Raw genomic sequence first — 53,098 nt, 5'->3', positions numbered from 1 at the left:
GCCAAAGTGCGTTCCTTGCCTTCCGCAAATACGTCGCAAACTCTATCTCGACCAATACCTGTACCTGGTCATGGACAGCTACGGCCCCCACAAGAAGGCCGAGGTGAAGGACTGGCCGGCCCACAATCTCTGGTTGACAGTGCATTTCACACCCACCTCCGGGTTCTAGATCACCATGATCAAGGCATGGTTCACCACCACCATCCAACGCCAGGCGATCCACCGCGGCACCTTCACCAGGTTCCCGACCTCGTGCTGCCATCCGTCGATTCGTCACCAACTAGAACAACCCTGCGAACCATTCGTGTGGACCAAACCCGCAAACGAAATTCTCGAAAGAAAGAATCAAACGCAACCGACTTCAAATCCGGACCGCTAAGATTGACTTATCCCTTTGCCCGAAGAAACCCATCAGCAAGTTTGAGGCCCAGTTCGTTGCCCACTGTGAGCACGGCGCGTCCTAGCTCCTCGAAGCCCACTCCCGGGTTCTCCCGAAGGAACTGCCACGTTTCCCCGCTTGAGCTCCAATCGATCTCCGCAGCCTTGTCGGCGGTATAGAGGACCACCTGAGCCGCTGCGACCACGAGAGTCACAACTGCATTCACCTTGGCTGGCCCTTTCGCGACCTCGCCAACCGCATCGACAATCACGGAAGCAATCCCGATCGCGGCTTGGCGGTATTCGCCTATTTGGAGTTGGAGGCCAATTCGGGTTATGTCTGCGGCCAGCGCACCGTTCGTGAAGACGTCGTTGCCGAGGATCGTCCCGACCAGGTTCATCGTGTTGCCGAGGAAGGAATACGCCTGCGAGTTCAGAACATTAGACAGCACCTGCTCGATCTGGGCGATCTTGTACGCCACTTCCGGCTCTGTTGGATCGATTACCGGGGGATTAGTAGGTGGCGGTGGGGTCGCGACAAACTCCCACGTGTCTGGTGTCCCAGTGCCCGGATCGAACGAGTAGTAGTCAACGTGGCTAGTCGCAAAGTGAAGGACCAGATTGTCGTACTGCGGATTACCCGACGGAGGGTTACCGGGCACGTCGATCGTTCGGAGGTCCTGAGTCAGTTCCGGATACCCGAGGGCTTGTGTCGTGATGATGTTGACTCGACCGTCGGGACCGCGAGGCGCTTGCACAGTTACGAACTTGTTTGTCATTGGAAGGGGCTTTTCGATTTCGAGCGTATCACCTGCATCCAACTCGATCTGTTCGAGCGTCTTGGCACCACCTGCCTGCGACCTGTAGATCGTTGCGAGCACAGGATCACCCGTCATGTTCGTGTAGTAGACCGACTCGTTGGGATCGTTGTAGTCGGGATCATAAAAGCCCGCTGCGTATCCCGGCTCCCGCGTCAGCCCTGGGTCGAAGAAGCCCACGAAGGCCACGGCTTCCAGCGCTGAGATCCACTCCGAATTGACGGAACTCGACCCTTCATAGTGCCAGCGAGGCATGTCGTCGAGAGTGAAGTAGACATTGCTGGAGTCACCCGCCGCTGCCGCTTCCCAGGACTCAACCGAGTAGCCGAAATCGAAGATTCCGTCCGGATTCGATGCAAGGGCACCCCCGGTGTATACCTCCACCCCCCGCGGATCAACCTGGTAGCCCGGCTGACCGGGGAGCGGTAGGTCAACGTAGCCCGGGAACGGCGAGAGCCACTCAGCAAATGGATCGTAGACCTCGTCCTCGGCGGCAGCATCGCTTGCCGTCGTCGTGGCCAGCGTCGCCTCCACAGAATACGGCACCACCGACTTCTCCAAGAACGACTGCACCACCGGCTCATCCAGTTCAACGCCGTCTGCTTCGTCGTCCCAGGTGTGCTTCCCGAGCGACCCGGTGGCAACGACCTGTGTCGGGAGCGTCATCCGCTCTCCCGGTCCGAGGATGCCGAGGTAGTCCGAGCCGTCACCTCGCGACCGCCGATTCAGCACACCGAGAACCACCGCGCTCTGGTTCAGCAGGATCAACCCACCCTTGCCCGTTGCGCTGGTGAACGCGCTCAGAATTCCGTCCTTGCCCTCTTTCACCTTGACGGGAAGTGCTGTGATGTAGGCGGTTTCGGACTTGACGTCATCACGGTCAGCGAGCACAGGAGTGACGAGGGGCGCAGCAGGAATCACCGGCGCCGCGACATCGACCGGGCCGGCCACCTTCCGCAGCTTCCGCGGGCCATCCGAGTCGTGCCCATGATCGGGGTCGGAAAGCCCGGGCACCGTGTAGGTCTTGTGCGGGCGAGGAAACACCGAGGGAGTACGACGAGCGGGGGTCGTGACCTCGGTTTGTGTCACGTCGGGCGTGGTCTCGGCAACCTTGGGGGCGGTGGTATTCTCGGCCGGAGTCTCGGACTTGTCGGCCGGTTCGGTCTCTGCCTTCTCACCATCGGGTTCTGCCTCGCCCGAGGGAGAACCGGCATCGTTGTCGGCGTCGTTGTCACCGGCGTCGTCCTTCGTGGGCGAGTCCCCACCCTCGTCCTTCTTCGGCGAATCGCCGTCGTCGTCGGACTTGGACGAATCAGGTTGCGAATCAGCCGAATCCGAGGACGAATCGCTCTCGGAAGACGATCCACTGGGCGAGTCCTCGGCGGCCGAGATGGCCACCGGAGCAACGGCCAACAGCGCGGCCGCGATCCCCGACGACGCCACGATACGGCGGGTACGAGTGAGTTTCCGAACAGACGACTTCGTCATGAAAGACCCCAACAATTCGGTGGAGAAAGGGTTCCCAGGAAATCGGGTGACTCAGAAGTTAGCAGGAACCAGCCAACGACAATGCCCCGAAGATGTCGCCTGTTCAGACCAATTTGCCAAATCGAAAGCCGTTCCCCGCGAACTACTTTCGTCGCCTAACTACAGACCAACCAAATCCGTCCCCCATTTCGGGGACAGACAGGAGTTCGCACGAATGATACCACTCAAGACATCAGACTGGATTATCCAGCCCACACCCATCACCGGTGTCATCCGTGCGAGATCTGAAACCTTTACGGCTGACCTGGATTCAGCTTGATGAAAAGTCCGTCCATCTCGGCGCACAGTCGGTCGCCGTCGTGCAGGGTGCCTTTGAGATACACCTTGCGGCCATCGATCTTGTCGGCCCAGGTGTGACACTGCAGCGGTGTGTTCAACGGCGTGATCGAGCGATACTGCACGGTGAGGTACGCGGTGCGGCTGACGCCCTGGATGGCGACGGCCGACGCGAAGCCGGCGAGGTCGTCGAAGGCGACCGCGATGTGACCGCCATGCGCGGCGTTGTTGCCGCCGAGATGGAAGTCGCGGAATGTGAGGGTGGCGAACACGCCCTCCTCGCTGTAGCTGTCCACCGTGTAGGGCGGCAGCGTGATGTTGCCGCGCGACGGCAGGTCGATGCGGGTGCCGGCCGGCGAATGCCACTCGTCGATCCGGACGGCGGCGAGCTTCGCGTTGATCGCGGCGAGCTCATCGATCAGTTCGTCGGTGAGCCCCTCCTCGGGGCACGCGTAGCGCGCGTTGTCCATGAGCGCGCGCACCTGTTCGCTGAACTCTGCGTATCGCGGGCCGCCACGCGTCGTGGTGATCGCGGTGTGCGCACGGAAGCCTCCCTCGTGGGGATCCTCGACTTCGGCGGGGGCATCGTTCGCGTCGCTCACCGCTCAACCGTATAAGAGGCGCTCAGCCGTCCGTTCCGGGGCCGCGCGAAGGCGCGTCGTCGGGCACGTAGTCCGGCACAAAGCTCGCTGCCGCGCTCCTTCTCGTCGCGAATCTTGATGGCCCGGGCGACGACGAGCGCCACCACGATGGAGACGACGATCCACGCCGCCACCACGACCAGCACGATCGCCCAGGTACTCACGTAGTCCAGGGTGCCAGAAAGAAGTCGTCCGAACAAAGGATTGACGGCTTCACCTGCGGTTTTCCGCGCCCGATACTGGAGCATTAGGGTGAGTTCATGACCGACGCGACCAGCCCGAACCCGTTCGACGCAACCCAGTGGGCGGTGGTCCCCGGTTTCGCCGACCTCACCGACATCACCTATCACCGCCACGTCGGCGAGGGTCGGGCGAACGGCATCGTCCGCATCGCCTTCGACCGCCCGGAGGTCCGCAACGCGTTCCGCCCGCACACCGTCGACGAGCTGTACCGCACCTTCGACCACGCGCGCCGCTCCCCCGACGTCGGCACCATCCTCCTCACCGGCAACGGCCCCAGCCCCAAAGACGGCGGCTGGGCATTCTGCAGCGGCGGCGACCAACGCATCCGCGGACGATCCGGCTACCAGTACTCGACCACCCACGACGACGACGTCGCCGCGGCAACCGCCGACACCGTCGACGAGGCCCGCGTCAAAGCCGAGGGCGGACGCCTGCACATCCTCGAGGTCCAGCGCCTGATCCGCACCATGCCCAAGGTCGTCATCGCCGTCGTCAACGGCTGGGCCGCCGGCGGCGGACACTCCTTGCACGTCGTCTGCGACCTCACCCTCGCCTCGCGCGAGCACGCCCGCTTCAAGCAGACCGACGCCGATGTCGGCTCCTTCGACGCCGGATACGGCAGCGCCTACCTCGCCAAGCAGGTCGGCCAGAAGTTCGCGCGCGAGATCTTCTTCCTCGGCGAGGCCTACGACGCCGAGACCATGCACCGCATGGGCGCGGTCAACCGCGTCGTCGACCACGCCGACCTCGAGCAGACCGCGATCGAATGGGGACGCAAGATCAACGGGAAATCCCCTACCGCACAACGCATGTTGAAGTTCGCCTTCAACCTCACCGACGACGGACTGATGGGCCAACAGGTCTTCGCGGGCGAGGCGACCCGATTGGCGTACATGACCGACGAGGCCGTCGAGGGACGAGATGCGTTCCTGCAGAAACGATCTCCCGACTGGGATGCATTCCCGTACTACTACTGACGAGAACTCACGCCGACGGCGAGTCCGCCGGACGGCCGAACAAAAAGCCCTGCCCGACGTCGAACCCGAGTGACGCCAATTCGGGCAGCAGGGCCGCGTCCTCGACACCTTCGGCCACGGTCTGGATTCCCGCGGCCCGTGCCATGTCGCAAATCGCCTGCACCACAGAGCGATTGATGCCCCCGTCATCGACGAGACGGGCGATCAGCGACCGGTCGACCTTGAGCACGTCCACCGGCAGATCGCGCAGGTAACTCAACGCCGAGAAGCCCGAACCGAGATCGTCGACACAGATGCGACATCCCGCCAAGTGCAACTGCTCGATCGCATCTGCCGCGATCGAATCGAGGTTGATGACCTCGTTCTCGCGAATCTCGATCCAAATCTGTTGCGCGCGAACACCGAACTCGTCGACGAGTCCGACGACGTAGTCGGCGATGCCTTGGTCGTAGAGCTGCTGGGTCGACAAGTTGATACTGATGAACGCGTCCGGACCGTGCCGCGGGGTGATGTCGGTCGCGAGCGCACTCACCGCCTCACGAATCGAGCGCCGCCCAAGTGGCACGATCATCGACGTGCTCTCGGCGACGGTCATGAACACATCCGGCGACACGATTCCCTCGGGAGTTCGCCACCGCAGCAAGGATTCATAGCCCAGGACACGTCGATCCGGCAGATCCACCAGCGGCTGGTAGACCACGAAGAAGTCCTCGTCGTCCGAGAGTTTCATTCGGCAGGCCAGGTCGACATCGCCGCGCACCGACTCGGCGACCGTCGGCCCCGCATACGCCACGATGAACCGGCGACTGAGCGCCGAACACAACGCGGCGTCGGCGTACTCGACGAGGTTGTCCGCCGTCGGCCCCGAAGGCAAATCGGCACCGATCGCCACACCGATGCACGTCTCGATGAAGTAGGTGTGTTCGCGGGTCTCGACCACGTGCGCGCCGAGGATTCCATTTGCCTTCCTAATGAATTCGGCTCTGTCGGGATGGCCGCCGATTCGAATCTGGCACTCCAGCGATGAACGACGCACGAACTCGGCTTCGACTCCGAACCCTCGATAGATCCGGTCGATGACCTGGCCGGCCGCAAAGACCACCGCTTCTCGGCCGTAGGCCGTCACCGCGCAACGCATCGGATCGATCGCGACCGACAGCACGATGTCGTCGCTGTTCCCGACCGTTGCCGTCATGCGGCGGATCATAACCGACCAACCCCTGCAGGCGGGTGCAACCGAGGCTCAACTGCCGGTGCCGCGCAACACTGATCCGACTGTTCGGATCAGGATCTTGACGTCGAGCCACACACTCCAGTTCTCGATGTAGAAGTTGTCGTAGAGCGCACGGTCTTCGATGCTGGTGTCGCCGCGGAGCCCGTGAATGGCCGCCCAACCGGTGAGTCCGACACCAACCCGGTGCCGGTCGCGATAGCTCGGTACGGACGTCTCGAACTGTTCGACGAAGTGCGGCCGCTCGGGGCGTGGCCCGACGAGCGACATGTCCCCGCGCAACACATTCCACAGTTGCGGCAGCTCGTCGAGCGAGGTCTTACGGATGATTCGCCCGACGCGCCCGATCCGATCGGCCTCGCTGGGTTGCCATTCCGCATCGGAAACACCGGCTTCGATGGGTCGCATCGACCGGAACTTGAGGACGTCGAACAGTCGGCCACCGCGGCCGATTCGCTTCTGACGAAAGATGATCGGGGCGTCCGGATCGCTGAGGTAGACGGCGAGAGCGGTCGCCGCGAAGACCGGGCTCAGCAAGAACAGGGCGGTGGCCACCACCACGACGTCGAAGATGCGCTTCACCTTCCACGACCAGGTGCGCAGTGCGTCTCGACGCATCCGGATCAGGGGAATCGTGTGGATTCGATCCATCTCCCACGACAGCGAGACCATCTCGAAAAGCCTAGGCACAAGGAATATCTCGCAGTCCAGTTCGTCGCACTCACGTAACCTGACTTTTATCAATTAGTGCGCAGGTTCGCGGATGGCTCGGAGTGCTTCGTTGAGGTCGTCGGGGATGGGGTCGGCGGCGGTGATGGTGTGCTCGCCGGCTTGGACGGTGATGGTGCGGTAGCGGCGGGCTGTGGTGACGAACTTCTTGATCGACCAGCCGGTGCGGGCTTCGATGATGCGGGTGACGGCGAGGGCAGCGAATACCACTGCGAGGTGCGCGCGGATCGAGTCCTCTTTGCGGTGGAAGATCGGGCGCGCGGCCAGGTCGGATTTCGACATCCGGAAACTCTTCTCGATCCGCCACAGCTCGTGGTAGGTGCCGATCACGAAATCGACTGTGGGCGAATCGATATTGGTGGCATACGCCTTCCACCCGGCCAGGGTGCGGGCTTTGGTCTCCAAGTCGCGGTTCACGCTCTTGGCCGCACCCTTGAGCGTGACGAACCGGTTGCGTTTGACCGGGATCTTGCCCTCGACCGCCTTCTGCGCCTTGGCGATCTGCTCGTCGATACCGCGCAGTGACCGCCGCGCCCGGTCGGCCTTGTACTGGTAGTAGACCACCTGATTACGCCGGTGGCGGGTCTTGGAGGTTGCCGGCCACGGCTGGGTCAAAACCAGCCCGTCAGGGATCTCACGACCGGGATTATTGTTGTGCCACTTACTGATTACGTACGGCACGGTCGGGATCTTCTCACCGAGGATGAACGACAGGCCGGCGTCTTCGATCGCTGTCTTGTTGTCCGCGGAGATCATGCCGGCATCAGCGACGACAGTCACGTTGGTGAGCTGGTGGGCGGTCATGAACGCCCGCAACGTCGGCATCAGTGTCAGCGTTTCGGCTTTGTTGCCCTCGAAAGCCTCCACCATCAGCGGAAACCCGGACGCATCGGTCAACAACCCGACAGTGATCTGTGGTTCAAGGCGGCGCTCTTTGGAGAATCCGGGCTCGCGGAAGCCGTCGGCCTTGTCGGTCTCGAAGTAGAGCGTCGTCACGTCGTAGAGCACCAGGGTGGCCGAGTCGAGGCCGGCATACGCCGCGCACGCCGCAGCCAGTTTCTGCCGCCACACCGGCTCAGCAAACATCGGCAGCCGCCGGTTGAGCGTGGGATACGACATCGGCGCCAGCCCGGCCTCGGCAAGCACCCGCAGCGAGTCGAGCTTGCTGGTCGGCTCCAGGATGCGGGCGATCACCAACTCCTCAAACACCTGGTCACCGCCGGTAGCGCGGGCGAAACCGAGTTCGCGATACACCCCCGACAGCGCCTCGCACAGGTGCGCCATCTTCGACGACGTGATCGGCAACGGCCCACCCGACACCCCGGCCGCCCCGAATCCCAGATCCAGCTCGCCCTGATCGCCAAGGATGCGCTGAGCCGCAACAGCTTTCAACGCCTCGATCGCAGCCTTGTCGTGCGCCGACCCCAGATGCTCAATCGAGCGTGACCCACGTCGCGAGGAATGCACGATCTGGACCGCCGTCGCTCCCGACGCCGTCTTCACCGTCCGCACATACGCCACACCCGTAGCCTACGAACGCCGAATTAGTGCGCAAATCCCAGCCCACGCCAAGCCGTCGCCGCAGGTCAGCGCAATCCCGACCACCAATGTCCGATTCGGTGATAAAAGTCAGGTCCAGTTCGTCGCACTCACGTAATGGTCCCACCAGCCGCGAGTCCGGGAAGCAGCTGAACGAGACGATCACCGCATCGAGATCGTTGGCAATGGCCAACTTTCGGATCTCGGTGACACCCGACTCGATCGGCACACCAGTACCGGACAATTCCGGCATCGGGTCGTCGCTGACCGCCAATACCACGTCCACTCCGAGCTCGGGCTGCTCCAGAGTGCTCTCGATCAACTCGACCGCAACCACGCCGCCACCGACGATGGCAGCACGAAGCCGATTGTGCGACGACGCCCGTCGCCGACGGCGAACCATCGCGTAGTACGCAACCCGAACCACCAGCAAGGCGCCGAACACGATCGTCGCGTAGAGCGCGACCTTTTCATGGCTGACGCCCTGACGGCCGATGGCGAACAACACCCCCGACGTGATCAACGACCACCCGGCCAGCCGCGGCATGTCGTCGAGAGCCGAGAGAGTCAGCCGGGGTCGATAGAAGCCGGCCAGTTCGAGAACGAGTGCCGTGATCGCGGCGCCGAGAAGCCCGAAGGCGACCGGCCACGCACCCGCGAAAACCCAACGCTGGACCCCCGAAGAACTGCTACGCACCCTGGTGGAGGCCGAGATCGCCGCCCGAGACGCCTCCAACATCCGCAACCGCCTCAAAGCCGCCGGGTTCCCCGTCACCAAAACGTTGGAGTCTTTCGATGTGGCCGCCTCATCGATACCGGCGAACACCTTCGCCTACCTGGAATCATTGGAATGGGTACGCGCCCAACATAACCTGGCGATCATCGGGCCCGCCGGCACCGGCAAAGCCACACCCTGATCGGACTCGGGATCGCCTCGGTGCACGCCGGACACAAAGTGCGCTACTTCACCGCCGTCGACCTCGTCGAAACCCTGTATCGCGGCATGGCCGACAACACCGTCGGCAAAATCATCGACACCCTGCTCCGCCAGGACCTCATCATCGTCGATGAAATGGGATTCGCACCGCTGGACGACACCGGAACCCAGCTGTTGTTCCGGCTCGTCGCCGGCGCCTACGAACGCCGCTCCCTGGCCATCGCCTCCCACTGGCCCTTCGAGAAATGGGGCCGGTTCCTACCCGAACACACCACCGCGGTCAGCATCCTCGACCGGCTCCTACACCACGCCACCACCGTCATCACCGACGGTGATTCCTACCGCATGACCCACCGAACGGAGCCCCCAACCACTAAACCAAACCGCACAGGGCGGGGACTTTCACCTGGCCACCAGCGGGGACCTCAACATGGCCATTGACAGATCGTTGCTGTGGGAACAACTAAGGACTTTCGCTTTGCATTGCTTCTCATCCCCCAAGAACTCCAGGCGCACGTGTCACGACGATACCGTTTCGGGGTGCCTTAGCATTTCGCGTTCCACTACTCGAGAAAGAGCCAGTCGATGACCCGCTCGGCCCGCCGCCCTCGCGAAGGCGAAGCTGTCCGCTTTTAGACGCAGTTCACGCTGCACGTGATCTTCAACCACTTGAAGACCACGATGACGATCACCGACCAACAGGTGGTCGTCCATTACCCAAATCAGTTGTTCGGCGTCATCCCAGCGGCTATCTGCAGGACGAGATCCCGCTCCGCCATGTCTCGCAAATCGCCAGTGGCAGTGCGACATCCACGGCGACATCTCGTACGGGCTTATGTGTCTGGCATTCGCGTTCTTCTACTTCTCGAGCAGCGCGATGCTTGGCGTCCTCGCCGTTCTCTTCGGCCTGGTGTGCTCGCGATTGCCATCGCGCTGTTCGTGACCGCGCACTCTAACGGCGTCTTCTTCCATAGCACCGGTACTGGCGTGCTGGCAGCGCGTGGATCGAAATCCGAGCTTCCACAGATCAAACAGTCAGGCGTCGAGATCGGACGGTTGATCTTCACCTGACTGTCATTCAGACAATCGATCAGTGTCAGATCTCGCTCATGCGAGCGGTACGCCTGCCATACTCCCCTGCATCTGTCCGCCACATCGATCAAGCAGGATCCGCCATGCGCGCACCGAGGAACGGCCATGGGTACTGATGCGGACAATAATGCAGTGCATGGTGATTCGAGTAGGCCGTCACGCCTGACACTCGACTGGATGGGCTGGAGCCCAGCGTCGAACTCCTCGACATCGACCGTCATTCAACCGAATGAACGCCCAGAGCAGACAACGCCAGTACCGCTGCCGGCCGACGATCTGCCCACCGAAGACGAGGTGACCACGGTCGTCGATCCGTCGACTGTCATCGGCAACGACAATTCCACGGTGTCGCTCACGAAAGAGACCACCGTCGCGCCCTTCGTCGAAGATCAGCGGACTGAGGCTGTTGTGCGGCCACCGCCCGCGATGCCACCTTCTGCGTCATACCACTATGCCCAGCCGACTCCTTATCCGTCGCCACCGACTGGCTGGCCGCAACCCGCGCCGGCACCCGCGCCTCGGTCGGGTGCACTGATCGGCCTGAGCGCCGCAGCCGTGGTGCTGGTGATCGCCGTAGCCGTCGTCGCGTGGCTGCTGTTCGGCGGCGGGGCCAAGGACGACCAATCGGACCGCAATGCCGCGGGCCAACCGTCGATGCCGGACACGTACACAACGTGCAGCACTCCCCCGAACCTCACCGTCGTATCCACTGCGCTCACCGACGCCGGCCTGGCGGTCACGACGTCGGCGTCGAGTTCGTGCGATACCGGGGATGTGCTGTCGAACTCGGCGACGCGGGTCGTCGTGAATTCGCCGACGGGTCTGGTGGCTGCAGGGAGCTTCGATCTGTCGGTCAAGCCCGTCGGGATTCCGCCGTCGGACGGCCAGCGACGGTCGATCACGTTCACTTTCCCGCCGGGCAGCTTCTACGCGCTGCCTGACACCATCGAGCCGTCTGCCCTCACGACGACTGTCGATACTGTCGGCATGGACAGCGTCCCCCAGGTTCAGTCGGCCACCGAGTACGCCGCTGTCAGCCTAAAACCCGATGCCACCTACGTGCCGGCTGGTGCGAGCCCGGAACAGGCATCGGGGCAGAGCCTTCGGGCGCAGGTCACGCACGATCGGCCGGTGATCCTCGGGAGCGGCAACAACCGATGGCATGCCCAACTCAGCGCCAAACAGCCAGGCCTCTTCACCGACGGTAAGACGTGGCAGTACACCGACATCCTCGACGAGTTCGCAGCCCTGAACGCGCGCTTCGGCGGAACGCGACTCCTCTGGAGCAACGAATGGCCAGTGTTCACCGTGAACAACTGGTGGATCACGGTGACCGAGCAGACCTTTGCGTCGGGCGCCGCGGCCGCCGCCTGGTGCGTGCAGCAAGGCTTCGACCGCGACCACTGCTTCGGCAAGTACATCAGCGACACCTCCTCACCCGAAGGAACCACCGTCTACATCTCGTGAGCCACCACCCCGAAAGGCAGAGACGATGACCGCACCCATCCAAACCCCGCTCGTCATGGGCGAAAGCGTCCGATTTCAAACACAATTCACGCCGCACATGATCCTCACGCACCTCAAGACGACGGTGACCATCACCGATCGCCGCGTGATGGTGCACCGTCCACACCAACTGTTCGGCGTCATCCCCAGCGGCTACCTGCTGGAAGAGGCTCCGCTACGCCATATCTCGAATGTCACCAGTGGCAGTGCGACGTCGACGAGACGCGTCCTGTACGGACTCTCTTCTCTGGGGATGGCACTGTTCTTCTTTTTCAGCAGCTACTCGGAACTCGGTCGGTTCGTGATCGTCCTCGGTCTCATCTTCCTCGTGATCGCCGTGGTCTGTTTCGCGACCGCGCACTCGAACGGCGTTGTGTTCCATAGCACCGGCGGAGGCATTCTCGCCGCGCACGGCGCGAGATCCGAGACGCCACAGATACAACAGACAGCCGTCGAGATCGGGCGGTTGATTTTCTCCTGACGATGGTCATTCACGGAACCTACGTGCAGCCGAATGCCACGCCACCTGCGTTACGGTAAATCTGGCCACCGATTTGTCCACCAGCACAGACGGGGATGTCGTGATGAAATCCAGTTAGCCCTTTGAGATTAGCGTGAGATGCCGAAACGGCGAAGAACACACCCACGTCCTCGTGGTGGGCTCCGCGGGTGGAACCTTCGGTTCGGCTCCCGCCGGACGCACAAAGCTCAGGTATCGATGCCCCGTCGACGGCAAAGAGTTCGTGGCGACGTTCAGGCCACCGCCCGGCCGGGCGCGGCCATTCAAGGTTGAGGCGGTGAGGGATGTCTGAAGTAGATCAGTTAGACACTGAACCTCTCGGCAGCGACGATAAGCGACAGGTCAAGCTCGTAGCGCAACTGCAAGCCGCCGAGAACACCACCGTCGTTGCCTTCGCCAAACAGATGGTCACTGCATGCTTCTCGGCGATCGCAGCGGTCGTCGCACTCAACGAATACAAATCGTCGCAATCCTCGCAGCTCGAACTTCGCCTTCTCGGGGTGTCTGTGGCACTTCTCCTCATCGGCGGCATCGTCGCATCATTGGCGATGGTGACGCAGCGGCTCAAGGTATCTCGCGACAACTTCTCCGAAGTCGACGACGAACTCCGACGGCTGGCGACGACGCGGTTCCAACTGAGCGCCGTTGCCTTGGCACTGTTCAGTGTCGCCGTGGTCATCGCGGCCGCCGTGATTCTTCTTTAGCTACTATCAGCAGTCGACTGCGTGTAGCACGACCAGAGACTGCGCATCGCGAAGATCCGCAACATGAGCAGGTCACTGTCCCTGTCCTTGTACAAGTCCCGGATATGCTGCAACTCATCACGTTCCGTGCGCACCACTGGTTCAATGTGCTCCCAGATCGACATGACCTGTTTATAGGCAGTCGCGGCGCGCTCCGCGTAGGTGCCATACTTCTCCTTGGGTTCCAGGACGGACCTGATCACCTCCAGGAGCTCGTCCTTACGCTTGTCCGCGGGAGGATGGCCATTGTCGTCCGGATCGAAGATGGCATTCAGGCGATCCCTGATGTTGACACCCGCGAGATACAGCACCGGCCCGAGAACGGCGGCAAAAGGTTGGTCGGTGGTCTCGTCGATCACGCACTTGGTCATGGCGGCACCGACCGCGTCGGCTTCATACTCCACTTCAGGCTCGACAACGCCATCGGATCCCATGTGATGCGACGCCAGATCGTCACTCAGCAGGTGCCCATACTCGTGGCTCAGGATGAAGGCGATGATCGCGTGACAGGTTGCGTCCACCAGCGGCTTCAGGTTCTCCAATCCGGGCGGCAGTTTGCGTGCCGAGACGTCGAGAGACGAGTCGGCGATCGACTGCGAGGCGGCGATATCGCACAGTATCTGTGCCGTCGCCGGGCTCGACATCCCGAACGTCTCATAGTGGTCGAACTCCAGCAGGCTCATCACACCGACTTGCGCCAATCTCGCCGCAAACTCGAATGTGCCGTTCTCGACGACGATCACGGTGTGATCCTTCGGCGGCACCGCGTCGTCGGGCGCTGTCTGAATGACGGCGACGGGCTGGCCGGTCGCGAGAGTGCCCACAGCCGGAACCGAATTCAGTGACCATGACTGAGCACTCTTGATCGTTCGTTCGATCCGGCCGCACAACTTGGCCAAGCCCCAAGCGATTCCGGGCGGTTCGTACTGAGACCATTGCGTCGGATCGTCGAGGCGGTACTGATGGAGCAGATTGTCGACCTGTTGGCGGATCTCGTCCTCCGCTTCCGGGCTGGTCGTTTCTGCGAACAGCTTGGTGAAGTCAATCTCACCCAGGTTCGACGGTATTGTCGCCGGAAGTGCGGCACTCACACGATCCTGGAACAGCTTTCTCCGAAGGTCTTCTCGATGGTTGAAGGGTGTCGCCTCCCAGTTATGACGCTGGTCCTCCTGAAGTGCCTCGAGGGCCTGAATAGCACCAGGCGGTCGCGGTTCCCACTCGGCTTGCTGCGAATGTGCACTTGATCCGGATACCAAGTCCCGGCGCATGGCTTCTCCCGTCCTTGACGCCGAAACCACCCTCCCAACTCTTCGAGCGCCTGTAACGAGTAGCCGACTACTCGATCTGGCGATGCGCCAACTGAGCACTACGTGGATATGCTCAGTCGTCGGCGGTCCGTTCCATTGCCCGACGCATGGCCTTCTCCTCGCGAATGCGAATCAGCTGCGCGTGCAACGGGTTCGATTCCTTGACGACGATCACGACGCGCACCATGCCGTTGACGGCGACGGCGGATCGGACGGTCTGGATCTTCCAGCCGAGCTCGCGGCCGACGCGCCGGCCGATCGAGCGAACCCGGTCGACGTCGGCTTCGGGGCATGTGATGTCGAAGCTGCCGATCTCGCGCAGGCCGTCCTCGATGTCGGACGCCAGAAGCGCCTCGTCGTACTCGGCCATCGCACCAGCCCCCCCAACCCACTGAACATGCCGTCGGGCAATCGTATGCACAGACTCGGCAAGTTCGCGTCCTTGACGGAGACCCGTCCCTCGAACAGGGGACGCGGCCGTCTCGGTCGACGCGAGATACTGAGTGGCGGCGAAACCCCTGCGTAACTGGCTGAAGGCGGCCCGGATGACACTCGAACTCCAAGTCCGCGAGAGTGCACTCGCACAAGCGACCATCGAGTGGGTGCAGGCGCGGCTCTACACGATGTGCGTGCCGACGAATACCGCGGCGGTCACGGTCGACCACCTGGATACCGTTCCGGGATCTGTCGCCTTCTCCAACAACGCCGCAGGCGGAGTGGATCTTCGACTGACGGTCTCCATATTTGCTATCACACAGGCAGATCTCGTCGCACACCCGAACTCCGCGCCCACCGGCGCAACGACCGCCGCAACCCAGACCGAAATCCTCATTCAACTCGGGATCAAGAACCAGGCGCTGACCATCGTCAAAGCTGGTTCGGTACCGGCCGCGAGTGGGCTTCCACCGGCTGTGCGAGATCGGATCAAGCAGCGCGTCGACAACGCACTTACGCCACTCAACGGCATGGTTCTCCTCGACTGCTCACCGATCATCAGCGCGCTCGGCGCATACGTCGACGCGTCGCCCGACCTCGGTCGCGGGAACGGTGTTGTCGCACTGCGATTCGGCTCGTCGGGTGAGGTCGTGTCCCATCTCGGCGCCAGTCAAACGTGGGGTGTCTTCCTCGACGCCGACGAGGTCGTCGGGCTCCTGAAGCGCCAGATCCCGCCCGACTTGCCGGTTGCGGTGAGCGTCCGGTGGCACGGCGAGGGCCCGACACCGGCAATTGTCGCTACAACGACCATCGACCTGCGCGCACTGGACCTGATCGAAGTCGCCAGTGCCGCGGCCACCATTGCGGCCGGACCATCCTTCATACTTCCTGCCACCCTGCGGATTTCGGGACACTGGGACATCGATCTCAGCGGGATCGCGGCGCCCTTCGAGGCGATCGTCACCAAGTACGCCCGCGGCGAGATGCGGCGAATGTTCCCGTTTGTCAATCACAACAACCAGGAGTTCTGGTACGACATCACCCTTCCGTCGCTCCCGTCCATCCTGGGCGCTCAACCGCGCTGGGCGGGGATCTCCTCGAGCCCAGCGGGAATGACGATCGGCGGACCGGTGACCCCTGCACCGCAGGGCAATCGGGGCACGATTGACCCGACGATCTTCCACTTCGGAAAACCCACCTGGTGGGGGCACTGCCGCGCACTGGCCCGCGGCGGAAGTGGCTTGCCGCCCACACATTTCGAACCGACGAACCCGCGGGTGCGCGTCCAAGCCGGCGTCAACCTCGCCGACGCCGGTGCACTCTGCGGCGCGGAAGTCCTTTCCCCCAATAACTGGCTGGGGATGGATGCCGATGCAAACGGCGTCGGATTCGATCTCACCGTCGGACAAGCGCGCAAGATCACCGACAACGTGCAGGTCATCGTCCGCACCGCACGCGGTGTGCGCTTCTTCGATCTCGGCACACCCGTCATCCAGAACAAGCGCGGCGGCGAAGGCCTCGACGTACAGGTCAACTGGTTCGACGACTGCCTCCGGCTCTCCGGCGTGTGGCTCAAACTTGTTCTGGGCGAGGCAATCACCATCGACGACTTCAAGCCGCCGCCGCTCGAGGACCCCAACTGGATCGTGTGGTTTCACGCGCCCCTCGGCCTCAACATTCACCTCCTGTCGATCGTTGACCTCGATCCTGACGAGGTGGTCATCGTCAGCGGGTTGAACCTGCGCATTCAGGTCGGCCCCGACAGCAGCGGTGTCGCACACGTTCCCGCTGTGGCGGCCTTGGCCGACGGGATGCACGATGTCGTCGCACAACTTCGATCACGACAGAGTTTCAGCGGTGCGATCCGCGTCCAGACCGCGGAATTCACGTGGTTGGCCGAAGTTGGTCCTGCCGAGGCAGCGGCAATTCGCGACGAACGGGGTGTGGCCTACGTCGGGCGAATCATCGACGGCGAGTTGATCTCCGAGGCCTACCGTCCCGACGCGGACGAGATGTTCGAGCAGATCGGGGCAGGCGACGTGGACCTCAATCCGCAACCGCTGCCACCCCATGACCCCGGGGCCATGGAACTCGCGGAGGCGGCCGGATTCGGCGACGCTCTTTATGCGCACTTCCTGCCGGGATTCGAGGCGCGCGATCGCGTCGCACTGGTCACGATGAGTGAAAGCGACACACGGATCGTCTCCGACGGGCCCGATGGGCCACGCGAATCCGGACGATACGAGGGCCCACCCGCGGGTATGCAGGTCGACGGCGGGTATGCGATTGCGAGGAGTGGCGATGCGATCCAGCTCTATGCCGTCGAACGGCCGTACGTCGTAACGCTCAAACCGAGATAGCGGGATTTGTGCACCTCGCAGCGTTTCCGGCGAGCGGAAAAAGTCTCTTCCACAAGTTCGGCCAAATGCCTTGCGAACATCTGTGCGAACGTGTACCTTCGAACTTGCATTCGATAGGCGGGGATCGGGGGTGAATATCGGATGACCAAAACTTTCGGCGGCACGTCACGCGCAGCGGAGTTGGTGGCGCAGGTCCATGCCCTGCTCGACGAGCTGGTCGAGGCCGATCTGACCGCCTGCACCGACGACGAACTGGTCGAGGTTGCCGCCGCCCACGAACAGGCGCTGGCCCGCATGACTTATGCCGGGGACCGGCAGCTGGTCGAGGTGTCGGATCGAGATCTGCCCCACCGCATGGGATATCGCAGCCCCACCAACTTCTTCAACGCCCGCCTGCGCGTGTCCGATCCCGGTCGACGCCGCGCCCAGATGGCCGTCACCGCGACCTTCCGCCAGCCGACCGGCGAAGAACGCGAACCCCGCTTCCCCGTGGTGGCCGAAGCGTTCGCCGAGGGCAGCATCGGACACGGACATATCCGCGCCGTGCTCGACACGCTTGATCAGATCCCGCACACCACCCCGCACGATGTGCAGGTCGCGGCTGAGCGGCAGATGGTCGACATCGCCAAAGAACACACCCCCAACGACATCGCCACCGCCGGACAACGCCTCCTCGGTCACCTCGACCCCGACGGCACCCTGACCGACGACGCCGACCGCGCGCGGCGCCGCAACCTGTGGATGAACAAGCAACGCGCCGACGGCACGTCCAAGCTCACCGGCACCCTCGATCCCGTTCTCGCCAACCGATTTGCGACGATGTTGGCCGCGTGGGCGCAGCCCGGGATGAACAACCCACAGGACCCCGAGTCTCCGTCGGGGTCCTACGAAGACGCGAATCCCAACGTGGTGGCCGCGGCCGCTCTGCGGGACGGGCGGTCGGTGGCCCAGTGCAACCACGATGCGCTCAACGCCCTGTTGAAAGCGGTGCTGGAAGACGGTCTGCTCGGCAAGACCCATCGCGGGTTGCCGATCCAGCTGATCGTCAAAGCCAACTTGGAGGATTTGGTCCGGGGGTCCGGGGTGGCGACCACCGCCACCGGTGGGGTCATCCCTATCTCTGAACTGATCGGCATGGCCGGACAGGTGCAGCCGTGGCTGGCGATCTTCGATGGCGCCAAGCCCGAACCGCTGTTCTTGGGGCAGGGTAAACGGTTGGCCTCCATGGCCCAACGGTTGGCGTCGTTTGCTCGCATCGGCGGGGAACGGTGTTCGGCACCGGACTGTGATCAACCGGCCACCCACGTCGAAATACACCACGCCAAACTGGATTTCGCGTTGGGCGGCAACACCGACATCACCGAACTGTACCCGGCTTGCCCACCGCATAACCGGCGAGTCGGGCCCAAACCGGGCCAGTTCACCACCTGGATCATCGAGGACGGACCCGACGCCGGACGGTGCGCGTGGCGACTCAACACCCACCCCGGCGCACCACCCAACCCCGACCGCATCAACCGCTTCCCCGACATCGCCGCCGGATTCACCGCACACCTCAACAGGGTGCGTGCGGAAATCCACGGCCCGCCGGACGACGGTGACACACAGGCAACCGAGGACAATGTCGTCGGGCACTTCCAGCTGCTCGAAAACGCCCGCACGCGAAACGAACTCGCCCGACTCCAACTCCGACAAACCATCAACCCGGAGTCGGTGATCGAGCGTCGATTCGTCGGGATGCTGGAAGAGCATCTCGGGCTTGGGTCGTAGGGTCGCGTTAGTGATCTCGACACGGTGCCTCGCTCCGCTCGGTACCGGCTCGATCAGCGGTGGGGTCGGCCCGGGTAGGCGGGCGCGTTAGTGATCTCGACACGACGCCTCGCCTAGCGGCTCGGAGTCGGCTCGATCAGCGGGGGTGGCTCGATCAGCGTGGGGGCTCGGTTAACTGGCTGACCGCTTCCGCCATGCCGTCACACCTGCGATCACGAAGGCGATGGCGGACAACAGGTCTGACTCGGTCAGACCATGCTCGAGGTTGATGCTGTACAGAATCCTGCCCTCGAGGGGCCCGTTCCAGAAGAGCCAAGCGATACCGAGCGCTGTGAGGATCGCCGCGGCGGGGTAACTCGGGCGTGCCAGACACCAAGCACCGGTGACGACCAGCAGATTGAGCAGCACGATCGCGTGGAACAGGTCGGGATGGTGCAGCACGGGTGGAGACACTGGGCCAGTATGCCGAACGGGCGCGTGGTGTGACCCTTCGAGGCTCGTCGACTTCGAGACGCTCCATGCTCGTACCTCGCAGGGGGCTCCTCAGCCCGGCGGCTTGCGCTCCTCGCACCTCAGGGAGCGGGACCGGCTCAGCTCAGTGAGCGGAGCGGGAGATCATCAGAAGCGGTCGCCGCCAGGAGAGTCGCGGAACCCGGAATTCCCAGGCAGGCCTGCTCGGTGACGACTTGCGTTCGACGGCAATCCACACGGTCGCGGCGGCCATCGCCGGCAACTGCAGGGCGCCAAGTGCGAGAGTCACCGACATCAACGCCCAACACGAACCGACGCACCACATCGCGTGGCGAGCACCATATCTCAGCGCACCCCGGTCCGCATCGCCACCAAATGCGGCGACGACCGGACGTTGGTGACAACGGTTGAGGCACCGCTGTTTTGCCGGCGAGAATTGCCAGACTGCAGCCACGACGATCAGCAGGTAGACCAGGCCGGCCTGATCGATGTTGCGAAAGTGCAGCAAAACCAACATCAGGACCAGGCATGCGGCTGTCCATACCGAGGTGTACGCGAACAGAAACAGCGCCATCGACCGAAGTCGACGCTTCGGGAAGCTCCGAGCCCGCAGATGAGCAACGGGAGCGGCCAGGAGCGGGAACATCATCGCGACGATCATCACAACCGCCATCACGATCATGCCGACGACGGTGCGCCCGAACTCAGACACGGGAACCGCATGCATCGCCATCGAATCGGCGGGAGCCATGGTCGCCGCGTCGTGTGCATGGGCGTGCGAGCCCATCCCAACGCCGAAGCTCACCCCGAACGCGCCGGCGATCAACTCCAGCCACGCCACCGCTGCGGCAATCCAGAACGGAACGCGGATGCGGCGTCGCTGAATTGCAGCCAGCGTCGTCATGGTCAGTGACTTTGTCGATAGATACCGATCCGGCCGATCTGCACATCGGACGCGGCGTCGAGTTGATTGACCGGAACCACGCGGACCGTCAACGCGTGGAGGTCGTCGTCGGCGAGATGGAGATTCTCGACGATGTCGGTGATGTCGAGGACCGCGGTCATGCCGTCGTTGTCGGGGGTATCGCCCATCTCGCTGTCCGGCGCGGCACCGAAGAGCGCGACGCTGCCGGCGACCTGCTCATCACCGTTCGGGTCACCCACATACACCCGCAGAATCGGCCCGTCGTGCGCCGCGGTCAGATTCTCGAGGTTGAGGTAGACGCGGTCGGGTCGGGTTGGCGCATCCATGGGCAGCACACTCGGCGTGACGGTTCGTCGGGCGTCGGGATCCAACTGAACGCTGGCTGTCGCTTCGCCACCCACCACGGACATCGGTTCTTGCGTTGCGCCGATGAGTTCGGCGCTGCCGGGCGTCCTCGGCTGAGACATGGTGGGTTCGCCGTCCTGTCCGTTGTCTTGGATTGCGAGAAGGACGTTCATTCGCGCCGGACTCCGCACCGCGATTCCGTCGGTGTAGTTGTCATAGCCGTACCCCAGTGCGGCGAGATCGCTCATCTGCTCCGGGGTGAAGGTCCACGTCTGCGGAGGTTGTCCGTCCTCGGCGGGAGGAAGCGGCAGCGTGAACGCCGGGCCGCCGGTTGCTGTCGGGCCGTCGAGCCAGCTGTTGTCGGTGGGATCGGAATGGACCGGAGGCGTCCGACGCCGCCACGTCTCCCACAGGCGGTCGATGTTCGCGTGGTGGAGCCAGAAGATCGGATCGAGACCCGCTGTCGCCGGATTACTCATGAGACCCGGAGTATCCAGGCCGCCGATGAGCACGTGGATCAGATCATGTGGGTTCGATTCGAGTTCACCGTGCGGCGCCCGGTGATGGAACGACCCCGTATCGGAGCCGCCGAAACCGATCGCACCGCCGTCGGCGGCCACCGAGAACAGCGGATTGTCCAGAGCGTCAAGGTTTATGTCGAGGTCCGGGATCGGGTCGTCGAGCGGAATCACGACCACCCCATCACCATTACGGCCAAAACGTGCCGACACGAACAATGGATTGTTGGCGCCATCCGGCCACGACGCGGAGGCAAACGCCGGGGGGATCGCCTGTTCGCCCATCGCGAAGTAATTCCAATACGGCAGCGTCCACTCTCTGGGTCCGCCGAGCGCGATCACCTCGGCGCGCACCGCCGCCTCGAACGCGATCAAGTAGCCCCGATGCCACGGCAGGAAATACCAACTCCCGTGCCAACACTGCTTCCAGAAATCCTTCTGGACGCTTTGCGATGGCAGCGAATCTTGTTGCGGATCAAAGTATCCGAACCCCTGCCACTTCACCGGATCGAACCCGTGCATCGCGGCAAAGAATCGCCAACTCAACGGATCGTCGAGAGGCCGTTCCATCATCGCGGCCACACCGCGTGCGTACCAGAGAATGTCGTCGGCCCAGGGATTTCCGAGCTCCCAGACGTTGCGTCTCGCCAATGCGGTCCCGACCATCGCAGCGCTCCTCGCTGTCGGCCCCCATTCAGCAGATTATTCTAGCGAGGCTTTCGGCGGTTTGGCGTCACGATTGGAAAACTACGGTGCGGGTTGCGACATTGCTTTGTGCCGGTTGATGTTTGGCGCGAGAACGGAATGGATCACAAATCAGTTGATGTATGGGATTGCTTCGAGCCGATGAATTCGCTTGGTGGTGGTTGCGGACATGGTTGGGTCGCGTGTGGTCTCGACACGACGCCTCGCCTAGCGGCTCGGTGTCGGCTCGACCAGCGGGGGGTGCGTGTGGTTGCGGACACAGTCGGGTCGCCAGCCCTTCGAGGCTCCTCGCTAACGCTCGTCGCACCTCAGGGAGCGGAGTGGGGTGCGGACACGGTTGGCTCACCGGGTTTCGACACGCGTCGGGCTCGCTACGCTCGCTCGTCGCTGCTCAACCAGTAGTAGGTGCGCGTCAGCCGCCGAAGATGTCGCGAAGGATCTCGGTCTCGGCGACGCGTTCTTTGTGGGTCGGGGCGGTCGAGGAGACGAGGATGCAGGTGACGCCGGCTTCCTTGAAGGCGGCGACGCGCTCGGCGACGTGGTCGCGGGTGCCGATGAGCGACATCGAGTCGATGAGGTCGTCGGGGACGGCGGCGGCGGCTTCGAGCTTCTTACCGTCGAGGTAGAGGTCTTGGATGATCTTGGCCTCGTCGGGGTAGCCGTAGCGCTGGGCGAGGGTGTTGTAGAAGTTCTTGCCGCGCGCGCCCATACCGCCGATATACAGCGCAGCGTGGTGGCGGACGAGTTCGCGAGCGTTGTGCAGCTGCTCCTCGTCGTCGGAGATGCGGGCGGTCGACTGGACGACGATGCCGAGTTCGCCGAGCGACGGGTCGCGCTTGGCCTTGCCGGCGGCCAGTCCCTCACCGAAGGCCTCGCCGATGCGCTCGGGGTGGAACAGGATCGGCTGGAACTCCTCGAACAGCTCGGCAGCGAGCTCGGTGTTCTTCGGGCCGATCGCGGCGAGCAGCATGGGGATGCGTTCGCGAACAGGGTGATTGATGATCTTCAACGACTTGCCCAGCCCCGATCCGCCGTGCTCCTCGTCGAGCGGCAGGGTGTAGTGCTTGCCCTGGAAGTTCACCTTGTCGCGGCGCCACACCTGACGGCAGATCTCGGCGTGCTCGCGGGCGCGGCCGACGGGGTAGTCGTACTTGACGCCGTGGAAGCCCTCGATGACCTGCGGGCCCGACGCTCCGATGCCCAGCACGGCGCGGCCACCACTGATGTAGTCGAGACCGGCCGCCGTCATGGCGAGGTTGGTGGGTGTGCGCGAGAACATCGGAAGGATGGCGGTCTGCAGTTCCATCTTCTCGGTCTTCGCGGCGATGTAGCCGAGCTGACTGACGGCGTCGAAGCTGTATGCCTCCGGGACCGCGATCCGCTCCACGCCGGCGGCCTCGAAATCGGCGAGATTGTTGATGGTCTCGCGGAAATCCCCGGCGTAGTTGATCGGCATGCCCAGCTTCATCGATGTCATGCCGACGGATTCTTCCACAGCAAACACGCCTTGCCGAGACCCGGCCGAGCGACCGTTCGCTCACGCTTCAGATGGACGCTCGCTGTCGGCAAGATGAACAACTGGTGAACAGTCACACAGGTGAGGCAAACCTGCAGGTCACAATAGGGATTTCGGTCCTCCGAAATTTATGCGGAACCGGCCTCGGCATCGCATGATTATGCCCATGAGCGGAGAGATGCTGATCCTGGTGCTGCTCGTGATCACGGCACTGGGATTTGACTTCACCAACGGATTCCACGACACCGGCAACGCGATGGCGACCTCGATCGCCACCGGCGCCCTCAAACCCAAGGTCGCCGTCGGTATCTCGGCGATCCTCAACCTCGTCGGAGCGTTCCTCTCCGTCGAGGTCGCGGCCACGATCACCAAGGATGTGCTCAACATCCAGTCCAAGTCGGGCGACATCACCGGAGGACTGTCTCCGATCACCGCCCTGCTGATCATCTTCGCGGGCCTCATCGGCGGCATCCTGTGGAACCTCTTCACGTGGCTGTTCGGCCTGCCCTCCTCGTCGTCGCACGCGTTGTTCGGTGGACTGATCGGGTCGGGCATCGCAGCGATCGGCCTGTCCGGCATCAACTGGCACGGCGTGTTTTCCAAGATCATCATCCCGGCCCTCTTCGCGCCGGTGATCGCCTGCTTGGTCGCCGCCTGCGGCACCTGGCTGGTCTTCGCCATCACCAAGAAGGTCGCCGAAGGTCGCAAGGAAGCCGGCTTCCGTTACGGCCAGATCGCGTCGGCGTCGCTGGTCTCCCTCGCACACGGAACCGGTGACGCGCAGAAGACCATGGGTGTCATCGCGATGGCGCTCATCGTGACCGGACACCTCACCAGCGAATCGGTGAGCCACGGTCTGCCGTTCTGGGTGGTCTTCAGCTGTGCTGCCGCGATCGCGATCGGCACCTACCTCGGCGGCTGGCGCATCATCCGCACCCTGGGCAAGGGCCTGGTCGAGATCTCCTCCCCGCAGGGCATGGCGGCGGAAGCGTCGTCGGCCGCGATCATCCTCACCTCGAGCGCTGCCGGTATGGCGCTGTCGACGACGCAGGTCGCCACCGGTTCGATCCTGGGTTCGGGCGTCGGCAAGAAGGGCGCCCAGGTTCGCTGGGCGGTCGCAGCACGTATGGCGGTCGCCTGGGTCACCACGCTCCCGGCCGCCGGGCTTGTCGGCGCGGGCTGCTACTACATCGCTCACCTGATGGGCGACGTCGCGGGCGCGATCACCATCTTCGTGATCCTCATCGCCGCGTCGGGCTACATGTACTGGCGCGCACAGCAGAACAAGATCGACTCCCACAACGTCAACGCCGATTGGGACGAGTCCAGCGACTCGATCATCCCGGCCGACACCTCCGAGCTGAAGACCACCGGCCCGACCACGGTCGCCTGATCTCTCCGACGGACACGAAAGGACTTCTGCTCAGATGGACATCGTCGAATCAATTGTCAAGGTGCTCGTCGTCGGACTGATCTTCGGTGCCGGCCTGCCTGCTCTGTTCGCCATCGGCCTGCGCATACAAGCGGCGGGAACGGCCGACGCCAGCGCGGATGGCACTGTCTCGCACGGCAATCCGGCGCTCCGTGCGGTCGGCTACGCGATCTTCGCGCTGGTCGCGGCGGTCATCATCATCGCCCTGCTGTGGATCACGCGTCAGACGATCTACTACTACTTCGACATCCAGATCTTCCCGAGCCAGTTCTACAAGTAGTCAACCGTTTCGACGAAAGGCACGTGAACGTGGCCGACAGCCCTTCACTGTTCGAATCCGCGATCAACTGGATCCGCACCGGCTATCCCGAAGGCATTCCGCCCACCGAGTTCCCGCCGTTGCTGGCGCTGCTGGTGCGTGTGCTCGATGAAGAGGACGTCACGACGGTCGCGCTGACCCTGGCGCGCGAGTACGGCGTCGACCAGCCGGTCACCGAAGAACAGATCGCCGGCGCGATCGAGAAGGTCACCAACGACGAGCCCACCGCCGACGAGATCAATCAGGTCGCGGGTCGTCTGGCCGCCGCAGGCTGGCCGTTGTCGGCAGTTCCTGCAGGTCGATAGTCTTTGACCAACGCTCGTGCGCAGCGCGAGCAACTGTCTTGCCCCGGGGAGGCAATACAATGGCGCCAATGCCGCCCTGCCCTCATCACGAGGGTGAACTCACCGATTGGGGGGATGGATCGTGGATCGACCACAATTGCTCAAACGCATCGTGGAGTGGTTGCGCGCCGGCTACCCCGACGGCGTCCCCCAGGGCGACTACATCCCCTTGGTCGCGATTCTGCGTCGCCAGCTGAGTGAGGACGAGGTCGAGACCGTCTCGTCCGACCTGATCCGCGAGTCTCCCCCACCGCCGGAACCCATCTCCAAGATCGACGCCGGGGTGAAGATCACCGAGGTCACCCACGAACTGCCGCACGAGGACGACATCGCCCGCGTTCGCCGGCACCTCGAAGAAGCCGGGTGGCCCTTCGACGACGAACCGCTGTCCAACGGGCATTCCGACGACCCCGAGCCCGGTCCGGATCACGACGACTGAGGTGAGTGCGACCCACGTTCTGCAAGCCCTGACCCTGCCGTCGGGGCCCTTGGTGCTCGACTCGCGTGCGGAGTTGTCGGCGATGCTCGACGGTGGTCGGGCGTATCTGCCGGTTCCCGACGATCCAGTTGCTGCTGAACGTCTTGGGTCCGCGCTGGGCGTCGGGGAGCCGATCCCCGACGAGCTGTCCCTGGTGATCTCGACGTCGGGGTCGACGGGCACTCCAAAAGGGGCACAACACACTTCGACGACGCTGCGAGCCTCTGCCGCGGCCACGGCTGCTCACCTCGGTGGTCCCGGGAATTGGTTGCTCGCACTGCCGCCGCATCACATCGCCGGACTGCAAGTGTTGTTGCGCGCCTTGGCGAATGGGTACACGCCGGTTGTGTTGGATGTGGGTGGCGGGTTTGACGTTTCCGCCTATGTTGAGGCTCTTGCGTCTCTTGACGGGCCGCGGCGGTACACGTCGTTGGTGCCGACGCAGTTGATCAAGGTGCTCTCCTCCCCCGCCGCTGTCGCTGCGTCGCGCGAGTTGGATGCGATTCTCGTCGGCGGTGCTGCCACCCCGGAGCCGTTGCAGCGCAGGGCGTTAGATGCGGGACTGCGCATTGTGCGGACGTATGGGATGAGCGAGACTGCGGGCGGATGCGTCTACGACGGTGTGCCGTTGCCCGGGGTCGAGGTGCGCATCGTCGACGCCGGATCGGATGGGGTCGGGCGCGTCGAGCTGTCGGGGCCGATGGTCGCGCACGGGTATCGGAATCTGCCCGACCATCCCGCGTTCGCGTCGCCCGGATGGTTCCGCACCGACGATCTGGGGGTCGTGGTCGACGGGCTGCTGCGGATCGTCGGCCGCGCCGACGACGCCATCTCCACCGGCGGACTCACCGTCGTACCGCAGGTGGTGGAAGCGGTGATCGCCGACGACCCGGCCGTCGCCGAATGCGCGGTGGTCGGGGTCCCCGACGAGCGGCTGGGCGAAAAGGTGGTGGCATTTGTGGTCGTCGCTGCTGGAGAGCGGTTGGACGACAAGCGGATTCGTACTTTGGTTGCCGAGCGGTTGGAGAAATTCGCGGCACCCCGGGAGGTCGTCGAGGTGTCGGAATTGCCGTTGCGCGGACCCGGCAAGGTGGATCGCGCGGCGTTGAAGGCGCGGTTCGCTTGATGGCGTGCCGCGAAACCGCGACTATATGATGCTGGCTCTTCAAGCCTTCCGCGAGCAGCTAGCTTTCGTCAACCTTCTTCATCGCGGCACCCAACAGCAGGCGGCAGAACAGCCAACCCGAAATGAATCCGACGCCAAATCCTCCGATCATGACACCGCCGACGAATGTCGCAGTTCCATCACCAGGTTCGGTACCCATGTTGGCAGCCAGTGAAGTCGAGAAATCGACTATGAAATCTCCGATTGCACGAAACTGGACGAGACTTACGCCGACCAGGACCGTAGTCAGCCAATCGCTGATCTTCTCGAGGTTCGTGTTCGCATCGATTTTGCTAGCCAGATCCTGGCTGGTACTCGCTGTCGCGCTGTGCGACCTCGATCGTGGAACACCAAAAATGAAGCCGAGCAGACCTCCGACGAGCGTCGCCGACAACAAGACTGAACATGGAACAACAGCTTCTGCCTTCCATCGGGCGAAGATGCCGCATGCGACCAATCCGCCCGCGATCGACACGACCACGAATCCAAGAAGCCAGTAGGCCATCTCTTTGGAGGGATCAATCGGATTACCTCCAACAGGCGGGGACTGTGCGACACGTCGTCCGAGCAGTGCCCCAACGAAGCCGACAGTAATCAGTCCAAGAGCGATTGCCGAGGCGGTTGCGCCGCTTGGCCAACGAGCGGTCATACCCCATGCAATAACCGCAATTAGAGAAACCGTGCACGCCACAAGCGCATTCTTCAGCATGTCCCTCTACCTTCTTGTCCGAACGGCGTCGAGATTCTGATCTTCATCGGAGGCTGTCCACCTCGATTACTAGGAGCCATTACAGCGCATTTACCACCGTGGGGTAGATGCTTTACCAAGGTCGGCGTCCAATTACGTCTCCGGCTGATGCTCGGCAATCCAACGTGCCCGCCAGTTGCGTCTGATCGAGCCACCGATAGGCGAGAATTCAGCCTTGCTTGAACGCACGTGCCCTCTGTGACACCACGCCAGCGCCAATTACGGCATCCAAACAGTTGGTCAGTCCGCGGAACGTGACCTGCAATCCGACAGTGGCAGTGTCCAATCACTGTCGGTCTCGTGACACGATGATGCAATGGCAACCGCATCGCAGTGGATCCAGGGCGCACGTCCTCGGACGCTCCCGAATGCCGTGGCACCCGTCGTCGCCGGTGTGGGCGCCGCGCTGCGGATAGACGACATCTCGTGGTGGAAGGCCGGGCTCGCACTGGTGGTGTCCTTGGCGCTGATCGTCGGCGTGAACTTCGCGAACGACTACTCCGACGGCATCCGTGGCACCGACGACGACCGGGTGGGTCCGATGCGGCTGGTCGGGTCGGGTGCGGCGAGCCCCGGCGCCGTGAAGTCGGCCGCGTTCATCTGCTTCGGGATCGCGGCGGTCGCGGGATTGGTGCTGGCGGTGACCACGGCGTGGTGGCTGGTGGCGGTCGGCGCCGTGGCGATCGCGGGCGCGTGGTTCTACACAGGCGGCAAACGCCCGTACGGGTACATCGGGCTGGGTGAGGTCGCGGTCTTCGTGTTCTTCGGGCTGGTCGCTGTGCTCGGCACGCAGTTCGTGACGGTCGGGTCGGTCGACTGGGCCGGCTTGGCCTCGGCGGTAGCTGTCGGGTCGTTCTCCACAGCGGTGTTGGTGGTGAACAACTTGCGCGACATCCCCAGTGACAGCGAGTCGGGCAAGATCACTCTCGCCGTGCGACTCGGTGATGCGGGAACCCGACGGCTCTACACCGAACTGTTGCTGGTGCCGTTCGTCATGACCGTCGTGCTGGTGTTGGCGACGTGGTGGGCGTTGGTCGGACTGCTCGTGGTGCCGCTGGTGTGGGTGGCCCTGCGACCAGTCCGTGCGGGTGCCCTGGGACCGGCGCTGATTCCCTCGCTCGGCGCGACCGGGCAGGCGATGCTGGCGTGGTCGGTGGTGACAGCGGTGGCGTTGGCGTTGGGCTGAGCCCGGCCGATTTCGTCCGATCGACGGTACCGGGTCGGTCTGGCGGCGTGATCGAATCAGCTCACTGAGTTCAACTCGAGGAGGGCAAGTGAGTGTGATTCGAAGGTCTGCAATCGCGATGCTGGTCGCGTTGTCGATAGCTGTGGGTGGGGCAACCGTGGCGACGCCACCCGCACAGGCAAGTACGGGCTGGATCTACATTTCGTTCCCCAAGTGGTTGGGCAACTGCCCGGCCGGCGGCTCGGTGTTCGCCATTCTCGCCGCTGTCGGCAACACGTGGACCACGGGCGGCAAATTCGACTGGGGCGATGACCTCGTTTACGCGAAGGTCAATCTGAACAAGTCTCAACAAGTCAGCGCTCAGGTGTGGTGCGCGAAGAAGCCCGGGAAGACCAAGCCGGAGCGCTTCCCCATTTCCCACGCTGTCACACAGAGCATCAAGCCCACTCGCAATGGTCAGACCGTGTGGGTCGGTCTTTCGGGGGTCCGTTACTGATCTCGATCTGAGCAGATGAATTGAGCCGAACGAGAATGGACGCTGCCGACGGCAGCGTCCATTCTCGTTTCAGTTGGACCGGATGACTACACCCCGGCCTCGACCTCCGGCAACGATGCCAGCACTGCGGCCTTGAGATCGTCGGCGTTGGTGGCCGAATCGATCACGGCGCGCGACGCGGCGTCGGCGGTGTCGATGATGCCGAGCAGCAGGTACTCGGCCCGCAGCGAGCGGTCGCCGCGCTCACGCGCGATCTCCACTGCCTTGCCAAATGCCTCCCGGGTCTCCTTGGCGAAGCGTGGTCGCGAACCCCGGCCGCGCGGGCCGCGGCGTCCGCGTCCGGCTTCCCAGGGGTTGCCGGCCTCGTCGTCGAACCCCGGGCCGAACGGTCCGCCCTGACCGAAACCACGGGGGCCGAAACCACCGGGGCCGGACCCAAAGCCGGGCCCACCGGGACCGAATCCACCGCGGGCTTCATGTCCGTGTCCGTGGTGACCGCGCCGCCCACGTCCACGACCGCGGGGTCCGCAGCCGTCGGGTCCACTGCCGTCGGATCCCCTGCGACGTCCGCGTCCCCGCGGTTCACGCTCTCCCCAGCCTTCGCTGAGGTCTTCGCCGAAGCGATCGCGTACCGCGGAACGCAGCTTGTCGAGGTCGATGCCAATGCCGCGCAGGGCTTCTCGGTCTTCGTCGTACCGCTGCTGGGCGGTTTCCTCGGCGGCCTGATCGTCGGCGGCCTCGGACTCCTCGGAATCCTGCTGGGCATGGAACTCCCGCACCACGTCCCGCGCGCCGGCCAGCGTCAGCCCCTGCTCACCCAGCAGGGCGAACAGCGGACTGCGCGCATTGCACAGCATCCCGAGGATCAGGTGATCGTTTCCGAGGTGGTTGTGGGACAGGTCGCTCGCCTCTTGGACGGCGAACCCGATCATCATCTTGTCGTCTCGTGTGAACTGACCAAACATGGTTGTTACTCCTTCTCGGCCCGATCGCGGGCCTCACGTTGTGAATGTTTCTGATGCACGGCCTGGCGGCTGATCTGCAGTACCTCCGCGATCGCCTGCCAGCTCCAGCCCGCGCTGCGGGCGTTGGCCACGTGGATGTCTTCCAACCGGTCGGCCAGTGTGCGCAAGGCACGGACCGCGGCGAGACCCTCAGCCGGATCACCACTCGTGGCAGCGCCGGTCAGGTCGCCTTGGGCCTGATCTGAGTTGTTCTCGTCGTCGTGCATGATGTCAGGTTATCTTGACAGGTCGAGGATGTCAATAATTCTTGACGACCGGGTTTGAGGTCCTTCGAATGCATGTGTTGAGCTGGTCTTACAGCGCGTCGAGATCGATGACGAGGTCGACGGGACCGGCCATCTGATAGGTGCCGGCGTGCGCCTCGCCGCGGTATCCGGCCGGGGTCAGCTCGAGTGCTGTCATCGCGCGATCGGCGGGGTCGACGATCCAATAGAACCGGATGCCCGCCTCCGCGTACTCGCTGAGCTTGGTCACGCGATCGGTCCGTCGCGACCCCGGGGAGATCACCTCGATGACCACGAGGACATCGGTAACGGCCACGGCATCGTCGGCGGTGGCCGTGCAGACCACGACGTCGGGCACTCGGACGGTCGGCGGAGGCCGGTGAACGACGACGATCTCCACCTCCGGCAACGCTTCCAGGTCAGCCGGCAGCTGAGAGGCGAGTTGGGTCAGCAACCGAGCAATGACGCGCGCATGCGTCTTGCCGGGTCGGGGCGAGCGGATGTGCACGCCTTCCTGAAGTTCGCTCCGAGCGCCCTCGTCGACCGGCAACGCACGCCAATCATCCAGCGAGAGAAGCCGGGGTCCGTTCATGCTTTCGAGGATAGCCATCAACGCCCGTGGGCTGTGGACAATTCTGCCGAGGCTGTCTCATACGACGCTAGTCTCAAGCCATCGACAGACGGGGGGAATCACAATGACACCGACACCTGTGATGGTCGACCCATCCGAACTACGCACAGCTGCACGAAATTTCGATGTCACCATGGGCTTCGGAGGACCGGAGTGGCCCCCGACGTCGGCACGGGCGCGGCAGGAGTTCATGTTCGCCGGGACCGGCCTGGACGGGCTGCAGACTCGTGCTGCGCTACGCGAGTGCATGGATGGCGTCGCGTCGGCGATCGCGGTGATCGGTGGACGACGGTCGGCGTGGAAATCGTTGCTCGAGCGCGCCGCCGACGAGTACACCGGCACCGATATGTCGGCGGCCAACAGGCTTGCCGCACTGGGGGATCTGAATCGTCCCCCGCGAGGACGCTGAGGTGGCCCTCACCAAGGAGCAGGTCTACGCCCTGGACTTCTCGAACATGCCGCCCGCCGCGAAGGCGGCCTCCAGCTATGCCACCTCGACCGCCCACGACGCCAGGACCACCCGCGACACCATCTTCGGACTCGACTGGTCGGGCGGAGCGCGGACTGTCGCAACCGACCGCGCGGCAAGGGAATACACGCAGCTGAACCGGTTGTCGGCAGCTTTCACCTCACTGTCCACGACCATCATGCGCGGGCATACGGCGATGTCGGATCTGGCCGGGGATCTGAAGCAGACCGCGTCGGCCTACGAGGCGGACAGTTATCGCGTCGACAGCGACTGGTCGGTGCGTGACACGTACAACTACGCGACGGCGGAGCAGGTCGCCGGCGACGACCGGATCGCGATCGATGCTCTACGAAAACTCAAGGCGGCACGCGCGCGGATTGCGAGCAATGGGCAACGCACACTGCAGAAGTGGGCGTCGGACCTCGGTGCCGCAGATTTGCGAACGGCAGCGGCGATACGGGCCGCACTCGCCCGACTCGGCGAGATGGCGCCGCCCGCTGCGGGTTTGAGTGCGGGCTTGGCACGAGACATCGTCGACGCCCTCCTGCGCGGCGGTGCCCTGACCCCCGAACAGATGGCAGCACTCCGGGCAGCCTGCACCTTGCCACCCGAACGGCTCCGGGCCTTGAGGCTCGGACGGCCGGTCGACATCCCGCAGGGGCAGTATGACTTCCTCCGCGCGTTGGCCGCAGGCCTGAACGGCAAGTCAGTTGCCGTGATCACCAATCTCGGCTCGGGCGACCAGAAGCGCGAGATCCAACGATTCCTCGCCAACGGCATGCAGATGGTCAGCGCACCACAACTGACGACACGCGGCGGCGATCGCGGCGGGATGCGCGTGGTGCCCGCATCGATTCGAAGTTTGCTGACGGACAATCTGGTTCAGGGAGTCCACCAGCACCAATCGGGCCAATACGGCACGGAAACTACCGACCGTCTCCGCGTCCCACGGATCAAAGAGCTCCAGTTGCTGACGGAGTTCCTCCAACAGGGCGATCGCGGGCTCCGACTCGGCACCGACATCGACCGAGGCCTCTTCAAACAAGCTTCGGAGATCGCCGGGGCCGTCGGCAAGAAGCCGATGAGTATCGAAGGAGCGGGCCTCATCCTGACAGCCGATCAGACAACCGACCTGCTCAACCGAACCTTCCAACTCGCCGGCCAGGACACGACTGCCGTCCACGACTTCATCACCGGCCAGAACATGGACGTCACCATGCCCGACGGTGCGCACTACAACGCCGACCATCATCTGGATGCGCTGTTCCAGTATCAGTGGGGCGACAAGCCCGGCGGGATCGACAGCCTGTTCTCGTGGATCGGAGAGAGCGCCGGTGCACGCGACAATCCTTTCCTCGCACGCGAAGCCGCCGAATCGGCGACTGCTCTGGGGCACTACTTCGGCGACAAGACCAACGTCGCCATCGGGCAGGATCTCGGTCTCGGGAGCCCGCACCTCACTCAGACTCTGGCCAGATCGTTCGCGCCGTATCTGGGCGACTTCGCCGGCACGTTCTACGATCTCGGCATTCCCAAGTACGGCGCGGGAGAGCTGTCGCAGATCGAATTGCAACGTGTCTTCTCGACACTCAACTCGGACCCCACAGCGGCCGGCATGGCACACCGAGCAGGCACGCAGTGGCAGCTCTACCTCGCATATCAGGCGGGGGCCCACGACGCTCCACAACTCGGGAAGGTGGTCGGGTTCTTGGGCGCCGCGATGAAGGAGGGCTGGACCACCGAGTGGGCACATCTCAAGGAAAGCGCGTACCAGGGACAAATGGCCGAGTACGAACACGACATGAAAGCGGCAGCTCTGACCCGGAACTTGATCTCAGCGATCCCCCACCCGGCGATCCCCGTCATCAATGCGCTCGTACCACCGGACCTTGAACAGTCGATCTTCGGTCCCCCGCCTAATCCCGATGAAATAGAAGGCAAAGAACTTAAAGAATACAAGACGGAGCCTACGTTCAATGATCCGAATGAGTTCAATTTTGTGTACTTCGCCGGCGTGTTGAGCACACACCCAGGACTTCGCCAGCAATTCGAGGCGTGCCTGGACGAGAACGGAGTCCTCGACTGGAAGCTGTTGGACCAGTATGACGATCATGGCGGCAAATACACGAAATGGATTGGCGAGAACATGACCAAATCCGGTTGGGAAAAGGTGTACAACGATGGTGCCAGAGCGCCGGACAATCCGAGCCAACCGCTTCCCGGAACGATTCCGGCACTTCCGCCGGACGACCGGAATCCTGGTGCCGGGCCCGGGGGATGATCACCGGGTGGTGTCTTCGAGGCTCCTCGCGGGAGTGCCTCCAACAACGCACGTCGACCCACCTCCGCTCCCTGAGGTGCTCGAGGCGCTAGCCGAGAGCCTCGAAGGGCTGGTGAGACAGGGCAATTGGGCGGCCATGCAGCGACCGTCACGAGGCCTTCGAGGCTCCTCGCTAGCGCTCGTCGCACCTCAGGCAGCGAAATTTCGGGTCGAAGATATACCTTCAACTACTAGGAGTCACATGTCGATCGAACTCGAGGGGTTGTCGCCGCTCATCGTCGCAGCGCTGAAGTCGCCGCCCGGAACCACGCGGGAGGATCTCGTGCGCGAGTTCCCGGAGCTCGACCCCGATCGGGCCGACGAGGACGAATTTCAACGACGCTATGCCGACGCCAGATACGCATGGCACCAACGGAACTCGTGGGAGCAGATGCCCGAGGAGGTCGATCGGGAGATCGTCGAACAGATCCGTGCGGAGATGGGCCACCAAGCCAAGTCCGCTACTCGCTGAGGATCGACTCGCTGATGTTCATCCGCGCCGCCCGCATCGCGGGCACCAGGGCGCCGACCAGACACAGCACGACGGCAGCGCCGACGAAGATCAGGATCGTCGGCCTGGGTGCGTAGATGACCTCGAGAGCCGTTGTGGCACTGAGGATGCGATTGCTCAACAGGTGAAGTGCTGTGCCGAGGATCAATCCGAGGGCGGATCCGACCAGCGCCACGGCAGCCGCTTCGGCCAGCACCATGCGGGACACGAACTTTCGCGAGGCCCCCATAGCACGAAGGACGCCGAGCTCGCGTCGTCGTTCGATCACCGACAGCAGCAGAGTGTTCAACAGGGCCACCGCTGCGGCGGCCGCCACGATCCACTGGATCGCGATGGTGAACGCTCCTGCTTGTTGCACCTGGTCCTGCGTCGCCTTGAGCGCTTGCGCACCGGTGTAGACGCTGACCGGCTTGCCGCCAGTGCCTGGATGCGCGACAGCGATCTGTTCGAGACGTCCACGGATAGCAGCCTCGTCGGCATCCGGATCCGTCAGCACCTGCAGGTACGTGTCGCCGGATCGGGAGAACCACTGCGCCATCAAAGCATTGGATATCGCTCCGGTCCCCGATCCGATGGAGACATAGTCGACGGTGTCGCGCACCACCAGTTCGTGATAGCCGGTGGGGGTGGCCAACCGAACGGTGTCGCCGACCCCGGCATCGAGCACACGCGCCAACACGTTCGACAACAGGATGCCGTCACCCGCGAGTACCTGACGCACCGCGTCGGCGGATGCCTTGCGCATGAACGGTGCCTTGGATCCCGGCTCGATGCCCTGGATCAGCGCGCGGTCGGGACCGATGTTCACCGTCGCCCACTGGCCGCCGATCACCTCGTTGACTCCGGGAATCTGCTCGGCCTGCGCCTTGATCTCCGGTGCGAGGATCGGGCCCACCGGCACCTCGTCGGCCGTCGCCGATGACACGTAGAAGTCGGGATCGCCGAGGCCGTCGAGGGAGCTCGAGATGGACGAGATCATATTGTCCAGTGCGCCAGAGGTTCCCATGCCGACGGCGATCGCGACGGCCACGGTCATCAGGGTCGCCCAGGCCCGCCGCGGCGAGCGTTCGGTGTTCACCGACGCCAACTGGCCGGGTCCACGGAACCACCGCGCGACGCGCACCACCACCCAGCACAGCGGCGCACTCAGCGCGAAACACAGCAACAGTGCACCGATCGCATAGACAGCGCCTGCGAGAATCGCTGGGCGGCCGGGCACTTCCTGCACGATCACCCATGAACCGATCAGGGTCGCGAGCCCGGCCACGGCCGCGATGATCACCGCCGGTCCGCGTCGGGCGTGGGCGTCGGCGACCTCGCCGGGCACCATCGCCTCCACGGGAGACACCGCGAACACCGACCGCGCAGCCAGCGTCGTCGCACCGACACAGGCGATCACACACGCCAGCACCGCTATCACCGGCGCGTACCAGGGTAAGTGGTAGGCAATCTCCGGCAACGCCGACGATGCCGAAGGTGCGGGCAACTGGCTGATGGCAGCGCGGCCGGCCAGAATGCCCAGCGGCACACCGATCACGCCACCGACGAGGCCGAAGATCGCGGCCTCCCCGAGGAGATCGCCAACGAGATGCGACCGCCGGGCTCCGAGAGCACGAATCATGGCCAACGAACTGCGCCGTGACGCTACCGCCATGTTCATCGTGTTGAACACCAGAAACGCGGCAATCACCAACGACACCAACGAGACCAGCAGCGTCGAATCACGGGTCACGGAGCTCGCCTGCTCCACCTGCTCGGCACGGAATCCCGGGTCCACCACGACCGCTCGGCCGTCGACGATGCGCTCCACCTCGCCACGAAGACGGTTGGTGTCGGCGCCGGGCTGCGCGACGATGAGGATCGAGTCCACACGACCGTCCAGACCGGTGAGCTGTTGCGCCAGGCCGAGATAGGCGAACACGAAGTTGCCGTTGTTGAGTGCCGCCGATTGTGCACCGTCGACCACATCCACCACGGTCACGTCAATGTCGTTGATGCGCAGCTGCTGTCCCTTGCGCAGGCCCGCACCCGCACCCGCGACGATGCCCGAGTCGAGGTTCTCGGCGAGTGCACCGGACGACGTTCCCGCGGCGTCGCGCAGATCGCTCGACAGCGCAGTCGCGCGGAGATCCGAGCCGAGCAGGATGATCGACTTGCCCTCGACCACAATCGAATTGCGAATCAGCGGGACCACCGACTTGGCGTCGGGTAGGCCACGTTTGATCTCGCCGACCAGGTTCGCGTCGACGCCGGAGTCGGCGATCGCGGCGACCTCGACCTGAGCGGCACCGGTGATGGCATTGTTGAACTCGCGCACCGACTGCGTCATCGATCCGTAGGTGCCCAGCACCGCGATCAGCAGCGCCGACGCCACGATCACCACCGACAACGACGTCACGACGCGGAGTCGGTGCGTGCGGATCTCCCGGAGATTCAGCACGCGGATGCGCGTGAATCCCGTGAGGAATCCGCGCATCAGGCGATCTTTCCGTCGGCGACGGTGATCGTACGGTCGGCCACGCCGGCCGCCTTGGGGTCGTGGGTGACCATCACGACGAGCCGGTCGGGTGCGTCGTGCGCGACGTCGGCGAGGAGGTCCAACACCGATGCACCGGTCTTCGAGTCGAGATTGCCGGTCGGTTCGTCGGCGAGCAGGATCGTCGGGTCCATGATCAGCGACCGCGCGATGGCCACGCGCTGCATCTGCCCGCCGGACAACTCCGACGGCCGGTGGTCGACGCGGTCACCGAGCCCGACCTGTTCGAGCAACTCGACGGCGCGCGGCTTGGCCTTGCGCAGCGATCGGTTGTCGAGCAGACGCGGCAACGCGACGTTCTCCCACGCCGACATCGTCGGGACCAGATTGAAGAACTGGAACACGAAGCCCACGCGCGTGCGCCGGAAGGCCGACGCCGACTCGTCGTCGAGGCTGCCGAGGTCCACACCGTCGACGGTGATGGTGCCCGACGTCGGGGTGTCCAGTGCACCCAGAATGTGCAGAAGCGTGCTCTTTCCTGCCCCAGACGGCCCGACGATGGAGACGAACTGCCCACCGTCGATGCTCAGATTCAGGCCGTCGAGCGCCCGGACGGTCTGCTCCCCCATCTGGTACTCACGCACCAGATCGACCGCCTCAACGAGCGGCCCTTCCCCACCAGCGGACATTCACGGATGGTAGCGCACCCAGTCGACGGTCATTCGTGCCGGAAAGTCGGTCGCTGGACTGACCGGACCGGGCCAACGCCCACCCACCGCCAGGTTGAGCAGGACATACATCGGTTTGTCGAACACCCAACGCCCGTTGGCAGGAAGCGTCGCGGGAGTGTAGACACTGATCACCTTGCCATCGATCAGCATCGCGATCATGCCGCGCGACCGATACACGCCATACACGTGGAAGTCGTCGGACTGCCCCGCAAATTCGCCGGCCATCGTCTTCTGCCAATGACCACCGGTCGTCGTGGGCCCGTGCAGAGCGGTGTGCCAGCTGGCTCCGTCGTTGACGAACTCCATGATGTCGATCTCGCCGGATGCCGGGTACCCGACCGTCGCGATGTCAGTGCCAAGCAGCCAGAACGCGGGATGCAAGCCGGTGCCGCGCGGTGTCGCGATCCGGGCTTCGATGAGGCCGGTCGTGAAGGCGAACTTGCCTCGCGTCGTCAAACGGGCAGAGGTATAGGTGTTCCCTGAACGGCGCGCTTCGATGACCAGGCGGCCCTGTCCGTCCAGTCGGGAATTGGAGCGATCATTGGTATAGACCTGCTTCTCATCGTTGCCCCAACCGCCACCGCCGACGTCGTAGGTCCAGACCGAGGGATCCGGTGCTGCTCCGGCCGCGCCGTTGAACTCCTCTGACACCGCAGCTGACGCCACCGGAACCAGGCGCGGCGCACCTTGGGCCGGAGGCACGCCAAGAATCGGCACGAGAGCCGATAAGGCAATCGCCGACACTGCGACGGCGAGCCCACGTAGGCCGTAAGACTCTGCGGATGAACTCATTTCGATCCTCCGGAGGCAGCGTCGGTCACCTTGTACGAATCTCCGACGACGCGCAGATGTAGAGGGGTCAGCCGATCCGGGATCGCCGCCCCAGTGGTGCGTCCACGGACGTAGCCGAATGTCGTCGTGAGCAGACCACCGGCCAAGACCACGGTCTGCGCTGCAAGATCCACGCGCTGCCGGACACCAGCGCTCGTCCCGACCACCCGACTCAATCGACCGAGAATCCCGCGCGGCAAAACGTACATGGTGTACCGGCGCTCGCTCTGTAATCCGTCCGCGCTACCGACGAGTCCAGACACCGCCGCTTTGGAGATCCCCTCCGCGTGGCACCGGCGCAGAAAGTACCGAATCGTCACGCGATCGGCACTCACCCGGTGTCCTACTGACGCGGCAGGAACGTGCATCATCCGTGCGCCCGGCCTGCGCTGGCGGATGCGGATGCACAGCTCGGTTTCCTCGCACCCCAGTGGAGTCTTGCCGACGCGTCCAAGGCCCGTATGGAAGCCTTCCGCGGCCATCACGTCGTCTCGGCGAAGGGACATGTTGGCGCCGATGAAGTTCCGGACCTCCGCAACCTCGGTCGGCGAACCGGTGTAACTGCAACCGACGACCCAGTTGAACTCCGAAGGGAACCAGCCCGGACGTACGCGATCGGGCCACCGCGGACGGACGTGTCCGCCTACCCCGCGAACATCGTCCGAATCGTAGGCTGCGACGAGTTCGGCCAACCATTCGCGGTCGGCTGCCGCATCGTCGTCGAGAAACGCGACGATGGCCGTAGTGGCCCGCGCGACGCCCGAGTTCCGAGCCCCGGACAGGCCGCGCGGCCCGGTGCTGTGGATCACCGTCACCATCGATTGGAAATCACACCGCCACACGAACGCGGTCAACTCGTCGGCCAACGGCCGATTGTGGTCTACGACCACCAGACACTCTGCCGGTTTCAGCGACTGTCGCACAACGGATTTGATCGCGTCGCAGATGTCGTTCCACCGATCATGGGTGTACGCACAGATGATGACGGTGACGTCAGCGCCACCCAGAGCCCCCGAACTCATGCGACTAAGTATGCGCCGAGAACGGCTTGGCATCGACCTGCAGGTGCTTGCAAGTGAGAGCAATCACAGCAGAGGGTCACATGCATTTGATTGCATGTACGCGTAACTAACTGCCCCCCAAGTGATTACGTCAATTCTTCACCCCGAAGAGCCGAATCGGGAAAACAATCGCGCCGATTTACGGAGTTGCGCCCAACCCCGGAAGGCCTCACTCTTGACCTCGGGTGAGATGGCCACTGCGGTGGGAGATTTCGCCCGACACACCGGCGACATCGATGCCGCACCGCGCGGACATCGGCTGTTCACCGCCTATTAACCAGCATCCTATTTCGGGGGAATGAGGAATGCGCCTTCCACATCGTGATGTCTCCGTCATCGTGCCGACTCGGAACGAGGCGAAGAACCTTCCATATGTTGCCAAACGCATGCCGGACGGCATAGCGGAGATCATCGTCGTCGACGGTGGCTCGACCGACGGCACGCTCGACGTCGCTCGATCGCTCTGGCCACACGCACGCCTGATCCAGCAGACCCGCAAGGGCAAGGGTAATGCCCTGGCCTGCGGTTTTGCGGCCGCCAAGGGCGAGATCATCGTCATGATCGATGCCGACGGTTCCACGGACGCCGCCGAGATCCCGATGTTCGTCCAAGCGCTCTGCGATGGTGCCGACTTCGCCAAGGGTTCCCGTTTCACCTACCGTGGCGGTAGCTCCGACATCACCCGCTTGCGCCGCTTGGGCAACCTGGGACTCAACGGCATCGTCAACCATCTCTACTCGGCCCGCTTCACCGACCTCTGCTACGGCTACAACGCCTTCTGGCGTCATTGCCTACCGATCATCGACATGCCCGACCCAGCACTCACCGAGGCACAGTGGGGCGACGGCTTCGAGGTCGAAACCTTGATGAACATTCGGGTGGCGCGTTCGGGCCTCAAGATCGCCGAGGTGGCCAGCTACGAGCGTGACCGCATCCATGGCGAGAGCAATCTGAACGCAGTCAGCGACGGAATCCGGGTTCTGCGAACCATCTTCGACGAGAGGGTGGCGGTCGAGAAGACGGCCGAGCCCGCTCCGGCAACACCCAATCGGGTTGGCGCGATGCGTGTTCGGCTGGGCCGGGCCATCGCCGGAACCGACAACCTCGAGGTCGCAGGCGCGGCCTGAGGTTTCACCCACCCCGACCGGGGTGTTGCGGACACAGAAGACCACCGCGGGCTCGCACATGCCGACATGTGCGAGCGGTTCCGCGATGCTTGCCTCTGTGCGGTCTGCCAAGGAGGTAGCACGATCGCCACAACAATCGAGCCAGCAGCAACTTTGCCTGCGGTCGACGACTCTGCAGTGTCCGGCAATGGCCGGGCATCAGAACCGTTGATTGCCGGCGCTTCCGGTGCACTGGCCCTATGCACATTCTTCGACATACCCCCCACGCTGCGGCTCCTGCTGCTCTTGCCACTGATCCTGGCCGGGTTCGGCGCAGCAGTATGTGTTCCGGTACGTCCGGCCACCCACCTGAAGCTGGCGCTGTATCCGGCACTCGGTCTCGCCGCACCTATCGCGCTGGGCACGGTCCTGGTCTGGGTTGGGTGGTATTCCGCTGCGGCGGTGACCATCACGCTCGCCACCGTGTGCCTGGCGTCGAGTGCAGTCGCCCTGCGAACGGAGCAGCGCCGAACCGAGGCCATTGAACTGGTGCAGCGTTCAGTGCTGGGTTGCGTCCCGGCAATGGCAGCACTGTGGTCCCGACGAACGGCGGCATTGGGAGTGGCCGCAGTCCTCTGGGTGACCGGCCTGATGACACTGTGGCGGACCGAATTCGGCTTGTTCGGCCTGATGTTCACGGTGGGCGGCGTGTTGCTTGCTGTGTGTCTCGCCACCCTGATCTGCGTCTTTGTTGCCTGCCTCGTCGCCGACGACACACCCGGTGCGGTGATCACGATCCTCGGGACCATCGTCGCCATCCGAGTGACGGCGACATTGCTGACCGATGTACCGATCTACTCCTGGACCTACAAGCACATCGGGTTGGTCGACTACATCAGCAAGGAGTCAACCCTCCCTCCCAGTTTCATCGACATCTACTCGAGTTGGCCCGGATTCTTTGTCGGCGGCGCCTGGTTCAGTGACACCACCGGAATTGCCCCAACGGACGTCGCGCACTGGTTTGCTCCGGCGACCCATGTGCTCCTCGCCTTGTCCATCTGGGGTCTCGGTCGGGCGCTCGGCGGATCAACGAAGGCCGCCCTGATCGCGGTGATGTGCGCGGAGCTCGTCAATTGGGTTGGCCAAGACTACTATTCGCCGCAGGCGATCGCGATGATCATTGCGATCACCGTGCTGGCGCTCTTGGTCGGTTCCAAGACCGACACCGGTACCGCGTACTACGCTCTGCCACTGTTCGCCGTTGTCGTCGTGACCCACCAGTTGACTCCGGTCTGGTTGCTCATCTGCGTTGTTCTCCTCACCCTGCTCAACCGTGTCAGGCCGATCTGGTTCGTCGGAGCGTTCATTGCGATATTCGGGGCGTTCATCGTGCCTCGCATACCGTGGATTGTTCACTACGGTGGTTTTACCGGGGCGAATCCGTTGAAGAACTCGAAGACGAATCTGCCCAACCTTCCTGGTGACTCATTGGCGCGCACCGTGCTTCAGGATGTCGACCGTGCGGTGTTCCTCACCGTGTGGGCTGCCGCCGCAATTGCCTTCATCTATCTGTGGCGACATGGGCGTCGGGACCTTGCACTTCCAGTGATAGCGTTCTCGCCCGGACTCCTGCTCGGCGGCCAGAGCTATGGGGGCGAGGCGATATTCCGCGTCCTGTTGTACTCGTTGGTCGGATGTTCGGTCCTGGTGGGCATCGCTGCCGACAAAGCCCTGTTCGGACCCGCGGGGGGACCCGAGAGGACGCGAGGTTTCACGCTGAGGCGCAAGGCCGTCGTGATGGCGGTCGCGATGAGTATCGTCGGCGTCAGTGCCCTGCACAGCTATTACGGTGGCTGGTCTTACATCCAGTTGACCCGTGGGCAAGTGAGCATGAGTCAGAAGATTCTTGCCGAAGCAGAGCCGTCCACAGTGATCGTCCAGATCGGGCCTTCTGGATGGCCGCCGAGGGCAACAGCCGACTACGTTCGCCTTGCTGAGGCCAACCCTGGCTACGACAAGGCACTGATCTTCCTCAAAGAGTCTATGGCCCGGGGCTTTCCGACCCCAGAAGACATGCGATTCCTGGTCAGACTCGGGGCAGGGACCGGGGGAAAGTTCTACCTCGTCCTGCCTCGCCAGATGTCGGCGTACAGCGACTACTTTGGTTACTTCCGCAAGGGCGCAATCGAAATCCTCGTCTCCCTTCTGGACGAGAATCCCAACTTCGTCCGATTCCACACCGATGCCGACACCATCATCTTCATGTACCACCACACCCCTACGGACCGTGAGCCGTGGTGACTGGTCGAAGCCATCTATCAAGGGGGACAATTATTTTCACCAAAACCACCGCGGCCGCGCGGCGATACGTGACGACACTGTTCGCCACGCCGAACGGAGCCAAGGGAACCCCTGCATTGCTGATCGCCGGCGTCCTGATAGTCACAGCGGGGCTTGCGATTACCGGCTCGGTGGCGGCCTCAGCGGCCGACAAGGAGTCGCGAGACCGCTTTCAGGTCGATCCGAACCTCCGGATCGTGTCGTCCGACGAGTTCAACGGCTCGGCGGGGGCGCTGCCGAGCGCACGGCTGTGGAACATCAGACAAGGTGGCGGAGGATGGGGAAACCGCGAAAAGCAGGTGTACACGGCGTCTCCCAACAATCTCTCGCTGGACGGTAGCGGGAATCTGCGTATCGTGGCGCGGCGAGACGGCAGCCAGGTGACATCTGCCCGGATCGACAGCAACGGCAAGATGGGAATGTCTGCCGGGGTCCTTGCGGTCCGGGCGAAACTTCCGGAAGGCCAGGGCATTCACCCGGCGATCTGGATGCTCGGGTCGAGCATCGACGTCGTCGGCTATCCGGAATCCGGCGAGATCGACATCTTCGAACTCGCCAACACCTGGCCGAACAACTCGGTTGGCGCCATCGGCCCCCGCACCAACCTCGCCGACAAGACGCCGTGGAAGGTGCAGAAGGCGGTACCGCCCAGTCAACTCGGAGACCCCGACGGCTATCACGTCTACTGGGTGGATCGCACGAAAGGCCATATCAGAATCGGTATCGATGGTCACGAGGTCTTCACGGTCGGACTCGAGGACCTACCGCCACAGTCGGTCTGGGTGATGGACGATCCGTTCTTCCTGGTGCTCAATGTCGCCGTGGGCGGCGACTGGCCGGGCGCTGCCGGCATCGGTGCGCTGCCGGCAGAGATGAGCGTCGACTGGGTGAGGTTGTACGGGTGAACGACCTCCTCAGCGACTCTCGCCACTGCTCCGAGCCAATCCGTGTTCTGGTGCTGGACCAAGGCCCAGGACTGTGGGGTGCTCAGAAATACCTGCTGCGCTTGCATCCGCTCCTGGCTGCGATGGGGATCGAGTTCACGCTTGGGTGCCCACCCGATCTCGAGCAGTATCGCTACTGGCACGATCACGACCTGCCAGTTGTGCCGATGCCACTTCCCGTCGAACGGTCGATCCGCGACGGCGGAAGAATCAGCCTTCGCCGGACAATCTCCGAGGCCGGCCGATCGGCGTCGACACCGCGTCGCATCGCCCGTGAAGTCCGGAGCGGCGGTTACCAACTCGTGCTCGCCAACTCACACTGGACCCACCTCGACGCGGCTGTCGCAGCCCGCATGTGGGGTGTACGAACGGTACTGACACTTCACGAGACACCGGTGCCGGGAGTTGGCGCCGGACTTCGTGACGTTGCCATCGCATCCGCCAATCACTCAATTGCGGTGAGCAACTCGGTAGCCGACACGGTGGCCGCCCGGCTGCGACGGCGGGTGACGGTGATTCAGAACGGAGTCGACACCGCTCGTTTCGCCCCGGCCTCCGGTGACGCGGTGAGACGCAGGATTCGCGCCGAGGCGGGTCTGTCGGTTGACCGGCCGATCGTGCTGGCAGCGACCCGGCTGGATCCGAGCAAGCACATCGAGGATCTCATCGTGCTTGCCGACGCCATCGGTCATGCGGCGACGGTGGTTGTCGCCGGTTCCACCAGTGCCTACCCCGAGTACGAGGCCCAAATGTGTTCTCGTGCCTCCGCCTTGCCCGAACCCGCAATTCGATTCCTCGGCGCGCGCAACGACGTTGCGGATCTGTTGGCAGCCGCCGATGTCTTCGTGCACACGGGCCTCGTCGAAGGAATGCCGCTGGGCTTGGTCGAGGCACAGGCGACCGGCGTTCCGGTGGTGGCCTACGAGGCAGCCGGCGTTCGCGAAGCTCTGCGCGACAACGTATCTGGTTATGTCATCGCGCCTCGGGATCGTGCGGGGCTGACCCAAGCGGTCACCAGGCTGTTGGGTTCGGTGGAGACCCGACGATCCTTTTCCGCGGCGGCTCGCGATCATGCCCTTGCGCATCACGGCATCGACTCACAGGCGGCGGCGAACGCGGCCGTCCTGCGCAGGCTCGCGAAGCCTCGCGAGCACGCAGGCCCCGGGAGGCGGTGACGGTGGCTGTATCTCCGAGTACCCAACGGCGCCTACGGCGACGAAATCCATTCGCGCGTTTCAGTTCGACACCACTTGCCGTCGATTCGGTCGCGCTCATCGTCACCTCCGCGTTGTCGGCGGCGACCGGCATCGCGTTCTGGACGCTCGCGGCACGCCTGATACCACCACATGAACTCGGAATCGAGACGGCGGTGCTGTCGTTGATGACCACCGCCGGGGCGGTGGCCGCATCCGGCCCGGGAAACGCGATCACTGCGATGATCCCGGCATCGGATGCAGCCGGTCGTCGTCAGCGTCTGCTGGAAGCCATCACGATCGTCGGAGTAGGCGCCCTCGTCACCGGCGCGGTCGCTGGAGTCGTGGGAGCGTTGACCGTCGGCGAGGCATCGGCGCGCACCACCGTGGTCATCGCGCTGGGATCGGTTGTCCTGGCCTTCTTCGCATTCAAGGACACCGTGCTCACCGCACTGTCGGCGGCTCGGCGACTGCCACCGCTCAATCTGGGAGTCAGCGTCCTCAAGGCGGCCGCGCTGCCGATCGCCTTGCTGGTGGCGCTGCCGATGAGTGCGGTGACCGCGTCGCTGGTCGCCGCGACGATCGGTATCGCCCTCGTCGCCTGGATGGCGCCGCCGCTCGTCGGGCACAATCTCGCGCCCGTAGGAATGGTCCGCGAACACAAACGGAGTGCGCTGCTTGTCTTTTCACTGCGGGACGGGACGGCGAGCCTGGTCTCGATGGGAGTCCTGCTCGCGGCTCCGTTTCTCACGACATGGCTGGCGGGGCCGGTTCAGGGAGCGATCCTCGCGTTGATGCTGCCCATCGCGCAGAGTCTGGACTTCGTCTCCATCGGCGCTGCGATGGCACTCACCAAACACCTACCCACCGCACGCGAGCCGCGACAGGTGATCGTCCGGGTCTGGTGGGTGAGTCAGGCTGCGGTCATCGCCGTCGCGCTGGGCCTGATCGTGACGGCACCGGTGCTCTTCGAGCTGTTCGGCGACGGATACGACCATCAAACCCTCTGGCTCACCCTCGCCGTGCTATGTCTCGCATCGATTCTGCGTGTCAGCTTTGTCGTCTGGGCCGCGGTGTTGCGGGCGTCGCTGGCCACCCGCGCGCTGCTCGTCACCAACTTCGCCACGAGTGTGATCACCGTGCCGTTCCTGGTGATCTCGATCATCGCGTGGGGCGCGGTCGGCGCTGCCGTCGGGGCATGCGTCGGCTCGTTGGTTGCGGGTCTCGCCGGCCTCATCGGCCTGACCCGGGGAAAGCATGCCCTTCGAGTCCAGGAGGGATCCGCATGACGGAGGTGATCGGCTCGATGGTCCCCCAAGCGTCGCGGCCTGCCGCACGCCGGCCCCACATCGTGTTGGTGAATGCGTGGCACGATGACAACAAGGGCGACTCAGCGATCACGGAGGGCGTACTGAGTCTCGCCACGCACGTGAGTCCGCATGCGACGGTCAGCGTCGTTGGACTCACCGAGAACCCCGATCAGGGCAATGATGCGATGCGCCACATCGCCCGAAGGCGCCCGGATGCCGTTCTGCTGCCCAATCCGATGCCGTCGGAGCTCCGCGGACGGGATGACGCGTCACCACTCGTCGACGTCCCGATCTGGTTCTCCCGCCTGTTGTCACCTGCCGCCGCAACGGCTTTCGGCCGCGTGCCGCAACGGTACCGGCGCATCTTCGCCGATGCCGATCTCGTTGTCGGCGTCGGCGGCTCCAACCTGTACACCGACGCATCGGTACAGCCGGTGGTGAGCCTCGCCCGGCTGTTCACCTTGGCGGCACCACTGACCGCTGCGAGCAGAATGGGTATTCCGACCGTACTGCTCGGCCACACGCTTGGCCCCTTCCCCGCCTCACGGCCCGCCGCACGCCGGCTCGCCGCCCGGATGCTCGGCGGGGCAAACCACACCGTCGTCCGCGACGAGAAATCGTTGACGGTTGCGCGCGAACTCGGTTTGGCGAAGCCGGAACTCGCACCAGATATGGCTTACGCCATCACCTCCGACAACAGCTCGCGGGTCGATGCGGCGGTGACGGCCGTCCCCGCCGAGATGGCAAGGACCGCAGTAATCGCCATGCGTGCGCATCCCTCACTGGAGGACGGCGCGAACGATCGGGTCATCGCCCAGATCATCGACGCAACAGCGACACTGCGCCGAACCGGGCTCATCGATCATGTCCTCGTCGTCGCACACACCTTGGGTCCTACCCGTATCGAGGACGACCGCCCGATCTCCCACAGGCTGCACGCCGCGTTGGACCGGCACCAGATACCCGCGTCGTATGCCGACGAAGATCTGAGTCCCACCGAGCTGGCTGCGCTGTACGGGCGTGCGGCCTGCATGATCGCCGTACGGCTACACGCCGCAGTCCTGGCAACTATCTCGGGGACACCGACTTTCGCAATCGCCTACTTCTCGTCGAAATCCGAGGGCGTGATGCGTGCGTCGGGTCTCGGCGATGCGGTCGCCGGCTTTGCCGAGGTCACCGGCGGGCACATCGCCACCGCGCTGGGCCGTCAGATGAACTCGCCGAGCGCACGATCGCGCCTGGCCGCGATCACGGAAGGTCATCGAACAACCTTGCAAGACAGGGCATGCCAATGGTTCGCCCCAGTCACCGATCCCCACGCCGCGGGACACCACGTCGGCCGCGATGAAGACGACTCCTACGACAAACCGAGGACAAACAATGGAAGCTGAGCAGATCGACACACTCGCGCCAGTGCTGGGTGGCGAAGGCCCACCCACGACCGACGACGGCCGCTGGATCGGCGAAGTGCAGCTGTCACAACCCTATGCGGACACGGTCAAGGCGCTGGACTCCGACGGGTACCAGCAGGCGCGACTGCTCGTGCGCAACGGCCGGACCGTCCTCGGGTTCATCGAAGTGGGCATCGACGACGGGGTGATTCTCGGTCGCGAAGTGTGCCGCGAGATGTCACGGCTACCCGAGCGGGCCGCGCACGACTCGGTGCCAGCAGATCTTCCGCCCGTGTCCGTGGTGCTGTGCACACGAGATCGCACCGCCGCAGCGACACGTGCCGTCGAATCTCTGCTGGCGATGGACTATCCGCAATTCGAGGTGGTGGTTGTGGACAACGCGGCCACCACGCTCGATACGTGGCGTTACGTCGATTCGCTGGCCGACCCACGAGTGCGGGCGATCCACGCCTCGGTGCCCGGTCTGGCTGCGGCGCGTAACCGAGGACTCGAAGCCGCCACCCACGCGATAGTTGCCTTCACCGACGACGACGTGGTGGTCGACAGATACTGGCTGGAGCGCCTGGTTGCGCCCCTGTCGGATCCGGCGGTGGCCTGCGTGACCGGACTTGTGCCCGCGGCACAACTACGGACTGCTGCCCAGTGCACCTTCGAGCAGCGGGTGCGCTGGGCGAACAGTCTCGAACGTCGCGAATACCGCCGGGACGATCCGTCGCACGGAAAGCTTTTCCCGTTCCGGGTAGGCGATTACGGCACCGGTGCGAACTTTGCGGTCCGTCGTTCGGTCGCGTTTGCCCTGGGTGGTTTCGACGAGGCACTGGGAGCCGGATCACCGGCCAAGGGCGGCGAAGACATCGACTGGTTCGTACGGACCATCGTCGCCGGTCACACCCTGGTGTGCGAGCCGGATGCAATCACCTGGCATCAGCATCGCGACGACGACGATGCGTTGTCCGCCCAGGCACATGGGTACGGTCTGGGACTCGGCGCATGGCTCACCAAGATCGCCTTTGATCGCGACCTGGCGCCGCTTGCGCTTGCCCGCGCCGGTTCGGCCGCGGCACATCTCGTCACATCGTTCTACGGGCGGGCCAAACCGCGCTCTGCCCCATCGGTTCCCAGTGTCACCGGCGCCGCCCGTGCCGAGTTCTCGGGCCTGATCGCCGGACCGCGAGCTCTGCTGACGGCACGGTCGCAAGGCCGCAAACCGAAGCCATTCCGCCACTTCGGAGAACCCACTGCAAGCGAGCGGGTTGCGCCACCCAAGCCCGAGCCGAGCGGGAGTGGTGCGCCATGACGCTTGCACCACAACGCCTGTCAACCGCGGGGGCAGGCGCCGTGCGGTCGGTCAAACCCACCCGACTCGACCTCGCCCGCGGCGATTCTCGAGTGATCGTGGCGATGGGTCCGGTGCGGGTCCCCACAGTCAGTGGCCTGACCGCCGATCTGCTTCGGCTGGGATGGATTTCGGCCGGGAACCGGCTCGGGATCATCCGGGTTCCAGGCAGCCGGACATGGCAGTACGACCCCAACCATCTCCTCCATGCGGTGCTTGACTGGCACACCGCATTTCCCGACACCGTGGGCTTGACCATCCAGGAGAAGCTCGCGCTCTTGCACTCGTCTGAGCCGACACCCGTCGGTTTGCGGATCTACATCGCCGACGACTATCTGATCACCGACATCCCGCACGGTGTGTTCGACGGTGTGATGGTTGTCCAGCTGTGGCTGTACTTGACGCGATACCAACCGGATTCGACACCGGCGTGGGCGGGGGCGCCCGAGGTCACACCACATATGGCGCGGTCGCTCGCGCGTCATATCCGGTCCGACCCGCGACTTCTCCTCGCACTCGCACGCGCAACCTTCAGTAAGCGACGCGCGCCGTCGACCCCGGATGCTCGCTCACCCAAGGCCGAAGACGAGAGGCCGCCGGCCTCACCTCAGGCGTCGACCCGGTGCACGCGATCGGCACGGCTGCGACCGGCCGACCTCACTGCCCTGCGCCAATGGCGCGACTCGAACACGCCCGGCGTCTCGGTGGCGGTGCTCATGATGACCGTCTTGACCCGTGCGATGCGAGAGGTCGGGGTTGAGCTGGCCCCGCATGTCCATGTGGTGGTCGACGGCCGGCGATACGACCCCGCGATGCGCAACTACCTCGGAAACGCGGCGGTAGGATTGAATCTTCCCTTTTCCGAATCATATTCGCCGAAGTCGCTGCAGGATGAGCTGACCGCTGCGCTCACCTCGGGACGTCCGCTGGCGGCGATGCTCGCCATCTCGTTCGGCCAGTGGATGTCAACGAGACGGCGAAACACCCACTCTCAGGAGATCGACGAACCGACCACAGCGCAATCCGCGACAGTGTTGTCCTTCAGCCACCTACTCGGGCTCGACGACATGCCCGACGGTGCCTGGATCGGAGGTTTCGACGCACACGTGTTCAGCGCACTGACCGAGCCGGCAGACCCACGCGGCATTGCGCTGCTGATGCCGATGATGCGAGACCGATATGACTTGTCCGCGTCCTTCGACACCCGCTACCACTCCATCGACACAGTCGACGCGGCCTTGCGCCTCGCCACCGAGCACGCCGTGCCGATACTGGACGCGAAAGGCACCGAAAGTGGGTGATCACATGCACATGACCACTACGTCCAGGCAGGTCGGTGCCATCTATGCGATTCTTGTCGCCCTCTTGGTCGCAGCGGTTTCGGGATGCAGCGTGCTGGGCACCAAGCCTGCCCCCGAATCAGAGCAGTCCTCCGGAATCGTCTCCGACGAGCTCGGCCCGAACATGCGAGCCTACCGCCAGGAGAACCTCAAACCGGCCGGAATCCTGGTCTGGTTCCACGGAATGGATTCCGATGGAACCGAATTCGACCACGACCCACGACAGCGACACTTCGCGGAGCCGCTCATGCGCAATGGGTGGGTCATCGTGTCGGCCAATGCGGGCGGCAACTCCTTCGGCAACGACGCAGCTCTGCGCGAGTACCGCGCACTCATCGGTGCAGCTCGAACCCGCTACGGCACAACACGCCTACAGTTCGCGTCGGAGTCGATGGGCACCGTCGCCGCCTTGCGGCTGATGGCGGAGCCGGCCTATCGAAATGTGAACGGACTCATCGGGATTTCGCCACTCACCGGAATCCCACCGACGCTGCGCGGGGTGGATTTCATCGAGGCAGCCTGGGGCGGTACGGTTCCCGATCGCGCCGATCCCCTCACCTTCTACCCACAGCGGTTCGCGGGCAAGCGGTTCCGGTTCTACTACTCCACCACCGACACCGTCGTCCCGTCTGGCGCAGGCGCCCGCGCCTTCGCGATCAGGTTCGGCAAGGTGGCCGACGTCGAACTCGTCGAGTGCCGTGGGGATCACGCAGACCCGACGTGCTACCAGGGCGATGATGCGCTCGCGTTTGTGGGAGGGGCGTCGCGGTGAGATCCCATTCCGCTGGCTAGGTGCGAGCCTCGAAGACATTGGTGGGGTTACATTGTCGTCTCACCAGGCCTTCGAGGCTCCTCGCTAGCGCTCGTCGCACCTCAGGCAGCGGTAGGACTCAGGCAGCGTTGGATTCAGCCACTCCAGCGACCCGTGGCCAAGAACTCGTCGAGCACGGCGGTGGCGGGTCCGAGGTCGAAGCCTTGGGCGGCCAGCCAGGAGTCGTCGAAATAGGTTGTGCTGTAACGATCTCCGGGATCGCACAATAGGGTGACCACGCTGCCGGTGCGTCGTTGGGCGACCATTTCGGCGACCAGGGAGAAGGCGCCCCACATGTTGGTGCCGGTGGAGCCGCCGACGCGTCGGCCGAGGCGGTTGGTGACGCAGCGGGCGGTGGCGATCGAGGCTTCGTCGGGCACACCGATCATGCGGTCGATGACCTGGGAGACGAAGGAGGGTTCCACCCGCGGACGGCCGATGCCCTCGATGCGCGACCCGGCGTCCGACGTCAGTGCTCCGTCGCCGGATTCGAAGGCGGGCAAGAACACCGAGTTCTCCGGGTCGACGACGCACAGCCACGTCGGATGCCTGCGGTAGCGCAGGTAGCGGCCCAGGGTTGCCGAGGTGCCGCCGGTGCCGGCGCCCACCACGATCCAGGTGGGGATCGGATGATCTTCGTCGGCCATCTGGGCGAAGATCGACTCGGCGATGTTGTTGTTGCCACGCCAGTCGGTGGCGCGTTCGGCCATCGTGAACTGGTCGATGAAGTGCCCGCCGCGTTCTGCCTCCAGGCGCAACGCCTCCGCATAGACCTCGCCGGCACGCTGGACGAAGTGGCACTGGCCGCCCTCACGTTCGATCAGCGCGGTCTTGGCAGGCGACGTCCCGGCCGTCATCACGGCGATGAACGGAACGCCGATCAGCTTGGCGAAGTACGCCTCGCTGACCGCCGTCGACCCCGACGACGCCTCGATGACGGGGGTGCCCTCGGTGATCCAGCCGTTGCAGATTGCGTACAGGAACAGGGAGCGCGCCAACCGGTGCTTGAGCGAACCGGTGGGGTGGGTGCTCTCGTCCTTGAGGTAGAGGTCGATGCCGACCTCGGCGTCACCGTCGCGCCACCGCGACCACTCCGGCAGTTCGACGCGCAGCAGGTGGGTGTCGGCGCTGCGTCGGGCGTCGGCCTCGATGAGGCGGACGGCGTTGTCGGCCCAGGAGCGGTCGGCGCGACGGTCGATGTCACGGGTGGGCTGCACGAGGCGTCACTTGCTGCCGCGCAGGCGCGACTGCAGGTCGTCGTGCCGCTTCTTGCGATCCCGGTCGATGGCGTCGATCTGACGGTTCACCTTGAGCCGAAGTCCCTTGAAC

General features: G+C 64.0%; 48 protein-coding genes and 2 pseudogenes (1 of these 50 running past the window's edge). 27 read left to right on the top strand and 23 right to left on the bottom strand.

Features of this window, described 5'->3' with window-relative positions; translation table 11 throughout:
- Positions 1–386: 386 nt before the first annotated feature.
- From MKW15_RS15180 to MKW15_RS15170, 3 genes are all read right to left on the bottom strand, one after another.
- On the bottom strand, positions 387–2,594 hold the full coding sequence (locus tag MKW15_RS15180; RefSeq protein WP_240859697.1) for a hypothetical protein: 2,208 nt from the start codon (positions 2,592–2,594) through the stop codon (positions 387–389).
- A 383-nt stretch (positions 2,595–2,977) separates the two neighbouring features.
- Complete coding sequence (locus tag MKW15_RS15175; RefSeq protein WP_240859695.1) at positions 2,978–3,622, bottom strand: PaaI family thioesterase; 645 nt, start codon at positions 3,620–3,622, stop codon at positions 2,978–2,980.
- A complete protein-coding gene (locus MKW15_RS15170) occupies positions 3,619–3,825 on the bottom strand; it encodes a hypothetical protein (RefSeq protein WP_240859693.1) in 207 nt (68 codons plus the stop codon). The genes MKW15_RS15175 and MKW15_RS15170 overlap by 4 nt, the downstream gene beginning before the upstream one ends.
- 96 nt (positions 3,826–3,921) lie before the next feature.
- Between MKW15_RS15170 and MKW15_RS15165 the strand changes: the two genes are divergently transcribed.
- Positions 3,922–4,881, top strand: a complete 960-nt coding sequence (locus tag MKW15_RS15165; RefSeq protein ID WP_240859692.1) for a 1,4-dihydroxy-2-naphthoyl-CoA synthase — start codon at positions 3,922–3,924, stop codon at positions 4,879–4,881.
- Between the two features lie 7 nt (positions 4,882–4,888).
- Here the strand turns inward: MKW15_RS15165 and MKW15_RS15160 are convergent, their stop codons facing one another.
- The 4 genes and pseudogenes from MKW15_RS15160 to MKW15_RS15145 form a co-directional block, all read right to left on the bottom strand.
- Positions 4,889–6,076 carry an EAL domain-containing protein gene (locus MKW15_RS15160; RefSeq protein ID WP_240859690.1) on the bottom strand — a complete coding sequence of 396 codons (1,188 nt, stop codon included), beginning with the start codon at positions 6,074–6,076 and terminating at the stop codon, positions 4,889–4,891.
- Positions 6,077–6,124: 48 nt separating this feature from the next.
- Positions 6,125–6,841: pseudogene (locus MKW15_RS15155) on the bottom strand (exopolysaccharide biosynthesis polyprenyl glycosylphosphotransferase); the annotation flags it as partial.
- Between the two features lie 15 nt (positions 6,842–6,856).
- Complete coding sequence (locus MKW15_RS15150; protein WP_240859687.1) at positions 6,857–8,362, bottom strand: IS1634 family transposase; 1,506 nt, start codon at positions 8,360–8,362, stop codon at positions 6,857–6,859.
- Positions 8,274–9,119 (bottom strand): nucleoside-diphosphate sugar epimerase/dehydratase, encoded by an 846-nt coding sequence (locus MKW15_RS15145; protein ID WP_374247249.1) that lies wholly within the window; start codon positions 9,117–9,119, stop codon positions 8,274–8,276. The genes MKW15_RS15150 and MKW15_RS15145 overlap by 89 nt, the downstream gene beginning before the upstream one ends.
- Here MKW15_RS15145 and istB point away from each other — a divergent pair.
- The 5 genes and pseudogenes from istB to MKW15_RS15120 form a co-directional block, all read left to right on the top strand.
- Positions 9,037–9,689, top strand: a pseudogene (istB, locus tag MKW15_RS15140) (IS21-like element helper ATPase IstB); the annotation flags it as partial. The gene MKW15_RS15145 and the pseudogene istB overlap by 83 nt on opposite strands.
- 309 nt (positions 9,690–9,998) lie before the next feature.
- Entirely contained in the window at positions 9,999–10,388 is a 390-nt protein-coding gene (locus MKW15_RS15135; protein WP_240859683.1) for a hypothetical protein, read from the top strand.
- Positions 10,389–10,586: 198 nt separating this feature from the next.
- The gene (locus tag MKW15_RS15130; protein WP_240859681.1) at positions 10,587–11,876 is read left to right on the top strand and encodes a hypothetical protein; all 1,290 of its coding nucleotides are present in this window, start codon (positions 10,587–10,589) and stop codon (positions 11,874–11,876) included.
- Between the two features lie 25 nt (positions 11,877–11,901).
- Positions 11,902–12,396, top strand: coding sequence for a hypothetical protein (locus MKW15_RS15125; RefSeq protein ID WP_240859680.1), 495 nt, complete (start codon positions 11,902–11,904; stop codon positions 12,394–12,396).
- A 323-nt stretch (positions 12,397–12,719) separates the two neighbouring features.
- Entirely contained in the window at positions 12,720–13,139 is a 420-nt protein-coding gene (locus tag MKW15_RS15120) for a hypothetical protein (protein ID WP_240859679.1), read from the top strand.
- Here the strand turns inward: MKW15_RS15120 and MKW15_RS15115 are convergent.
- Positions 13,136–14,269: a hypothetical protein gene (locus tag MKW15_RS15115; RefSeq protein WP_240859678.1), complete on the bottom strand. Its 1,134-nt coding sequence runs from the start codon at positions 14,267–14,269 to the stop codon at positions 13,136–13,138. The two genes, MKW15_RS15120 and MKW15_RS15115, sit on opposite strands and share 4 nt — an antisense overlap.
- A gap of 289 nt (positions 14,270–14,558) precedes the next feature.
- The gene (locus MKW15_RS15110) at positions 14,559–14,855 is read right to left on the bottom strand and encodes a hypothetical protein (RefSeq protein WP_240859677.1); all 297 of its coding nucleotides are present in this window, start codon (positions 14,853–14,855) and stop codon (positions 14,559–14,561) included.
- Between the two features lie 175 nt (positions 14,856–15,030).
- Between MKW15_RS15110 and MKW15_RS15105 the strand changes: the two genes are divergently transcribed.
- Together MKW15_RS15105 and MKW15_RS15100 are read left to right on the top strand one after the other, a co-directional pair.
- Positions 15,031–17,280 (top strand): hypothetical protein, encoded by a 2,250-nt coding sequence (locus tag MKW15_RS15105; RefSeq protein WP_240859676.1) that lies wholly within the window; start codon positions 15,031–15,033, stop codon positions 17,278–17,280.
- Between the two features lie 141 nt (positions 17,281–17,421).
- Positions 17,422–19,050 (top strand): HNH endonuclease signature motif containing protein, encoded by a 1,629-nt coding sequence (locus MKW15_RS15100; RefSeq protein ID WP_240859675.1) that lies wholly within the window; start codon positions 17,422–17,424, stop codon positions 19,048–19,050.
- Positions 19,051–19,221: 171 nt separating this feature from the next.
- Here the strand turns inward: MKW15_RS15100 and MKW15_RS15095 are convergent, their stop codons facing one another.
- From MKW15_RS15095 to MKW15_RS15080, 4 genes are all read right to left on the bottom strand, one after another.
- Positions 19,222–19,503: a hypothetical protein gene (locus MKW15_RS15095; RefSeq protein WP_308221056.1), complete on the bottom strand. Its 282-nt coding sequence runs from the start codon at positions 19,501–19,503 to the stop codon at positions 19,222–19,224.
- Positions 19,504–19,645: 142 nt separating this feature from the next.
- The gene (locus MKW15_RS15090; RefSeq protein WP_240859674.1) at positions 19,646–20,425 is read right to left on the bottom strand and encodes a DUF2182 domain-containing protein; all 780 of its coding nucleotides are present in this window, start codon (positions 20,423–20,425) and stop codon (positions 19,646–19,648) included.
- Positions 20,426–20,427: 2 nt separating this feature from the next.
- Entirely contained in the window at positions 20,428–21,975 is a 1,548-nt protein-coding gene (locus tag MKW15_RS15085; protein WP_240859672.1) for a tyrosinase family protein, read from the bottom strand.
- A gap of 451 nt (positions 21,976–22,426) precedes the next feature.
- Positions 22,427–23,491, bottom strand: coding sequence for an LLM class F420-dependent oxidoreductase (locus MKW15_RS15080; RefSeq protein ID WP_240859670.1), 1,065 nt, complete (start codon positions 23,489–23,491; stop codon positions 22,427–22,429).
- Positions 23,492–23,696: 205 nt separating this feature from the next.
- Between MKW15_RS15080 and MKW15_RS15075 the strand changes: the two genes are divergently transcribed.
- From MKW15_RS15075 to menE, 5 genes are all read left to right on the top strand, one after another.
- The gene (locus MKW15_RS15075) at positions 23,697–24,923 is read left to right on the top strand and encodes an inorganic phosphate transporter (RefSeq protein ID WP_240859664.1); all 1,227 of its coding nucleotides are present in this window, start codon (positions 23,697–23,699) and stop codon (positions 24,921–24,923) included.
- A gap of 34 nt (positions 24,924–24,957) precedes the next feature.
- A complete protein-coding gene (locus MKW15_RS15070) occupies positions 24,958–25,242 on the top strand; it encodes a hypothetical protein (protein WP_240859662.1) in 285 nt (94 codons plus the stop codon).
- A gap of 29 nt (positions 25,243–25,271) precedes the next feature.
- Positions 25,272–25,586: a DUF3349 domain-containing protein gene (locus tag MKW15_RS15065; protein WP_240859660.1), complete on the top strand. Its 315-nt coding sequence runs from the start codon at positions 25,272–25,274 to the stop codon at positions 25,584–25,586.
- A 121-nt stretch (positions 25,587–25,707) separates the two neighbouring features.
- Complete coding sequence (locus MKW15_RS15060; RefSeq protein ID WP_240859658.1) at positions 25,708–26,064, top strand: DUF3349 domain-containing protein; 357 nt, start codon at positions 25,708–25,710, stop codon at positions 26,062–26,064.
- 82 nt (positions 26,065–26,146) lie between these two features.
- Positions 26,147–27,229, top strand: a complete 1,083-nt coding sequence (gene menE, locus MKW15_RS15055) for an o-succinylbenzoate--CoA ligase (RefSeq protein ID WP_240859710.1) — start codon at positions 26,147–26,149, stop codon at positions 27,227–27,229.
- A gap of 58 nt (positions 27,230–27,287) precedes the next feature.
- Here menE and MKW15_RS15050 read toward each other — a convergent pair whose 3' ends face one another.
- The gene (locus MKW15_RS15050) at positions 27,288–27,977 is read right to left on the bottom strand and encodes a hypothetical protein (RefSeq protein WP_240859657.1); all 690 of its coding nucleotides are present in this window, start codon (positions 27,975–27,977) and stop codon (positions 27,288–27,290) included.
- A 355-nt stretch (positions 27,978–28,332) separates the two neighbouring features.
- Between MKW15_RS15050 and MKW15_RS15045 the strand changes: the two genes are divergently transcribed.
- On the top strand, positions 28,333–29,202 hold the full coding sequence (locus MKW15_RS15045) for a 1,4-dihydroxy-2-naphthoate polyprenyltransferase (protein WP_240859656.1): 870 nt from the start codon (positions 28,333–28,335) through the stop codon (positions 29,200–29,202).
- Positions 29,203–29,290: 88 nt separating this feature from the next.
- Positions 29,291–29,698: a hypothetical protein gene (locus MKW15_RS15040; protein ID WP_240859647.1), complete on the top strand. Its 408-nt coding sequence runs from the start codon at positions 29,291–29,293 to the stop codon at positions 29,696–29,698.
- Between the two features lie 86 nt (positions 29,699–29,784).
- On the opposite strand, the gene MKW15_RS15035 is transcribed toward MKW15_RS15040, so the two are convergent.
- From MKW15_RS15035 to MKW15_RS15025, 3 genes are all read right to left on the bottom strand, one after another.
- Positions 29,785–30,663 (bottom strand): Clp protease N-terminal domain-containing protein, encoded by an 879-nt coding sequence (locus tag MKW15_RS15035; RefSeq protein WP_240859645.1) that lies wholly within the window; start codon positions 30,661–30,663, stop codon positions 29,785–29,787.
- Positions 30,664–30,668: 5 nt separating this feature from the next.
- Positions 30,669–30,929: a helix-turn-helix domain-containing protein gene (locus MKW15_RS15030; protein WP_240859643.1), complete on the bottom strand. Its 261-nt coding sequence runs from the start codon at positions 30,927–30,929 to the stop codon at positions 30,669–30,671.
- An 88-nt stretch (positions 30,930–31,017) separates the two neighbouring features.
- On the bottom strand, positions 31,018–31,539 hold the full coding sequence (locus tag MKW15_RS15025; RefSeq protein WP_240859641.1) for a Uma2 family endonuclease: 522 nt from the start codon (positions 31,537–31,539) through the stop codon (positions 31,018–31,020).
- A 103-nt stretch (positions 31,540–31,642) separates the two neighbouring features.
- Between MKW15_RS15025 and MKW15_RS15020 the strand changes: the two genes are divergently transcribed.
- The 3 genes from MKW15_RS15020 to MKW15_RS15010 all read left to right on the top strand — a co-directional run bounded on the left by MKW15_RS15020 (position 31,643) and on the right by MKW15_RS15010 (position 34,839).
- Positions 31,643–31,987 (top strand): hypothetical protein, encoded by a 345-nt coding sequence (locus MKW15_RS15020; RefSeq protein WP_240859640.1) that lies wholly within the window; start codon positions 31,643–31,645, stop codon positions 31,985–31,987.
- Position 31,988: 1 nt separating this feature from the next.
- Positions 31,989–34,328 carry a TPR repeat domain-containing protein gene (locus MKW15_RS15015; RefSeq protein WP_240859632.1) on the top strand — a complete coding sequence of 780 codons (2,340 nt, stop codon included), beginning with the start codon at positions 31,989–31,991 and terminating at the stop codon, positions 34,326–34,328.
- A 241-nt stretch (positions 34,329–34,569) separates the two neighbouring features.
- Positions 34,570–34,839, top strand: a complete 270-nt coding sequence (locus tag MKW15_RS15010) for a hypothetical protein (protein WP_240859630.1) — start codon at positions 34,570–34,572, stop codon at positions 34,837–34,839.
- Here the strand turns inward: MKW15_RS15010 and MKW15_RS15005 are convergent.
- From MKW15_RS15005 to MKW15_RS14990, 4 genes are read right to left on the bottom strand one after another with little or no spacing between them, the layout of a single operon-like run.
- Positions 34,829–37,354 carry an FtsX-like permease family protein gene (locus MKW15_RS15005; protein WP_240859628.1) on the bottom strand — a complete coding sequence of 842 codons (2,526 nt, stop codon included), beginning with the start codon at positions 37,352–37,354 and terminating at the stop codon, positions 34,829–34,831. The two genes, MKW15_RS15010 and MKW15_RS15005, sit on opposite strands and share 11 nt — an antisense overlap.
- On the bottom strand, positions 37,354–38,043 hold the full coding sequence (locus MKW15_RS15000) for an ABC transporter ATP-binding protein (protein ID WP_240859627.1): 690 nt from the start codon (positions 38,041–38,043) through the stop codon (positions 37,354–37,356). The genes MKW15_RS15005 and MKW15_RS15000 overlap by 1 nt, the downstream gene beginning before the upstream one ends.
- Positions 38,044–38,877, bottom strand: coding sequence for a glycoside hydrolase family 16 protein (locus MKW15_RS14995; RefSeq protein ID WP_240859625.1), 834 nt, complete (start codon positions 38,875–38,877; stop codon positions 38,044–38,046).
- A complete protein-coding gene (locus MKW15_RS14990) occupies positions 38,874–39,938 on the bottom strand; it encodes a glycosyltransferase family 2 protein (RefSeq protein WP_240859622.1) in 1,065 nt (354 codons plus the stop codon). Before MKW15_RS14990 ends, MKW15_RS14995 begins: the two co-directional genes overlap by 4 nt.
- A gap of 344 nt (positions 39,939–40,282) precedes the next feature.
- Between MKW15_RS14990 and MKW15_RS14985 the strand changes: the two genes are divergently transcribed.
- The 9 genes from MKW15_RS14985 (at position 40,283) to MKW15_RS14945 (ending at position 51,730) form a co-directional block, all read left to right on the top strand.
- Positions 40,283–41,104: a glycosyltransferase family 2 protein gene (locus MKW15_RS14985; RefSeq protein ID WP_240859620.1), complete on the top strand. Its 822-nt coding sequence runs from the start codon at positions 40,283–40,285 to the stop codon at positions 41,102–41,104.
- A 177-nt stretch (positions 41,105–41,281) separates the two neighbouring features.
- Positions 41,282–43,384 carry a hypothetical protein gene (locus tag MKW15_RS14980; RefSeq protein ID WP_240859618.1) on the top strand — a complete coding sequence of 701 codons (2,103 nt, stop codon included), beginning with the start codon at positions 41,282–41,284 and terminating at the stop codon, positions 43,382–43,384.
- A 68-nt stretch (positions 43,385–43,452) separates the two neighbouring features.
- Positions 43,453–44,328 carry a glycoside hydrolase family 16 protein gene (locus MKW15_RS14975; RefSeq protein WP_240859617.1) on the top strand — a complete coding sequence of 292 codons (876 nt, stop codon included), beginning with the start codon at positions 43,453–43,455 and terminating at the stop codon, positions 44,326–44,328.
- Positions 44,325–45,542, top strand: a complete 1,218-nt coding sequence (locus MKW15_RS14970) for a glycosyltransferase family 4 protein (RefSeq protein ID WP_240859616.1) — start codon at positions 44,325–44,327, stop codon at positions 45,540–45,542. The genes MKW15_RS14975 and MKW15_RS14970 overlap by 4 nt, the downstream gene beginning before the upstream one ends.
- Positions 45,543–45,544: 2 nt before the next feature.
- Positions 45,545–46,849 (top strand): lipopolysaccharide biosynthesis protein, encoded by a 1,305-nt coding sequence (locus tag MKW15_RS24580; RefSeq protein ID WP_240859614.1) that lies wholly within the window; start codon positions 45,545–45,547, stop codon positions 46,847–46,849.
- Complete coding sequence (locus MKW15_RS14960; RefSeq protein ID WP_240859610.1) at positions 46,846–48,261, top strand: polysaccharide pyruvyl transferase family protein; 1,416 nt, start codon at positions 46,846–46,848, stop codon at positions 48,259–48,261. Before MKW15_RS24580 ends, MKW15_RS14960 begins: the two co-directional genes overlap by 4 nt.
- Entirely contained in the window at positions 48,251–49,579 is a 1,329-nt protein-coding gene (locus MKW15_RS14955) for a glycosyltransferase family 2 protein (protein WP_240859603.1), read from the top strand. The genes MKW15_RS14960 and MKW15_RS14955 overlap by 11 nt, the downstream gene beginning before the upstream one ends.
- Entirely contained in the window at positions 49,576–50,919 is a 1,344-nt protein-coding gene (locus MKW15_RS14950) for a hypothetical protein (protein ID WP_240859601.1), read from the top strand. Before MKW15_RS14955 ends, MKW15_RS14950 begins: the two co-directional genes overlap by 4 nt.
- 10 nt (positions 50,920–50,929) lie before the next feature.
- Entirely contained in the window at positions 50,930–51,730 is an 801-nt protein-coding gene (locus tag MKW15_RS14945) for an alpha/beta hydrolase (RefSeq protein WP_240859600.1), read from the top strand.
- Between the two features lie 134 nt (positions 51,731–51,864).
- Here MKW15_RS14945 and cds1 read toward each other — a convergent pair whose 3' ends face one another.
- Entirely contained in the window at positions 51,865–52,986 is a 1,122-nt protein-coding gene (cds1, locus tag MKW15_RS14940) for an L-cysteine desulfhydrase Cds1 (RefSeq protein WP_240859597.1), read from the bottom strand.
- Between the two features lie 6 nt (positions 52,987–52,992).
- A protein-coding gene (locus tag MKW15_RS14935) for a DUF4229 domain-containing protein (protein WP_240859595.1) crosses the window boundary here: on the bottom strand, positions 52,993–53,098 show its final stretch. 224 nt of this gene lie beyond the right edge of the window; only the last 106 of its 330 coding nucleotides appear in the window; its start codon lies off the right edge, out of view; the stop codon is at positions 52,993–52,995.

Source organism: Gordonia gummivorans (assembly GCF_022513585.1).
GTDB lineage: Bacteria > Actinomycetota > Actinomycetes > Mycobacteriales > Mycobacteriaceae > Gordonia.
This window is presented reverse-complemented; position numbering and strand designations above follow the sequence as displayed.

What these genes read in the sequence shown, in the direction of transcription:
- MKW15_RS15165 (WP_240859692.1), top strand. Translation starts at nt 3,922, where the DNA reads ATGACCGACGCGACCAGCCCGAACCCGTTCGACGCAACCCAGTGGGCG.
- MKW15_RS15160 (WP_240859690.1), bottom strand. Translation starts at nt 6,076, where the DNA reads ATGACGGCAACGGTCGGGAACAGCGACGACATCGTGCTGTCGGTCGCG.
- MKW15_RS15145 (WP_374247249.1), bottom strand. Translation starts at nt 9,119, where the DNA reads ATGTTGGAGGCGTCTCGGGCGGCGATCTCGGCCTCCACCAGGGTGCGT.
- MKW15_RS15135 (WP_240859683.1), top strand. Translation starts at nt 9,999, where the DNA reads ATGACGATCACCGACCAACAGGTGGTCGTCCATTACCCAAATCAGTTG.
- MKW15_RS15130 (WP_240859681.1), top strand. Translation starts at nt 10,587, where the DNA reads ATGGGCTGGAGCCCAGCGTCGAACTCCTCGACATCGACCGTCATTCAA.
- MKW15_RS15125 (WP_240859680.1), top strand. Translation starts at nt 11,902, where the DNA reads ATGACCGCACCCATCCAAACCCCGCTCGTCATGGGCGAAAGCGTCCGA.
- MKW15_RS15120 (WP_240859679.1), top strand. Translation starts at nt 12,720, where the DNA reads ATGTCTGAAGTAGATCAGTTAGACACTGAACCTCTCGGCAGCGACGAT.
- MKW15_RS15110 (WP_240859677.1), bottom strand. Translation starts at nt 14,855, where the DNA reads ATGGCCGAGTACGACGAGGCGCTTCTGGCGTCCGACATCGAGGACGGC.
- MKW15_RS15105 (WP_240859676.1), top strand. Translation starts at nt 15,031, where the DNA reads ATGACACTCGAACTCCAAGTCCGCGAGAGTGCACTCGCACAAGCGACC.
- MKW15_RS15100 (WP_240859675.1), top strand. Translation starts at nt 17,422, where the DNA reads ATGACCAAAACTTTCGGCGGCACGTCACGCGCAGCGGAGTTGGTGGCG.
- MKW15_RS15090 (WP_240859674.1), bottom strand. Translation starts at nt 20,425, where the DNA reads ATGACGACGCTGGCTGCAATTCAGCGACGCCGCATCCGCGTTCCGTTC.
- MKW15_RS15085 (WP_240859672.1), bottom strand. Translation starts at nt 21,975, where the DNA reads ATGGTCGGGACCGCATTGGCGAGACGCAACGTCTGGGAGCTCGGAAAT.
- MKW15_RS15080 (WP_240859670.1), bottom strand. Translation starts at nt 23,491, where the DNA reads ATGACATCGATGAAGCTGGGCATGCCGATCAACTACGCCGGGGATTTC.
- MKW15_RS15075 (WP_240859664.1), top strand. Translation starts at nt 23,697, where the DNA reads ATGAGCGGAGAGATGCTGATCCTGGTGCTGCTCGTGATCACGGCACTG.
- MKW15_RS15070 (WP_240859662.1), top strand. Translation starts at nt 24,958, where the DNA reads ATGGACATCGTCGAATCAATTGTCAAGGTGCTCGTCGTCGGACTGATC.
- menE (WP_240859710.1), top strand. Translation starts at nt 26,147, where the DNA reads ATGCTCGACGGTGGTCGGGCGTATCTGCCGGTTCCCGACGATCCAGTT.
- MKW15_RS15050 (WP_240859657.1), bottom strand. Translation starts at nt 27,977, where the DNA reads ATGCTGAAGAATGCGCTTGTGGCGTGCACGGTTTCTCTAATTGCGGTT.
- MKW15_RS15045 (WP_240859656.1), top strand. Translation starts at nt 28,333, where the DNA reads ATGGCAACCGCATCGCAGTGGATCCAGGGCGCACGTCCTCGGACGCTC.
- MKW15_RS15035 (WP_240859645.1), bottom strand. Translation starts at nt 30,663, where the DNA reads ATGTTTGGTCAGTTCACACGAGACGACAAGATGATGATCGGGTTCGCC.
- MKW15_RS15030 (WP_240859643.1), bottom strand. Translation starts at nt 30,929, where the DNA reads ATGCACGACGACGAGAACAACTCAGATCAGGCCCAAGGCGACCTGACC.
- MKW15_RS15025 (WP_240859641.1), bottom strand. Translation starts at nt 31,539, where the DNA reads ATGAACGGACCCCGGCTTCTCTCGCTGGATGATTGGCGTGCGTTGCCG.
- MKW15_RS15020 (WP_240859640.1), top strand. Translation starts at nt 31,643, where the DNA reads ATGACACCGACACCTGTGATGGTCGACCCATCCGAACTACGCACAGCT.
- MKW15_RS15010 (WP_240859630.1), top strand. Translation starts at nt 34,570, where the DNA reads ATGTCGATCGAACTCGAGGGGTTGTCGCCGCTCATCGTCGCAGCGCTG.
- MKW15_RS15005 (WP_240859628.1), bottom strand. Translation starts at nt 37,354, where the DNA reads ATGCGCGGATTCCTCACGGGATTCACGCGCATCCGCGTGCTGAATCTC.
- MKW15_RS15000 (WP_240859627.1), bottom strand. Translation starts at nt 38,043, where the DNA reads ATGTCCGCTGGTGGGGAAGGGCCGCTCGTTGAGGCGGTCGATCTGGTG.
- MKW15_RS14995 (WP_240859625.1), bottom strand. Translation starts at nt 38,877, where the DNA reads ATGAGTTCATCCGCAGAGTCTTACGGCCTACGTGGGCTCGCCGTCGCA.
- MKW15_RS14990 (WP_240859622.1), bottom strand. Translation starts at nt 39,938, where the DNA reads ATGAGTTCGGGGGCTCTGGGTGGCGCTGACGTCACCGTCATCATCTGT.
- MKW15_RS14985 (WP_240859620.1), top strand. Translation starts at nt 40,283, where the DNA reads ATGCGCCTTCCACATCGTGATGTCTCCGTCATCGTGCCGACTCGGAAC.
- MKW15_RS14960 (WP_240859610.1), top strand. Translation starts at nt 46,846, where the DNA reads ATGACGGAGGTGATCGGCTCGATGGTCCCCCAAGCGTCGCGGCCTGCC.
- MKW15_RS14955 (WP_240859603.1), top strand. Translation starts at nt 48,251, where the DNA reads ATGGAAGCTGAGCAGATCGACACACTCGCGCCAGTGCTGGGTGGCGAA.
- MKW15_RS14950 (WP_240859601.1), top strand. Translation starts at nt 49,576, where the DNA reads ATGACGCTTGCACCACAACGCCTGTCAACCGCGGGGGCAGGCGCCGTG.
- MKW15_RS14945 (WP_240859600.1), top strand. Translation starts at nt 50,930, where the DNA reads ATGACCACTACGTCCAGGCAGGTCGGTGCCATCTATGCGATTCTTGTC.